Origin of the sequence: Sediminibacterium salmoneum NBRC 103935, assembly GCF_000511175.1 — a bacterium.
Lineage (GTDB): Bacteria > Bacteroidota > Bacteroidia > Chitinophagales > Chitinophagaceae > Sediminibacterium > Sediminibacterium salmoneum.
The window spans coordinates 1,742,169-1,799,839 of the sequence record NZ_KI866530.1 but is presented as its reverse complement, the minus strand read 5'-3'; the positions used below and the strand labels follow the sequence as shown (position 1 = coordinate 1,799,839).

At 40.4% G+C, this 57,671-nt stretch carries 50 protein-coding genes and 1 tRNA gene (2 of these 51 cut by a window edge); 31 read left to right on the top strand and 20 right to left on the bottom strand.

Annotated elements, in window-relative coordinates; translation table 11 throughout:
- The 3 genes from P767_RS0108435 to P767_RS0108425 all read left to right on the top strand — a co-directional run.
- Positions 1 to 942, top strand: the 3' portion of a protein-coding gene (locus tag P767_RS0108435) for a RagB/SusD family nutrient uptake outer membrane protein (RefSeq protein ID WP_026764154.1). 672 nt of this gene lie to the left of the window's left edge; the window shows 942 of its 1,614 coding nt (coding positions 673-1,614); its start codon lies off the left edge, out of view; the stop codon is at positions 940 to 942.
- Positions 943 to 1,047: 105 nt separating this feature from the next.
- A complete protein-coding gene (locus P767_RS0108430; protein ID WP_026764153.1) occupies positions 1,048 to 4,464 on the top strand; it encodes a VCBS repeat-containing protein in 3,417 nt (1,138 codons plus the stop codon).
- Between the two features lie 6 nt (positions 4,465 to 4,470).
- Positions 4,471 to 7,893 (top strand): VCBS repeat-containing protein, encoded by a 3,423-nt coding sequence (locus P767_RS0108425; protein WP_026764152.1) that lies wholly within the window; start codon positions 4,471 to 4,473, stop codon positions 7,891 to 7,893.
- Between the two features lie 34 nt (positions 7,894 to 7,927).
- Here the strand turns inward: P767_RS0108425 and P767_RS0108420 are convergent, their stop codons facing one another.
- The gene (locus P767_RS0108420; RefSeq protein ID WP_026764151.1) at positions 7,928 to 8,854 is read right to left on the bottom strand and encodes a hypothetical protein; all 927 of its coding nucleotides are present in this window, start codon (positions 8,852 to 8,854) and stop codon (positions 7,928 to 7,930) included.
- A gap of 82 nt (positions 8,855 to 8,936) precedes the next feature.
- Between P767_RS0108420 and P767_RS0108415 the strand changes: the two genes are divergently transcribed.
- From P767_RS0108415 to P767_RS0108400, 4 genes are read left to right on the top strand one after another with little or no spacing between them, the layout of a single operon-like run.
- Positions 8,937 to 9,491 carry a hypothetical protein gene (locus P767_RS0108415; RefSeq protein WP_026764150.1) on the top strand — a complete coding sequence of 185 codons (555 nt, stop codon included), beginning with the start codon at positions 8,937 to 8,939 and terminating at the stop codon, positions 9,489 to 9,491.
- 50 nt (positions 9,492 to 9,541) lie between these two features.
- Complete coding sequence (locus P767_RS0108410) at positions 9,542 to 10,870, top strand: vanadium-dependent haloperoxidase (protein WP_026764149.1); 1,329 nt, start codon at positions 9,542 to 9,544, stop codon at positions 10,868 to 10,870.
- Between the two features lie 34 nt (positions 10,871 to 10,904).
- Positions 10,905 to 11,867, top strand: a complete 963-nt coding sequence (locus tag P767_RS16445) for a transporter (RefSeq protein ID WP_216593223.1) — start codon at positions 10,905 to 10,907, stop codon at positions 11,865 to 11,867.
- Complete coding sequence (locus P767_RS0108400) at positions 11,854 to 13,398, top strand: vanadium-dependent haloperoxidase (RefSeq protein WP_026764148.1); 1,545 nt, start codon at positions 11,854 to 11,856, stop codon at positions 13,396 to 13,398. The genes P767_RS16445 and P767_RS0108400 overlap by 14 nt, the downstream gene beginning before the upstream one ends.
- Here the strand turns inward: P767_RS0108400 and P767_RS16440 are convergent.
- The 3 genes from P767_RS16440 to P767_RS0108385 form a co-directional block, all read right to left on the bottom strand.
- Complete coding sequence (locus P767_RS16440; protein ID WP_157611438.1) at positions 13,395 to 15,458, bottom strand: alpha-amylase family glycosyl hydrolase; 2,064 nt, start codon at positions 15,456 to 15,458, stop codon at positions 13,395 to 13,397. The two genes, P767_RS0108400 and P767_RS16440, sit on opposite strands and share 4 nt — an antisense overlap.
- A gap of 55 nt (positions 15,459 to 15,513) precedes the next feature.
- Positions 15,514 to 16,464, bottom strand: a complete 951-nt coding sequence (locus P767_RS0108390) for a carbohydrate kinase family protein (RefSeq protein ID WP_026764147.1) — start codon at positions 16,462 to 16,464, stop codon at positions 15,514 to 15,516.
- Between the two features lie 91 nt (positions 16,465 to 16,555).
- Positions 16,556 to 17,860 (bottom strand): MFS transporter, encoded by a 1,305-nt coding sequence (locus tag P767_RS0108385; protein ID WP_216593222.1) that lies wholly within the window; start codon positions 17,858 to 17,860, stop codon positions 16,556 to 16,558.
- 83 nt (positions 17,861 to 17,943) lie between these two features.
- On the opposite strand from P767_RS0108385, the gene P767_RS16435 reads away from it, so the two are divergent.
- The gene (locus tag P767_RS16435; protein WP_051417238.1) at positions 17,944 to 18,423 is read left to right on the top strand and encodes a YcxB family protein; all 480 of its coding nucleotides are present in this window, start codon (positions 17,944 to 17,946) and stop codon (positions 18,421 to 18,423) included.
- A gap of 33 nt (positions 18,424 to 18,456) precedes the next feature.
- Here the strand turns inward: P767_RS16435 and P767_RS0108375 are convergent, their stop codons facing one another.
- Positions 18,457 to 18,891 (bottom strand): GNAT family N-acetyltransferase, encoded by a 435-nt coding sequence (locus P767_RS0108375; protein WP_026764145.1) that lies wholly within the window; start codon positions 18,889 to 18,891, stop codon positions 18,457 to 18,459.
- Positions 18,892 to 18,948: 57 nt separating this feature from the next.
- Here P767_RS0108375 and P767_RS0108370 point away from each other — a divergent pair, with 57 nt between their 5' ends.
- The 3 genes from P767_RS0108370 to rnc all read left to right on the top strand — a co-directional run bounded on the left by P767_RS0108370 (position 18,949) and on the right by rnc (position 21,234).
- A complete protein-coding gene (locus P767_RS0108370) occupies positions 18,949 to 19,185 on the top strand; it encodes an acyl carrier protein (protein ID WP_026751146.1) in 237 nt (78 codons plus the stop codon).
- 84 nt (positions 19,186 to 19,269) lie between these two features.
- On the top strand, positions 19,270 to 20,523 hold the full coding sequence (fabF, locus tag P767_RS0108365) for a beta-ketoacyl-ACP synthase II (RefSeq protein WP_026764144.1): 1,254 nt from the start codon (positions 19,270 to 19,272) through the stop codon (positions 20,521 to 20,523).
- 3 nt (positions 20,524 to 20,526) lie between these two features.
- Positions 20,527 to 21,234, top strand: a complete 708-nt coding sequence (gene rnc, locus P767_RS0108360) for a ribonuclease III (RefSeq protein WP_026764143.1) — start codon at positions 20,527 to 20,529, stop codon at positions 21,232 to 21,234.
- A 28-nt stretch (positions 21,235 to 21,262) separates the two neighbouring features.
- Here rnc and mce read toward each other — a convergent pair whose 3' ends face one another.
- The gene (mce, locus tag P767_RS0108355) at positions 21,263 to 21,685 is read right to left on the bottom strand and encodes a methylmalonyl-CoA epimerase (RefSeq protein WP_037351699.1); all 423 of its coding nucleotides are present in this window, start codon (positions 21,683 to 21,685) and stop codon (positions 21,263 to 21,265) included.
- Positions 21,686 to 21,807: 122 nt separating this feature from the next.
- Between mce and P767_RS0108350 the strand changes: the two genes are divergently transcribed.
- From P767_RS0108350 to P767_RS0108320, 7 genes are all read left to right on the top strand, one after another.
- Positions 21,808 to 23,025, top strand: a complete 1,218-nt coding sequence (locus P767_RS0108350; protein ID WP_026764141.1) for an IscS subfamily cysteine desulfurase — start codon at positions 21,808 to 21,810, stop codon at positions 23,023 to 23,025.
- A 58-nt stretch (positions 23,026 to 23,083) separates the two neighbouring features.
- Entirely contained in the window at positions 23,084 to 23,500 is a 417-nt protein-coding gene (gene iscU, locus P767_RS0108345; protein WP_026764140.1) for a Fe-S cluster assembly scaffold IscU, read from the top strand.
- Positions 23,501 to 23,519: 19 nt separating this feature from the next.
- Positions 23,520 to 23,876: a HesB/IscA family protein gene (locus P767_RS0108340; protein WP_026764139.1), complete on the top strand. Its 357-nt coding sequence runs from the start codon at positions 23,520 to 23,522 to the stop codon at positions 23,874 to 23,876.
- 117 nt (positions 23,877 to 23,993) lie between these two features.
- Complete coding sequence (locus P767_RS16430; protein ID WP_051417237.1) at positions 23,994 to 24,740, top strand: ABC transporter permease subunit; 747 nt, start codon at positions 23,994 to 23,996, stop codon at positions 24,738 to 24,740.
- Complete coding sequence (gene gldG, locus P767_RS0108330) at positions 24,701 to 26,422, top strand: gliding motility-associated ABC transporter substrate-binding protein GldG (protein ID WP_051417236.1); 1,722 nt, start codon at positions 24,701 to 24,703, stop codon at positions 26,420 to 26,422. The genes P767_RS16430 and gldG overlap by 40 nt, the downstream gene beginning before the upstream one ends.
- Positions 26,423 to 26,434: 12 nt before the next feature.
- Positions 26,435 to 27,448, top strand: coding sequence for a TerC/Alx family metal homeostasis membrane protein (locus P767_RS0108325; RefSeq protein ID WP_026764137.1), 1,014 nt, complete (start codon positions 26,435 to 26,437; stop codon positions 27,446 to 27,448).
- A gap of 4 nt (positions 27,449 to 27,452) precedes the next feature.
- Positions 27,453 to 30,035: a bifunctional UDP-N-acetylmuramoyl-tripeptide:D-alanyl-D-alanine ligase/alanine racemase gene (locus tag P767_RS0108320; protein WP_026764136.1), complete on the top strand. Its 2,583-nt coding sequence runs from the start codon at positions 27,453 to 27,455 to the stop codon at positions 30,033 to 30,035.
- A 2-nt stretch (positions 30,036 to 30,037) separates the two neighbouring features.
- Here the strand turns inward: P767_RS0108320 and P767_RS0108315 are convergent, their stop codons facing one another.
- Positions 30,038 to 30,964 (bottom strand): tetratricopeptide repeat protein, encoded by a 927-nt coding sequence (locus P767_RS0108315; protein WP_026764135.1) that lies wholly within the window; start codon positions 30,962 to 30,964, stop codon positions 30,038 to 30,040.
- 154 nt (positions 30,965 to 31,118) lie between these two features.
- Between P767_RS0108315 and P767_RS0108305 the strand changes: the two genes are divergently transcribed.
- The 8 genes from P767_RS0108305 to P767_RS0108270 all read left to right on the top strand — a co-directional run bounded on the left by P767_RS0108305 (position 31,119) and on the right by P767_RS0108270 (position 39,401).
- Positions 31,119 to 31,727: an outer membrane beta-barrel protein gene (locus P767_RS0108305; RefSeq protein WP_026764134.1), complete on the top strand. Its 609-nt coding sequence runs from the start codon at positions 31,119 to 31,121 to the stop codon at positions 31,725 to 31,727.
- A 38-nt stretch (positions 31,728 to 31,765) separates the two neighbouring features.
- On the top strand, positions 31,766 to 32,173 hold the full coding sequence (locus tag P767_RS0108300) for a hypothetical protein (protein WP_157611431.1): 408 nt from the start codon (positions 31,766 to 31,768) through the stop codon (positions 32,171 to 32,173).
- Positions 32,149 to 33,711: a SprB repeat-containing protein gene (locus P767_RS0108295; protein ID WP_026764132.1), complete on the top strand. Its 1,563-nt coding sequence runs from the start codon at positions 32,149 to 32,151 to the stop codon at positions 33,709 to 33,711. Before P767_RS0108300 ends, P767_RS0108295 begins: the two co-directional genes overlap by 25 nt.
- A 50-nt stretch (positions 33,712 to 33,761) precedes the next feature.
- The gene (locus P767_RS0108290) at positions 33,762 to 34,439 is read left to right on the top strand and encodes a lipoprotein signal peptidase (protein WP_026764131.1); all 678 of its coding nucleotides are present in this window, start codon (positions 33,762 to 33,764) and stop codon (positions 34,437 to 34,439) included.
- Positions 34,440 to 34,585: 146 nt separating this feature from the next.
- Positions 34,586 to 35,749, top strand: coding sequence for an ATP-binding protein (locus tag P767_RS0108285; RefSeq protein ID WP_157611429.1), 1,164 nt, complete (start codon positions 34,586 to 34,588; stop codon positions 35,747 to 35,749).
- Positions 35,750 to 35,758: 9 nt separating this feature from the next.
- On the top strand, positions 35,759 to 37,381 hold the full coding sequence (locus P767_RS0108280; RefSeq protein ID WP_026764129.1) for an amidohydrolase: 1,623 nt from the start codon (positions 35,759 to 35,761) through the stop codon (positions 37,379 to 37,381).
- Between the two features lie 283 nt (positions 37,382 to 37,664).
- Positions 37,665 to 38,480, top strand: a complete 816-nt coding sequence (locus P767_RS0108275) for an SDR family oxidoreductase (protein WP_026764128.1) — start codon at positions 37,665 to 37,667, stop codon at positions 38,478 to 38,480.
- An 18-nt stretch (positions 38,481 to 38,498) separates the two neighbouring features.
- A complete protein-coding gene (locus P767_RS0108270; RefSeq protein WP_026764127.1) occupies positions 38,499 to 39,401 on the top strand; it encodes a helix-turn-helix domain-containing protein in 903 nt (300 codons plus the stop codon).
- A 235-nt stretch (positions 39,402 to 39,636) separates the two neighbouring features.
- On the opposite strand, the gene fumC is transcribed toward P767_RS0108270, so the two are convergent.
- From fumC to gltX, 5 genes are all read right to left on the bottom strand, one after another.
- Entirely contained in the window at positions 39,637 to 41,037 is a 1,401-nt protein-coding gene (gene fumC, locus P767_RS0108265; protein WP_026764126.1) for a class II fumarate hydratase, read from the bottom strand.
- A gap of 65 nt (positions 41,038 to 41,102) precedes the next feature.
- Positions 41,103 to 41,552 carry a hypothetical protein gene (locus P767_RS0108260; protein ID WP_026764125.1) on the bottom strand — a complete coding sequence of 150 codons (450 nt, stop codon included), beginning with the start codon at positions 41,550 to 41,552 and terminating at the stop codon, positions 41,103 to 41,105.
- Positions 41,553 to 41,620: 68 nt separating this feature from the next.
- A complete protein-coding gene (locus P767_RS0108255; RefSeq protein WP_026764124.1) occupies positions 41,621 to 42,400 on the bottom strand; it encodes an enoyl-CoA hydratase/isomerase family protein in 780 nt (259 codons plus the stop codon).
- A 54-nt stretch (positions 42,401 to 42,454) separates the two neighbouring features.
- Complete coding sequence (locus P767_RS0108250; RefSeq protein WP_026764123.1) at positions 42,455 to 42,862, bottom strand: cobalamin B12-binding domain-containing protein; 408 nt, start codon at positions 42,860 to 42,862, stop codon at positions 42,455 to 42,457.
- Between the two features lie 8 nt (positions 42,863 to 42,870).
- A complete protein-coding gene (gene gltX / locus P767_RS0108245) occupies positions 42,871 to 44,439 on the bottom strand; it encodes a glutamate--tRNA ligase (RefSeq protein WP_026764122.1) in 1,569 nt (522 codons plus the stop codon).
- A 48-nt stretch (positions 44,440 to 44,487) separates the two neighbouring features.
- Here gltX and P767_RS0108240 point away from each other — a divergent pair, with 48 nt between their 5' ends.
- The 5 genes from P767_RS0108240 to P767_RS16425 all read left to right on the top strand — a co-directional run bounded on the left by P767_RS0108240 (position 44,488) and on the right by P767_RS16425 (position 48,529).
- On the top strand, positions 44,488 to 45,090 hold the full coding sequence (locus P767_RS0108240) for a polysaccharide deacetylase family protein (RefSeq protein WP_026764121.1): 603 nt from the start codon (positions 44,488 to 44,490) through the stop codon (positions 45,088 to 45,090).
- 215 nt (positions 45,091 to 45,305) lie between these two features.
- Positions 45,306 to 46,073 (top strand): TatD family hydrolase, encoded by a 768-nt coding sequence (locus P767_RS0108235; protein ID WP_026764120.1) that lies wholly within the window; start codon positions 45,306 to 45,308, stop codon positions 46,071 to 46,073.
- Positions 46,074 to 46,186: 113 nt separating this feature from the next.
- Positions 46,187 to 46,273: transfer RNA gene (locus P767_RS0108230), tRNA-Ser, on the top strand.
- 332 nt (positions 46,274 to 46,605) lie between these two features.
- Positions 46,606 to 47,751, top strand: coding sequence for an ATP-binding protein (locus P767_RS0108220; RefSeq protein ID WP_026764118.1), 1,146 nt, complete (start codon positions 46,606 to 46,608; stop codon positions 47,749 to 47,751).
- Between the two features lie 115 nt (positions 47,752 to 47,866).
- Positions 47,867 to 48,529, top strand: coding sequence for a DUF6055 domain-containing protein (locus P767_RS16425; protein WP_026764117.1), 663 nt, complete (start codon positions 47,867 to 47,869; stop codon positions 48,527 to 48,529).
- Between the two features lie 4 nt (positions 48,530 to 48,533).
- Here the strand turns inward: P767_RS16425 and P767_RS16420 are convergent, their stop codons facing one another.
- The 8 genes from P767_RS16420 to P767_RS0108180 form a co-directional block, all read right to left on the bottom strand.
- Complete coding sequence (locus tag P767_RS16420) at positions 48,534 to 49,661, bottom strand: sensor histidine kinase (protein WP_245586864.1); 1,128 nt, start codon at positions 49,659 to 49,661, stop codon at positions 48,534 to 48,536.
- Positions 49,589 to 50,263, bottom strand: a complete 675-nt coding sequence (locus tag P767_RS18845) for a hypothetical protein (protein WP_245586863.1) — start codon at positions 50,261 to 50,263, stop codon at positions 49,589 to 49,591. The genes P767_RS16420 and P767_RS18845 overlap by 73 nt, the downstream gene beginning before the upstream one ends.
- Positions 50,263 to 51,387: a histidine kinase gene (locus tag P767_RS0108205; RefSeq protein ID WP_026764116.1), complete on the bottom strand. Its 1,125-nt coding sequence runs from the start codon at positions 51,385 to 51,387 to the stop codon at positions 50,263 to 50,265. The genes P767_RS18845 and P767_RS0108205 overlap by 1 nt, the downstream gene beginning before the upstream one ends.
- Before the next feature lie 41 nt (positions 51,388 to 51,428).
- Complete coding sequence (locus P767_RS0108200) at positions 51,429 to 52,508, bottom strand: porin (protein ID WP_026764115.1); 1,080 nt, start codon at positions 52,506 to 52,508, stop codon at positions 51,429 to 51,431.
- 5 nt (positions 52,509 to 52,513) lie between these two features.
- Positions 52,514 to 53,065: a potassium-transporting ATPase subunit C gene (locus P767_RS0108195; protein ID WP_026764114.1), complete on the bottom strand. Its 552-nt coding sequence runs from the start codon at positions 53,063 to 53,065 to the stop codon at positions 52,514 to 52,516.
- Between the two features lie 29 nt (positions 53,066 to 53,094).
- Positions 53,095 to 55,140, bottom strand: a complete 2,046-nt coding sequence (kdpB, locus tag P767_RS0108190; RefSeq protein WP_026764113.1) for a potassium-transporting ATPase subunit KdpB — start codon at positions 55,138 to 55,140, stop codon at positions 53,095 to 53,097.
- 10 nt (positions 55,141 to 55,150) lie between these two features.
- A complete protein-coding gene (gene kdpA, locus P767_RS0108185; RefSeq protein WP_026764112.1) occupies positions 55,151 to 56,851 on the bottom strand; it encodes a potassium-transporting ATPase subunit KdpA in 1,701 nt (566 codons plus the stop codon).
- A 258-nt stretch (positions 56,852 to 57,109) separates the two neighbouring features.
- Positions 57,110 to 57,671, bottom strand: partial view of a sigma-54-dependent transcriptional regulator gene (locus P767_RS0108180; protein WP_026764111.1) — the 3' portion only. The gene runs 773 nt beyond the window's last position; the window shows 562 of its 1,335 coding nt (coding positions 774-1,335); its start codon lies off the right edge, out of view — the gene reads right to left on this strand; its stop codon occupies positions 57,110 to 57,112.

Sequence of the window (57,671 nt, the reverse complement as noted above, 5' to 3'; positions counted from 1 at the left end):
CCTACCAATCCTGCAGGTCCTTATACATTTGCTGCTGCTGATATGAATAAAGTGATTGAGTACTGTAATCTGGTTGCAGCTAATACCAATCTTTCTATTGATACCTACTACTGGGATAACTTCAAGTGGGATAACGGATCTGTATCTTCTGAGAACATTTTCGTTCGTAAACCTGGTAGTGATGCCAGAGCTGGTAATGGTGCAAACCTGGTATGGCAAACTTGCCAAAGCTGGCACTATAACCAGCGTCCATCAAGCTGGAATGGTTTCGTTACATTGTCTCAATTCTACGATAGCTTCGAAGGAAACGACGTTCGTAAGAGCGATACCTTGCCGGGATACACCAATTTAGTAGGTCCAACTGCTGGTCTATTGGTTGGACAAGCTCGTGGTCCGGTTAATCCAAACAATCCTAAGGAACCAGGATCTATTGGTGATCCAATCGGTAACCTTTTCGACAGAAGCGGAAACCCATTGGTGTTTACTCGTAACGCATCTATCTTCTTTAATGGTGAAGCAAGTGGTATTCGTGTAAATAAATTTCCTCTTAACCCAAGCGAAATCAACGGCGGTGGTTGGGGAAGTGCAAACGAGTTTCCTTTCTTCCGTTTCTCTGATGTTCGCTTAATGAAAGCTGAAGCTTTATTAAGAGGTGGTACAACTGGTGCAAACGGTGAAACTGCTTTGTCAATTGTTAACGACCTACGTTCTAAGCGTAGAGCTACTGCTCTTGGTTCAATCAACCTATCTGGTTTATTGGCAGAAAGAGGTCGTGAATTGTATTTGGAAGGTCACAGAAGAACAGATATGATTCGTTTCGGTGTATTCAACGCTCCTGTTGAAGAAAGACCAAATGCATCTGATGGTTACAAAGTGGTTTATCCAATTCCTGCCATTTCATTGTCTTCTAACCCTAACCTGAAGCAAAACTTCGGATACTAATATCCAGGGTTAACATACACAATCCCTCCGCGATCAATTGATTTCGGAGGGATTTTTTTTGTCCGAACGGTAACCTAACTCAGGGTACAATGCGTATTTTAGCATATGCGCAAAAATCAAATTTTATACATTGGTTTAGTAATAGGGTTGTTTGCTTCCTGTAAATCAAAGCAGTCAGATACCCTTTTTGAAGAAGTACAAACCAGTATTCAATTCACCAACACGCTAACCGAATCGGATGATTTTAATGTTTTCAAGTATCGGAATTTTTACAATGGCGGTGGCGTAGCAACCGGTGATTTAAACAACGATGGCTTACCGGAAGTTTTTTTTACTGCCAACCAGAGTGCCAACAAACTCTATTTAAATAAAGGCAATTTTGAGTTTGAAGACATTACTGAAAAAGCGGGTATTGCTTACGACGGAGAATGGAGCACAGGGGTGGTTTTCGTAGATATTAATTCTGATGGATGGCTGGATATTTATGTTTGTAATGCAGGTAATATGCTGCAAAAGGCAAAAAGAAAGAACAAACTATATATCAATAATCAGAACAATACATTTACCGATAAAGCTGCTGAATACGGATTAGCCGATGATGGCTATTCTACCCAGGCCAGTTTTTTCGATTATGATTTAGACGGCGACCTGGATTGCTTTTTAGTAAACAACAGCCCCATTCCGGTAAATACCCTGAACTATGCCAATATGCGCAATATTCCGGAAGCCAAAGCACCTTTTGCGGAATTTTTAAAGGGAGGGGGTGATCATTTATTCAGAAACGATAATGGTGTTTTTAAAGAAGTAACCTACGAAGCCGGCATATATGGAAGCATTATCAGTTTTGGATTAGGCGTAACAGTAGGTGATATTAATTTAGACGGCTATCCGGATATTTATGTATCTAATGATTTTTTTGAGAAAGACTATTTATACATCAATCAGAAAAACGGAACCTTTAAAGATGAAATTGGTACCCGCACACAACATATCAGTTTCTCTTCTATGGGCGCAGATCTGCAAGACATCAATAACGACGGCATGCCCGATATCTTTACTACGGATATGTTGCCTGGTGATGATTACCGGTTAAAGACGAATACTTCTTTTGAAAGCTATGATATGTACATGCTTAAAAAGAACCAGGATTTCTATAATCAGTTTACCCAGAATTCTCTGCAGGTAAATAACGGAGAGGGAAAATTTTTAGAAACAGCATTTTACAGTGGAGTGGCAGCCAGTGACTGGAGTTGGGGTGCATTAATGTTTGATGCCGATAACGATGGATGGTCCGATATCCTAGTTTGCAATGGCATATACAGGGATGTTACCGACCAGGATTTCATAGACTTTTTTGCTAACGACGTAGTGAATCAAATGGTGGTGAACGGCAAGAAAGAGCAGGTAAACAAAGTGATTGATAAAATGCCATCCGTGCCTATTCCTAATAGCATATTCAAAAACAACCGTAACCTGAAATTCAGTAATGAATCTGTCAATTGGGGATTAAACAAGCCGAGTTTTTCCAATGGCGCAGCCTACGCAGACTTAGACAATGACGGAGACCTGGATCTGGTAATTAATAATGTAAACCAGCCGGCAAGCATTTATAAAAACAAGCGCATCAATCAATTAAGGGGGGATGGAACCAACAACACAAAGTCAAGTGAAAATAAAAGTGAGGAATCAAGTGATAGCGAAGCCTCAAAATGGATGGCCGTTCAACTGCAATATCAAACGCCCAATGTATTTGCTATTGGAAGCACGGTAAAAATATTTAAAGGAGAAGAAATCATCACCAGAGAGTTGATACCCAGCAAAGGGTTCCAGAGCTCTGTTGAATACAAGCTAACCATTGGTTTGGGAACGGGCAGTGCAGATTCCATGCAAGTAATCTGGCCAAATAGAATGGTTACTACTATTCAAAAGCCAGCAACGAATCAGCTCCACAAAATTGCTTATGATGCGGCAAAAGCAATTCCTTATCAGCCTAAAGCTTCTGCTGCCAGCACTCAGTTAGCCAGCAATCAATCAAAGAAGAATGCAACTACTTTGCTGCAGCAACAGCCCATTCAGCTGGATAAGCATACAGAAGATGATCAGGTAGATTTTTATGTTGAAAGAAATATTCCTTTCATGTTAAGCAAGCTAGGGCCAAAGGCAGCAGCAGCTGATGTGAATGGAGATGGTATGGAAGACCTTTTTGTGGGAGGTGCAAAAGGACAAGCCAGCCAATTATACCTGCAAACCAAAGCGGGTTTAAAAAAGCAAACAGTGAAAGATTTTGAACAGTATAAATTCAGTGATGTTACGGCTGCTTTTTTCTTTGACGCAGATCAGGATGGGGATATGGATTTATTTGTAGGTGGTGGAGGAAATACTGCTCCTGCATCTGCTGATATTTATCAGAATCAATTGTACTTCAACGATGGCAAGGGTACTTTCTCATTAAAATCAGGAGCTTTAGGAATCAGTCATACCAATTGTGGTGCGGCCATTCCGCTCGATTACGATAACGACGGCAAGCTCGATATATTTATCGGAAGCCGAAGTACGCCACAGCAATATGGAGTAGCACCTGCCAGTTTCCTTTACCACAATGAAGGTAACGGTGTATTTAAAGAAGTAAGTGCCAGTGTTGCTCCCTTCCTGTCTAACCTCGGAATGATTACGGGTGCTGTGTATGCCAATGTATTGGGCGATGCTAAAAAAGAACTGGTAGTAGTAGGTGAGTGGATGTATCCACATGTGTACCAGTTTAATGGCAAACAATTCCAGGAACAAAAATCCGGTATGGAAGATCAGTATGGATGGTGGCAAACCGTTGTGGCAGAAGACCTGGATAAGGATGGTGATCTGGATTTGGTATTGGGAAATTTGGGAGAGAATTTTTATTTGAAAGCATCCAAAGAAGCACCAGTAAAATTATTTATCAAAGACTTCGATAAAAACGGAGCCCTCGATAAAATATTCAGTCATACACTGAATGGAAAAGACATGCCTGTGTTTTTAAAGAAAGACATAACAGAGCAGTTGCCATATTTAAAAAAGGAAAACCTGAAACACCAGGATTTTGCCAATAAAACCATTCAGCAATTATTCCCCAATCAATTGGCTGATGCACAGGTATTGCAGGTAAACAATGCAGCGTCGGTACTAGCCATCAATAATCAACAGCAATCTTTTAGTATTCAGGCATTGCCTTATCAAATACAATTGTCTAGTGTAAGCGCCATTGCAATTGATGATTTTAATGGAGATGGAAACAAAGACATTTTAACAGCAGGAAATTTTATAGATCTGCTTCCGCAGTTTTGCAGTATTGATGCTTCTTTTGGCAATCTTTTATTGGGTAAGAGTAAAAATCAATTTGCCTTAAGTACACCACAGATGTCCGGAATTAGTATCAATGGACAAATCAGACAAATACTGCCTGTTACTGTTCAGCAAAAACCAGGCTACCTGTTTTTACAAAACAATCAGGTGCCATTGTATTTTACCAAAACCGTTGCGGGTAAATAATAGCGTATGAAAATGAAATGGAAAAGTTTGGGTTTGGCGGGATTAACATCGCTGTTACTAATAAGTGGCTGCAAGCAAAGCAGCACACCTTCGATTTTTTCTCCAATAGATGCCAATCAATCAGGATTAAATTTTACCAATATCCTAACGCCTACTACCGATTTCAATTTGTTTTCTTACATGTACTATTACAATGGTGCAGGTATAGGAGCAGGAGACTTTAATAAGGACGGAAAGATTGATTTGTTTTTCGCTGCCAATCAAACGGGCAATCGCATTTACCTGAACAAGGGGTTAATGAAATTCGATGACGTAACGACTGCAGCACAAATACCCAATGATGGTGCCTGGAGTACAGGGGTTTCTGTAGTAGATATTAATAACGATGGCTTGCTCGATATCTATGTATGCAGGGTGGGCAATTACAAAGTATTGAAAGGAAAAAATCAACTGCTGGTATGCACAGGCATAACCAAAGAAGGCATTCCGCAATACAAAGATCAGGCAGCAGAATACGGGCTGAACTTTTCGGGCTTTAGTACACAAGCTGCTTTTTTAGATTATGACGGAGACGGAGACCTGGATGTATTCTTACTAAATCACTCCGTTAACCACGATGGAAACTATGCACCCAGAAAGAATTTTGAAAACACTTTTGATGCACTGGCGGGTCAGAAATTTTACAGGAATGATACAAAGAAAAACGAAGCCGGTACAGTAACCGGAAAGTTCACCGATATTACAACCACCGTTGGAATCAACGGCTCTAAAATTGGTTATGGATTAGGCGTTGCTGTTTCTGATATTAATGTAGATGGCTGGCCGGACATTTATGTAGGAAATGATTTTCATGAAAATGATTATCTCTATATTAATAATCAGAAAGGGGGCTTTGAAGAGAAAGGCAGGGAATCTATCATGCATACCAGTCAGTTCTCCATGGGCGTAGATGTGGCAGACGCCAATAACGACGGCCTTCCGGATATTGTATCCATGGACATGCTTCCTTATGAGTCGTACATGCTTAGAAGATCATTGTCTGAAGACGACTATAATATTTTTCAAAATAAACTGGCATTCGGTTACACGCATCAGTATGCCAGAAACAATTTGCAATACAATCGCGGTAATGGTCAGTTCAGTGAAGTAGGTCAGTATGCCGGCATACATGCTACTGACTGGAGCTGGGCTTCCTTGTGGATGGATTTTAACAATGATGGAAAAAAAGATCTTTTTGTTTCTAATGGCATCCCTAAAAGGATGAACGATATAGATTATATCAATTTTGTTTCCGGTGAAGCTTTACAGGAAAAACTAAAAAGCAATAGTCTCGAGAGCAAAGACCTTACGCTGATAAATCAGTTTCCTGAAATTAAAATTCCCAACCAGTTTTTTCAGAACAAGGGTGAATTCAGTTTTAATAATATAACAGAAGCCATAGATAAAAATCCAAATAGCTTTTCCAACGGAGCGGTGTATGCAGATTTAGACAATGACGGAGATCTGGATATTGTGGTAAACAATATCAACGATCCTGTTTTAATTTATGAGAACAATACCAATCAGCTAAAAACTGTTCATCCCAATTATGCAACGCTCAACTTAACAGGGAGTTCGCAAAATACCATGGCGGTAGGAGCAAAGCTGATGATCTATGCAAAAGATGCGCTGTACACGTATGAGAACTATCCCGTGCATGGCTTTTTATCGAGCATGCAGATTCCTATGCATATTGGGTTAGATAATATTCAGCCAGACTCGGCTTTGTTAATCTGGCCCGATCAAAGTTATCAGCGGGTTCAGTTGCAACCGGGAAAAACAAGTGCACTCAGCTACCAGACAGGTCTGCCCCAATTTGATTATCAGCAACACTCAGTAAAGTTGTTAAATCTGAACAAACCAAAAAGTCGAACAGATGACTCAAATAATAAGGAGCCCCTTTTTACAGACATAACAGAAGCAACACAACTGAATTATCAGCACAAGGAAAATCCGTTCAATGAATTTGACAGGGAACCCCTGATTCCACATATGACATCTGCAGAAGGTCCTGCATTGGCCATTGCCGATATCAATGGTGACGGACTGGACGATGTATTTGTAGGTGCTTCTAAAACCCAGCACAATGCAGTGTTTATACAACAGGCAGGCGGAACCTTTAAGTCTTTGCCACAGCCGGCATTACTGCTCGATTCAATGTGGGAAAATGCAGATGCAGTTTGGGCAGATGTAAATAAAGATGGCTACAAAGATTTAATTATAGCCAGTGGCGGAAATGAATACTATGGAGAAGATCAACATTTATTGCCCCTGTTATACCTGAATAACGGAAAAGGAATCCTGAGTAGAAAGGCAGATGCTTTCACAGGCATATATTCCACTCAAAGCCGCATACTTGCAGAAGATTTTAATGGAGATGGCAATATGGATCTTTTCATAACAGGGCGGGTAGAACCCTGGAAATACGGCATTGCTCCCCGAACCTATTTATTAGAAAACGATGGCCAGGGCAATTTTAAAGACCAGACCCTTCAATATTCCAAAGACTTATTGAATCCGGGAATGATAACCGATGCCCTGCTGACCGACATTAATCAGGATGGCAAAAAAGATATTTTAATTAGTTCTTTATGGGGAACGGTTGATGCTTTCATTAGAAAGGGAAATCAGTTTGTAAAGCAGACCTTATTGAATCAGAAAGGATGGTGGCAATCTATCACTTTACTGGATGTAGACAATGATGGAGACCAGGATATACTAGCCGGAAACTTTGGATTGAACAGCCGTCTGAAAGCCAGTGCGGAGGAACCTGTTCGCATGTACATGAACGATTATGACAACAACGGTAGAATAGAGCAGGTGATTACCTATTACCTGCAGGGAAAAGAAATGCCATTTGCCAGTAAAATACAGCTGGAAAAATCTTTGCCTGTTTTAAAGAAGCAGTTTCTGTATGCAGAAGATTTTGCAAAAGCTTCATTGAACGAATTATTCGGCAAAGAAAAACTGTCAGCAGCAACAAAGCTGGAAGCAACCCAAATGGCCAGTATGGTATTGGTGAATGAGGGCAAGGGAAAATACAATCCTATGGCATTACCTGCAGCGGCACAGTTCAGTAATATTCGCGCGGTAGTGCCCATTACAAACGGCGCCTTGTTGCTTGGTAATTTCGGTTACAACAATATTGAGATTGGCAGACAGGATGCAAACTTTGGAACCCTGCTGCAGATAGCAAAAATGCACCCTGCCAATAATCAACAAATAAAACAATCAAAAACAGCAAACTCGCATCTGGCAGCATATCAATTGCCAGGCTTAGTAATTAAAGGCGAGGTAAGAAGAGCATTGCCCATTGCAATTGGCAAGGAAATTTGCTATATGCTCGCAAAGAATAATGGCAATGTACAAATCATAAAAAAAGCCCGGTAATAGCCGGGCTTTTTCAAAATATTTTTGCTTAGGGTTATTGAAAAACCGGGTAATTAATGGTTGTTCTCCATTTGGTACTGTCTTTGATAGTTCTTCTGTTGGTGATGAGTCGCTCGAATGAGATAGCCGGGCTGGTTTTACGATGGTCCTGAACATAATTCTTAACAGCTTCATTGCATTTTTGAATGACTGTTTTATCGCCGGTTACTTCGCAAACTACAATATTGCCTAACATCATATTTTTCAACATGAATTTACCGCTCGAAGGAATATCTCTTTCGGTGGGTACGGCCACCATTGCTGTAAAGGTAGAAGAGTCTTCCCTGAAAACATTCAGGATTGGATAGTTTACAATTTTCACTTCTACCCCTGCAATAAATTCATTTACTTCATCAATCAGGGCGTAAATTTCATCGGTAGAAGGTTCGTGGTCAAAAGTCTGTTTAGTAGATACATAGGAAGAGTTGGGTACTTTCTGCATTTCAATCGGATACCCGTAAACCTTGGAAACATCTGAAAAATAGTCCTGTATCTGATAAAGTAGTCTCTTACTGTCGTCTTCTGCGCTGTTCAGCTGTAGGAATTGCTTGAAGCGAAGGAATGGATTGTAAGACAGTTTCATTACCGTATTCAGGGTAAAACTGGTTTTGGCATTGTAGTCGGCAATAAAATTGAAATCTAGGGATACTTCCATGCCATCATTGATCATAGTGGCTTTAAAGCCATTCATCAATACTTTTTGAATGGTAATGGGGTTATCGTAGTAGGTAAAAGTAGAGTCATTCACTTTTTTACCGGGGAACCATTTGGTCCATTCCTGTGGATTCGTCATTACCCTGATTACTGCATCCGCCGGCATCGCAACAGAAACGGTTTCTGTGGTAGGTTTCTGGGAAGGAAGCAGGTAGGAAGCACCAATAAAAAATAAAACCGGGACTAATAGGTACAATGCTTTTTTCATATCCGTGCTGTCGTTTAATTGAGAATAAAAAAACTAAAATTAAATCTTTTACATTGCAAAAATAAATACTATTTTTAGGGAGTTGAAAAAGGGTTTAACCATACTGTCCTTGTGTTTGCTGCTCTTTAGCTGGGGTGGCTACAACCTGCTTTTGAATTACCTAGAGAATAAGTCGGACAGACAGTTTCAAACCAGCTTGTATCAGGATCAGTACGATGAAGCCAATCTGATACACCTGAAAGTGGCCGCCAGTACCCCTTATGGAACCAATAGTGAGGAATTTGAAAGTGCTGCCGGTGACGTTGAAATTAACGGAATAACCTACCACTTTGTAAAACGCCGGTTTTTTAAAGACTCTCTGGAATTATTGGCTGTACCCAATATTGAAAAAATCGGGATTAGAAATGCCAGAGATCAGTTTCTGAATCTGGCTGCCAACTTCAACAGTACTCCTCAAAATGAATCTTCTACTAATCAGCATATTGTACTAAAGTTTTCATTGTCAGACTTCACAGGTGACCATTGCTTTACCTGGCAGTTTCGTAATGGAGACACTTCGAGGGAGATGATTATTGAAAATCCATTGGTACACACGTCTGATTACGTTAACGCTTTGGAACGACCGCCGCAAGCCTGATGCTGGTACATTAAGCATTGTATATTTCCTCATTTATAATTGAACTGTTTATGTTGAAGCGCTTTGCGGTGCTGGGCATGCTTGTTTTTGCCCTTCAGTCATGTAGTACGAATACGGAGTACAAAACTCTTTTACACGATCCACTTTTATATAGCCATACAGTCCATGAACTGAATACTGTAGTAATGGGAAACAATTTCCCTCCAATGGTAGCAGCAAGAAACTATGCTTATGCTGCTATTGCAGCTTATGAAGTAATGGCAGCTGCTAATCCGGAAAAGTACGAGTCGCTGGGAGGCCAGTTAAATGGCTTAGCTCCTTTGCAATTACCATCTCTTAAGTCTGATGCAGACTGGCAGCTGGCAGCACTTCTATCTTATATGAAAGTAGGAGAGTCGGTAACTTTTCCAGAAGGTAGTATGAGGGCCTACGAAGACAGTATTTTAACCCTGGCGCGTAAAAAGGGCTTACCCAAAAAAGTGGAAGCTGCATCCAGAGAGTTTGCAGACAGTGTAAGTGCAGCTATCATTCGCTGGAGTAAAAAAGACAATTACCTGGAAACCAGAGGGGCCGAAAAATATACCGTAACCGATGAGCCTGGCAGATGGGTACCTACTCCACCCATGTATGCAACTGCAGCTGAACCGCATTGGATGGAAATCAGAACCATGATTATAGACAGTGCAAGCATTTACGAGCCTGCACCACCTCCAGCCTTCAATCTTAAAGACAAAAACAGTAAGTATTATCAGGAAGTAATGGCTATTAAGAATGCAATTGATAGTTTAACGCCTGAACAAAAGCATATTGCGGAATTCTGGGACGATAATCCGTTTAAAATGAATGTTACCGGACACGTGATGTTTGGCAGTAAAAAATTCTCGCCCTCAGGTCACTGGATGGGTGTAGTGGGTATTGCAGCCAAGCAAGCCAAGTCTGATTATCCGGAAACCATATATGCAACGGCAAAAACAGCAATCGCCTTATTTGATGCATTTATACAATGCTGGTATGTAAAATACAAATACAATACCGTGCGTCCGGAAACTGTTATCAATCAATATATCGATATCAATTGGAGACCTTATTTGCAAACTCCTGCATTCCCTGAATATACTTGTGGACACTCCACCATTTCTTCTGCAGCCGCAGAAGCATTAACCAGTGTTTACGGGGATAATTTTGCCTATACCGATTCAACGGAATTGGAATTTGGCATTGCCAACAGGAGCTTCAAATCATTCCGGCACGCGGCCGAAGAAAACAACTGGGCTCGCTTTTACGGTGGATTGCATTTTCACAATTCCTGTATCATCAGTACCGACATTGGTCAGAAAGTTGGGCAGCATGTTGCTACCAAACTGAAGATGAAAAAGTAAGCTTCATTTATTTATTTCTTAACAGAAATCATTTATGAATTACATAATAAGGTCAACCTTATTCAGGTTGATCATGCTCGCTGCTATAACAGTGACGCAACTGAATGCCCATGCGCAAACCGATATGGATGCGCTAATGATGGGTAAAAATAATTTTTGTACCGGCTTTATGGTCGGCAACAGCAGCTGGAAAAATTACTGGGAAGGAACACTCAAAAGAGACAACCCCAATTTAGGAACAGTAGGGTCAACCATGATTGGTATCATGGGCAACTACGGTATTAAAGACAACCTGAATATTTTATTCTCTGTTCCTTATATTTCTAACAGTGCTTCCGCAGGAACATTAGTAAAAAGACAAGGGTTACAAGACCTAACACTAACGGTAAAGTGGATGCCGGTTGAAACAACCATTGGCAAAGCAGATTTTTCCGTGTATGCATTGGGATCCTATTCAACGCCGCTTACCAACTATGTATCGGATTATCTGCCTTTGTCTATTGGGTTAGGTGCTAAAACAGCAATGGCCAGAATCATGGCCGACTATCAGCTCGGAAATTTTTTCACAACAGCTTCTGCTGCTTTTTTTACCAGAAGTAATGTTTCTATTGATCGGGTAACTTATTACACAACAAGAATGCATTATACCAATGAAGTAGAAATGCCCAATATGGCCAACTTCAATCTGCGCGCAGGTTACAGAAGTGGTAAGGGCTATGCGGAAGTAATTGCAGACATTATGCAAACCAATGGCGGATTCGATATCACCAGAAACAATATGCCTTTTCTGAGCAATCAAATGAATGCCAGCAGAATCGGCGTAGGATTCAAATACAATTTTGGAAAAGTAGAAGGATTGTCTGCAGTAGGCAATGCCATGTTTACCGTAGCGGGTCGCAATATGGGACAAGCAACGGCTATAAGTGCAGGTGTCTTTTACATTTTTGATTTCAATAAAAAATCCAACTCAAAAACACAAGAAAATGAAAGCAAATAAAACCAGCAAATGGTTATGGCTTCTATTCCCTGCTTTTGTTGCTTGTGAAAGAACCATAACAGAAAAAAATTTACAATACGAATCTTTAAATCCAACCAGTACAGACGCCAATGCAGGTGACTGGAAACCCGTCATATTAAATGTTGCCAATGAATTTCCGCTGGCAGCACCTACAGCTACCAATGTGGCAGTATACAATCGTGAGTTAACAGAAATCAAAGGTTTTCAGGCAACACTAACTGCTGAACAAAGAGCATCCATTCAGTATTGGAGTGCGGGTGGAGTATTAAGATGGAATGAAATAATGCGAGAACTGGTTGCCAAAAGAAATCTTCCACCAGCCGCCAGTGCAGATGGAACCTATCCAACACCCAGTGCAGCCAATCCCTTTGGCTATCCACAGTTTCCTTTTTCCAATCCGCCTTATGCTGCAAGAGCTTATGCATATGTAAGCGTTGCACAGTACGATGGATTGGTTGCGGCATACTATTATAAAAGATTGTACAATCGTCCGGCGCCACATACCGTAGATGCCAATATTAAACCATTGGTTCCTGCCACCAATCTTCCTTCTTATCCAAGTGAAGATGCCGTGGTAGCAGCAGTAAGTGTGGAAATGCTGAAATTGTTATTCCCTGCCGATATTGCATATATACAGCAGAAAGCAGACGAACATATGCTGGCCAGAATCATGGCAGGTATGAATACAAGATCAGATATTGAAGCAGGCGTTCAACTAGCCAGACAGGTGGCGGCAAAAGTGATTGCACGCGCTGCAGGAGACAATATGTCCAGAGCGGTGGGAACACCCGCACAATGGGCAGATTTGGAAACACAAACGGCTGCAACCGGAGAAATGCCCTGGATTAGCAAGGAATTTCCCAAGCGTCCACCCATGCTCCCTTTTTTCGGAAGAGTAAAACCTTTCCTGTTCGACTCATTAACCACTATAGCCATTCGTCCTGCAGCACCGCCTTCCACTAAATCAGACAAGTTTAGAACGGAGTTAGAAGAAGTAAACTTCTATTCTAAAAATGCCACCAGAGAACAAATCCGCATAGTTCATTTCTGGGGTGATGGAATAGCAACGTATACTCCACCCGGGCATTGGAATGAAATTGCCTGCGACGATTTTGTAAAGCAGAAATTCAGTGAAGTAAGATGGGCCAGAAATTTAGCCTTATTGAATATGGCAGAAATGGATGCAGCCATTACCTGCTGGGATGCCAAGTTTGCGTATTTTAATCCCAGACCTTCACAGGTAGATCCCAGTATTAAAACGCATACAGGATTACCTAATTTTCCATCATATATATCCGGTCACTCTACTTTTAGTGCAGCTGCTGCAACCATCTTAGGACATATTGTTCCGGCAAGAGCCAGTGCCTACAATGCCATGGCGCTGGAAGCTTCTTTATCCAGATTATACGGAGCTATTCACTATCGCTCAGATTGTGAAGTAGGACAGGCACAAGGGGTAAAAGTAGGCAACTATGCCATTGCGCGTGCGCAAACAGACGGTGCAAATTAACGCAACTCAAACACAGCAAACTGGTAGGGCTCCATCACGAGGTATTCGTGATCGGGTCCTACTTTTTGTTTTTTACCTGTCCAGCAATCATGCACTTCTGTTGGAGCAAAGCCATGTTCTTTAAATAAGTACCAGGTAATATAAGCCGCTTTATTATTGAAGTTAAACAAGCAATAATAGTGTTTGCCTTCGCCATGTCTAATGAATCCGGCCACATGAATATTGTGAGGGGTTAACCAGGTAATATTTTTCTGATCGCTGAATGCGGTAATGGATTTTCTTAATTGAATCAATTGTTGGGTAGCACTGAAAATGCGTTGTTCAACACTGCCGGCAACTTTTCTCAATTCATTCTTTTCCCAGCGAATCACCGGACGATGCATCCATCGGTTGTCATAACTTTTACCCGGATCTACCAAATAGCTGTAATCATTGGTATAGCCCACTTCATCGCCATAAAACAGCATCGGGATACCACCCAGCAGCATGGATTGTGCCTGCATCAAAACAATTTTGGAAATGGCTATTTGAACAGCAGGATTATTTGCAGCATTGATTGGGGTTTCATTTTTTAATTCTGAATCATTTTTTAATCCTGAATCAGAAGAAACCAAATCTCCCGCCAATGCTTTTTCCAATCCACAGAGGGAAGCTAAACTGCCGCTGATTCGGGCATCCTGTGTTTTGGGATTAACCGAAAACAGGGCGCCTGCAGCAGGACTATTGGGATAGTTTCCTGAATAAAATTCCTTTAAAAATTTTCTATGTTCATAGGAATTAAAACCCGCTGCAGCAATCATGGAATCATCATAACCCAATCCAATATCATCATGGCAACGGGTATAGGTAATCCAGGTGGTGCCCAGTGGTTTTTGTAACAACTCGTGTTGCGCAGCCAGCATTACACGGGTATCACCGGTGGCCAGTGCATCCCATTGCAAAGCCATCTGTGTAGCATTGTAAGCAATATCACATTCTTTGGCAACGAACGCATCCGTGCCAAAATATTTGATGATTTCTTTGGGAGCAACAATGGCTTCTCCTAATAAAGCCATACCCGGCGTGGCAATATGAACGCAGTGTTTAATCAGTTGTAAAAGCGTATGTGCCTTCGGAAGATTCTGACAGGTAGTGCCCAATTGTTTCCAAATAAATGCAGGGGCATCAATGCGTAAAATATCAACGCCTAAATTGGCATAGAAGAAAATATTTTCCAGCATGGCACTAAATACATCCGGGTTGGTATAATTCAGGTCCCACTGATAATGATGAAAAACCGTCATTACCCATTTATTGCATTCAGGAACAAAAGAAAAACTACCCGGAGAAGATTCAGGGAAAATTTCCGGCATGGTAGCGTCCAGCTGATCGGGAATTTCTCTGTTATCATACATGTAAAAAAAATCCTGGTATTTTTTATCACCCGCTTTAGCTTTTTTAGCCCACTCATGCTGATGCGAAGTATGATTGAGTACAATATCAATCATCAGGTACATGCCGGCGGCCTGCATTTTTTCCTGTAAAATCTTAAACTCATTTAAGGTGCCAAAGCGTTCGTCAATTTTTCTGAAATCAGAAACAGCATAACCGCCATCGCTTTCTCCTTCCGGACTTTCGAACAGGGGCATCAGGTGTAAAAAGTTTACGCCCAGTTCCTGCAGATAAGGCAGTCGCTCAGGCATACTTTTTAAGTTGCCGGCAAAGCGATCTACGTATAAACTCATGCCCGTAATTTGATTGCTGGCAAACCAGGCACCCTGTTGTTCTTTTAACGTATCTCTTTTGCGAAAGGCGGGCTTGCGTTGCTTATACGTTTCAATAATCAGTGTCAAAATATTTTCGAATGCCTGCAAAGATTTTGATTCTCCGGAAGACTTGGCAGAAGCATGAAATACGGACAGATTCCCGCCTGTATTTCCGTATATGGAAAAATAGAGATCCTGCAAAGTATTGGCATTGGCAATCATGCGTAAATAAAATGCATGGTCGGCTCCGGCAATGTCCATCAAATGGGTAAGGCAGAGCTCTTTTATTTTTTTATGAAGTTCGTATTGAAACACAGTGGGGAGAATTAAAATATCAACAATGAATAATTAGTAAATGAAGTTAAAATGCTTAATTAAAAATCTGATTGTTCAAATGCTTAAAAGCTTCCATGGCACCCATGTACTCGCAAGTGCGTGCACCAGCTTTGTTGGCATTGGTAACCATATGCGACCACATTTCCAGGGAAAGCTCATTGATGGTTACCGGATCCAGTTTGCTTAATTGGTATAAAACTGCACCCACAAAAGCATCTCCTGCTCCGGTTGTATCAACGGGGTTTACCGGAATGGAAGGAATGATGTATTGTTGGCCGTTAAAGCCCAATAGGGTTCCATCTTTTCCAAGTGTAATAGCAAACACACCCCTGGTTTCATCTAACAATACAGTAGTAGCAGCTTCCAGGGTTGGGGTGTTGGTTAGCAACATGGCTTCTTCGTCGCTCACTTTAAAGAAATTGCAATTGCGTAAAAAATGCCAGCTCTGGCTTACAAAAGAATCGGTGTTGTTTTTAAACAACAAGTGTCTGTAGTTGGGATCGAAACTGATGAATATATTATGGTGCAGCGCTTTCTGTAGCAGGTGCAAATAAGCTGCCTGCAAAGGGCCTGGTAAAAAACCGGTTGCCGATCCAAAATGAATAATCGAAATATTATTCAGGTTGATGGAATCAATATCGTCAATGGATAATTGTGCATCGGCGCCTCGGTTAAAAACAAAATCCCTTTCCCCATTATTCATCAAAGACACAAATGCAAAAGTGGTAAAATGATTCGGGTCTTCCAGCATGGCTTGAATTCCCACTCCAAAGGAGCGCATGGTTTCAATCAGCTGATGTCCAAAAGGGTCTTTTCCTACTTTGGCTGCCAGTTCCACTTTACCGCCCAGTGCAGCAATGGCCGCAGCTACATTGGTAGGAGCGCCTCCGGTCTTTTTTAAGAAATTCGATCCCTCCGATAAAGACATACCCTTATCTGTACAGATCATATCTATTAAGGCTTCGCCGATACAAAGTATTTTCATGGAAGTTTTTTTCTGATTAAAGAAAGTTATTTGTTGAATCAGTAGTTTGTCATTTAATGAATCTTATTTTATGAAGCAGCTGGTGTTCAGGTTAATGCCCTCCCCCGGACACCGCCTGAATTTCCCCTTCAGGTTTTACATCTTTAATTAAAAGGGTAGCAGCACAGGCAAGCAGCAACAATACGCCCGCAAAAGAAATGGCTTTACCTGAATCGTTGTTTAAAAAGTTTTGCAGCACCCATCCAAAACTGGTGGTTTGCAAAATCATCGGAATCACAATCATCATATTAATGATACCCATGTACACACCATATTTCTCTTTGGGTATATCGTTCACTACCATCAGGTAAGGAATACCCATCATGCTGGCCCAGGCAATACCAAATCCAGCCATTGGTACAAAGAGCATAAACTTGTTTTCAATTTGCGGAAACCAGATTAAAGCCAGACCTGCCATTAACAAGCAAACGATATGTACTTTCTTAGGGCTGAATTTTTTGGCCATCCATACCAATGCAAATGCCGATAAAAAAGTAACCACATTGTACCAGCCATTTACCAATCCTGCCCATCCCACTGCTTCTTCGTACAAGGTTTTGTTTTCACCGGGGCTGGTTTTCCATACCGACTGAGCAATACTTTTAGAAGCGTTCTGCCAATAGCAGAACAAGGCATACCATTGAAATAAATACACCAATGCCAGTTTCCACATTACCGAAGGCATATGAACAATGGCTTCACCTATTTCTATAAAGGGTTGAAGCAAACCTTTTTTTTGTGCACGAAGGGCTGCCAGTTCTTCAGGAGTGGGAGGTATTTCCGGTGTTTTGGAAATGCTCCATAAAACAGAAGTGATGGAACAAAAAGAGCCCAGAAAGAAAGAACCAAAAACCCAGTATGGAATAGCGCCATGCTGACCGGGAATATATTTCTGAAAAAGGAACAAAGAAATATTGGCCAGGGTAATACCCAGGCCGGTAAAAAAACTCTGAGTTAAAAATCCGGTGGCCAGCTGATCACCCGGAAGTTTATCAGCAATAAAAGCACGGTAGGGTTCCATGGCCGTATTGTTGGCAGCATCCAGTACCCATAATAAACCGGCAGCCATCCAAAGGGTAGAACTGAAAGGGTACAAAAACAAACACAAGCTGCAGAACAGGGCACCTATAAAAAAGTAGGGTTTTCTGCGGCCGAAGCGGGGATGCCAGGTGCGGTCGCTCAATACCCCAATAATGGGTTGAATTAATAATCCCGTCATGGGACCGGCCAGATTGAGCAAGGGAATTTCATCGGGCTTGGCGCCTAAAAAATCATAGATCGGATTCACGGCGCTCTGCTGTAAGCCAAAGCTGTATTGAATTCCGAAGAAACCCACGTTCATGTTGATGATTTGCATGAAACTGAGTTTGGGCTTGCTCAACTGCATATAAAGTATGTTAGTCTTTAAAAATAGCGATAAAATTGGTTTAATTTCGCCCCATGCAACATGCTTTTACCTACGAGAAGAAAAAAGTGATTCAGGGGTTACGCTACCATTTTGTGCAAAGGCCCGAAGTGAAAATATTGGTTGTGCTGGTGAATGTATTTGCTATTGTTGCCGCCATTCTGTTTTACAGTAAAAAAATACGACCCGAACCCTTCTTGTTGGGTTCCTTTATCTGGGTATTGATGATGGCTAGTTTCTGGTATATTTTGCCGAATTCCATTTACAAAAAAGCAAAAGATACTTTCCTCGACAAGTTTACCATTGCTTTTAAAGATAACGGTGTAACCCTGGAAAATGAAAGGGGCTATATGCACTGGAACTGGAACGAGTTCACGCATTATTTTGAAAGTCCTCATTTCTTTCATCTGTACTTTAGTGCCAAGTCTTTTTTTATGGTGCCCAAAGAAGGAATGGGAGATGAATTCCGCCATGAGTTAAGGGGGGCCTTAACGAGAGGAATTCAAACAAAATAAATGTAAGGGAAGTCGGCGGTTTTAATCACCCAACTAATCCGAAAGTTCCTTGCCCATGATTACATGTGGAATGGTAAGCTCAATAAAAGGCTCACTCATAACTTCATAGCCCAGTTTTTCAAAAAAATGTACAGACTCTTTGCGGGCATGCATGATAATTTTTTCAAAACGATTGTCCCTGGCCAGGTTTTCAGCAAACTGTACCATAGCCCTGCCAATGCCCTTACCCTGTAAACCGGACAATACAGCCAGTTGGCGCAATCTTACGGTATCGGGCGCAACTTTCACCAACATGCAGCAGGCTTCCATAATACCCTCATCGGTATAGGCTAATAAAATATGATTCTGTTCTTCGGATAGTTCTTCCGCATTAAAATCCAGGCCAAGGGGTTTACGCAACAACTGGCGCCTCAATGCTACCATTTGTTCGTATTCTGCGGATCCATGTTGAATCATTTTTAATGCCATAGCACTAATATAACCATAAAATGTATATTTTTGCCGCAGTAAACAAAAACTTTTACAATGTCAGACATCGCAACAAGAGTAAAGAAAATCATCGTAGACAAATTAGGTGTAGACGAAGCTGAGGTTACCAATGAAGCTTCTTTTACCAACGATCTAGGTGCAGATTCTTTGGATACCGTAGAATTGATTATGGAATTCGAAAAGGAATTCAATATCTCTATTCCTGATGAGCAGGCTGAAACCATCACCACTGTAGGTCAGGCTGTTGCTTATTTAGAAGAGCACGCTAAGTAAGATATCTATTTAGTTAGGAATAATTTTAATCCGCCTTCTGATACAAGCTTGGAAGGCGGATTATAACATAAACAGGTTTGTTGTATGCAATTGAAGCGCGTAGTTGTTACAGGTATTGGTACTATTACTCCTATTGGTAATAATCTGGAAGATTATTGGCAAGGGTTATTGAATGGTATTTCCGGTGCAGCACCTATCACTTTATTTGATGCAAGTAAATTCAAAACCCGTTTTGCCTGTGAAATCAAGGGTTTCGATCCTACCAGTTTCATGGAGAAAAAAGAAGCCAGAAAGCTGGATCGCTTTGCACAATTAGCTATTTATGCAAGTGATATGGCAGTGGCCGACGCTAAAATATCTGCTGAAAATATTGATGCAGATAGAGTAGGGGTGATTTTCGCCAGCGGTATTGGAGGCCTCCGTACTTTCCAGGAAGAGATGATGAATTTTGCGGCCGGCGACGGAACGCCAAGATTCAATCCTTTCTTTATTCCTAAGATGATTTTGGATATTGCAGCGGGACAGATCTCCATGCGTCATGGATTTCGCGGACCCAATTTTGCGGTAGTAAGTGCCTGTGCGTCCAGCACCAATGGCGTTATTGCTGCAGTAGACACCATTCGTTTAGGTAAGGCCGATATCATTATTAGTGGTGGATCAGAAGCCGTTATTAGTGAAGCTGGCGTTGGAGGATTCAACTCCATGAAAGCCATGAGCGAAAGAAACGATGATCCTGCAACAGCAAGCAGACCCTACGACAAAGACAGAGATGGATTTGTAATGGGAGAAGCAGCTGGTTGTTTGGTATTGGAAGAATACGAACACGCCGTTAAGCGTGGAGCCAAAATTTATTGTGAGATTGCAGGAGGCGGAGCCACTGCAGATGCCTACCATTTAACTGCTCCCCATCCGGAAGGACTGGGTGCGCGCAACGTTATGATTGCAGCTTTGAAAGATGCAGGTATGCAGCCCGATGAAATTGATTATATCAATACCCATGGAACTTCTACTCCATTAGGAGATGGTGCAGAAGTAAAAGCCATTACCGAAGTATTTGGCAGCCATGCGTATAATTTAAATATCAGTGCAACAAAATCTATGACCGGACATTGCCTGGGTGCAGCCGGTGTAATAGAAGCCATTGCATGCATTCAGAGTGTGATTCATGATATTGTTCCCCCTACAATTAATCACTTCACAGATGATCCTGAACTGGATCCGAAATTGAATTTTACTTTCAACAAGCCACAGCAGAGAATTGTGCGTGCGGCTTTAAGTAATACATTCGGATTTGGCGGACACAATGCCTGTGTAATCGTGAAAAAATTCGTAGCATAACAAGTGCAATTTTTAATAAAGCTATTTAAACCCAAAGCTGATTCAGCGTTTGAAGAACAGCTCCGCAATATGCTTGGCATTATACCAGGTAATATGCAATTGTATCGTAGTGCCCTTAGCCATCGTTCGGTTAAGGAAACGCCAGACGAAAACAATGAGCGCCTTGAATTTCTCGGAGACGCAGTATTGAGTGCGGTTGTAGCCGATTATCTTTTTAAATTGTATCCATACAAAGGCGAAGGATTCCTGACGGAAATGCGTTCCAAAATGGTAAACCGGCAGCAGCTGAATGATATTGCCCTGAAAATGGGTTTACGCAAATTAACTTTCTACAACAAGTTCGATAATGCCCTGAAAGGAAGCCAGATTTTTGGCAATACGCTGGAAGCTTTAATAGGGGCTGTTTACTTAGACAAGGGATATCCCAAAACACAGAACTGGATCCTGAAACAAATTGTGATTCCGCATTTGTTTATGGAAGACCTGGAAGTGATAGATATCAATCTGAAGAACAAATTGATTGGCTGGGCCAATAAAAACGGCAAGACCATTACTTTTGAAATGGCCGATGAAAAACTAGAAGGCAACCGCCGCGTATTTACCATGAACGCAGTACTCGACGGCGAAATTTTTGCACAGGGAAAAGCCGGCAACAAAAAAGACGCCAGTCAGATAGCCGCGCAGGTGGCCATTGAAAAGCTGGGCCTGTAGGGTTCCCCATTTTCAAAAATTTCATCTACTATAAAATGTGTGCATCCGGGTGATGAATCTCCTGGCACAATTCAATCAGGACCCCATTGGTTCCCTTGGGATGTAAAAAGCAAACCCATTTATTGTCCGCTCCTTTTTTCGGAGTTTCATTTAAAAGGGTAAATCCTTCCGCTACCAATCGCTGCATTTCGGCATGAATATCGGTTACATCAAAAGCAATATGGTGCATGCCTTCTCCTTTTTTGCTGATGTATTTGGCAATCACCCCTTCCGGATCGGTGGAAGCCACCAGTTCAATTTTAGATTCCCCGGTTTTAAAAAAAGCCGTCATTACTTTTTCGGAAGCCACTTCTTCGGTTTTATAGCAGGGCGTATTGAGTAATTTTTCAAAAACAGGGATGCTTACAGCCAGGTCATTTACCGCGATTCCGATATGTTCAATTTTATTCATGATAATTATTTTATATATGTGGTTACGAATTGAGGAAAAACAACTCCTGTGTACCTCCTGCGCCAAAATTATAGAACCTATTGTTATACTTTTGCGTTATAAGCAAAAACAAGCAATCATTTATGTTGAAGTTACCTGTTTACTTAGACAATAACGCCACTACACCCATGGATCCAAGAGTTTTGGAAGCCATGATACCTTATTTTACCGAGCATTTTGGTAATGCCGCCAGCCGTAATCACCCTTTTGGATGGGAAGCAGAAGAAGCGGTAGACTATGCCCGTGAGCAAGTAGCTAAATTGGTAGGTGCCGATCCCAAAGAAATCATTTTCACTTCCGGTGCAACCGAAGGGGACAACCTGGCTATTAAAGGTGTTTATGAAATGTATGCTTCAAAAGGCAACCATATCATCACCGTAACTACCGAACACAAAGCGGTTTTGGATACCTGCAAACACCTTGAAAGAGCGGGTGCTGAAGTAACTTACTTAGAAGTTAAGCCTGATGGATTAATTGATCTGCAGGAATTGGAAGCGGCTATTAAACCTACTACCATTTTAATTGCCGTAATGTATGCCAACAATGAAATTGGTGTAATTCAGCCGGTGAAGGAAATTTCTGCTATTGCCAAAAAGCACGGCGTATTGTTCTTCTCTGATGCGGTTCAGGCGGTTGGTAAAATACCGGTAGACGTAAACAAAGACGGAATTGATATCATGGCATTTACTGCCCATAAAATGTACGGTCCAAAAGGAATCGGTGCTTTATATGTACGTCGTAAAAATCCACGTGTTAAGGTAACAGCCCAAATGGATGGCGGTGGCCACGAGCGCGGAATGAGAAGTGGTACTTTGAACGTTCCGGGTATTGTTGGTTTTGGTAAAGCCTGCGAATTGGCTCGCCTTGAAATGGCCGACGATGCTGCCCGTTTAAGCAAATTGCGCGATAAATTAGAGACTGCTCTAATGAGTTTGGAAGAAGCATATGTAAACGGAAACAGAGAGCACCGTTTGCCACATGTTGCCAATATCTCTTTTAAATATGTAGAGGGAGAAGGATTGTTGATGGGCTTTAACAAGAACATCGCATTGTCTTCTGGTTCTGCCTGTACTTCTGCTTCTTTAGAACCCAGTTATGTATTGAAAGCATTGGGTTTAGGAGACGATTTAGCACATAGTTCATTGCGTTTTGGTTTAGGTAGATTTACAACCGAAGAGCAAATCGACTATACCATTAAGGCAGTAAGCGATACTGTATTGAAACTAAGAGACATGAGCCCGCTATGGGAAATGTTCAAAGAAGGTGTAGATATGGATAAAATTGAGTGGGCTCACCATTAATAGTGGTCTCAACTAAACAAAATAAAATTTTAACCCTAACAAAATAAATAAATATATCATGGCATACTCAGAAAAAGTAATTGACCACTACAATAACCCTAAGAACGTAGGTACTTTGGATAAGTCTAAAACCAACGTAGGAACAGGATTGGTAGGTGCTCCGGAGTGTGGAGACGTAATGCGTTTACAAATTGAAGTAGACGATGCAACTGGTGTTATTACAGATGCTAAATTCAAAACCTTTGGATGTGGCTCTGCCATTGCTTCTTCTTCATTGGCAACTGAGTGGTTAAAAGGTAAAACTTTGGATCAGGCAGTAGCAATCGACAATATGGAATTGGTAGAAGAACTAAATCTTCCTCCGGTAAAAATCCACTGTTCTGTATTGGCAGAAGACGCAATCAAAAGCGCCATCAACGATTACAGAAAGAAGAATGGTTTAGAAGAACTGGTGTTCGAAGAAAGAATTCACTAATTGTGTTAAATAGAATTGTATGAGTGAGATAGCTGCAGAAAATAGCATATACGTAAGCGACAAAGCCAAGGCCAAAGTTAAACAACTGATGGACGAAGCAGGTGTTGCGGGCGATTCAAGCTATTTCTTAAGAGTAGGTGTTGTGGGTGGAGGTTGTTCTGGTCTTAGCTATAAGCTGGATTTCGACAACGAGATCAAACCCATGGATCAGGTTTTTGAAGACAATGGTGTGAAAGTGGTGACAGATTTAAAAAGTTTTCTTTACCTGGTAAATACCGAGCTTGATTTCTCTGATGGATTGAATGGCAAAGGTTTTTATTTTAATAATCCCAATGCCAGCAGAAGTTGCGGATGTGGTGAAAGCTTCGCGGTTTAAAACCGAAAGCCCAATTGCGATTCCATATCAGCGACCAACTTTGTTAAATTAAAAGCAATCAATAGTAAAGCCCCGATTCGTCGGGGTTTTTGCGTACAAAAACTTTAGATTTGGGCTATGTGGAAGATCTGTAAAAAAGAGTGGCAACAGTTTTTTGCTTCTTTAACCGGATACCTGGTGCTCAGTGTATTTCTGGGTGTAACCGGATTGTTGTTTTTTGTATTTCCAGACACCAGTCTGCTCAATTTTGGCTACGCCAGCCTGGCCCCCTTTTTTCAGTTAATGCCCTGGCTCCTGTTGTTTTTAATTCCAGCCATCACTATGCGCAGTATATCCGATGAAATGCGCACGGGCACTTTTGAAATTTTACAAACCCTTCCCCTTTCGCTGCGACAAGTCATAGCCGGAAAATACTTCGGCACTTTATTAATTATTGCAGTGGCATTGTTTCCAACCGTAATCTATGCCATCTCCATGCAAGCTTTAAGTATTACCGGTGGGATTGATACTGGCGCAACCATCGGGAGTTATATCAGTTTGTTTTTACTGGCCGCAGTGTATGCAGCCATTGGCATATACGCCAGCAGCGTAACCACCAATACCATTGCAGCATTTGGGTTAGGGGCGATTATTGGTTTTGCTTTATTCGCCGGATTCAGTTCCCTTGCACAACTGCCTCTGTTCAGCGGCGGCATGGATTATTATATTGAATTGCTGGGCATTCAAATGCATGCAGCCAATATAAGCAGGGGTGTGATGGCGCTATCCGATATTTTATATTTTATTGGTCTGATTGTTTTTTTCTATACCTCACACAAATACAATTGCAACAATCTGCCAAGCAGAAAAAGCAATTGGGTATAGCAGTGCTTGCTCTGATAGCCATTTCATTTGCAGGCTCAAAACTCAATCAGCGTCTGGATTTAACAGAAGACAAAAGATTTACCTTAAGTCCTTCCACCATTCGCATGCTGGAAAAAATTGACTCAACGGTAAAAGTGGAAGTGTTTCTAACGGGTGAATTACCTGCAGATTATAAGAAGTTAAGTCTGGCCACAGCCGATATCCTGGAGTCTTTTAATAGTTATGCCAACAACCAGATTAAAGTAGAATTCATAGATCCGGTAGAAGGCCTGGCAGACGATACGGCCAAAGCCATGCGCTACGATAGTTTACAGAAAATGGGTATTGTATTTGAGCAGGTAAATAACCAATGGGTATTACCTTCTGCCCTGGTCTATTTTAAAAATAATCAGCCTCCCATTCCGGTAGATTTAAGAAGCAGCAGAAAAATTTACAAACAGTTCAATGTAATTGCAGAAGAGCCACAGGAAGATGTGGAAGCTACTCGCAATGCAGCAGAAGCGCTGCTCGAAAACAAATTTGCTACTGCCATTGATAAAATGACCAGACAGGATGTGCCAACAATTGCGTATGTGGTAGGGAATGGACAACCCACCGATTTAACGGTGAACGATTTAGGAGAAAGCTTACGCAACGAATACCGTTTGGGTATATTCAATTTAAAAGAGGGTTATCCGGATGCGTCTATCATAAAGACCCTGCTGATGGTGAAGCCCAAAGCAACTTTTACAGACGAAGATTTGCTGAAGCTGGATCAGTATGTAATGAATGGAGGAAATATCATTTGGTTCATCGACAAGCTGCATGCAGAACTCGACAGCTTAAAAAGAACAGAAGGACAATACACGGCTTTCGACCGAGGACTGGGTCTTGATGAACTATTGTTCAAATATGGAGTAAGAATCAATGGAGACTTAGTGCAAGATTTAAATTGTTCAAAAATACCATTGGTAGTAGGCCGTAATCCGGATGGAAGTATCCGCATGCAAAGAATGCCCTGGCCTTATTATCCCTTGTTATCCTCCCGAACCCCCAATCCTATATCGGCTAATCTGGACAGGGTATTACCTATATTCCCCTCCAGCATAGATACGGTAATGGCAAAGGGTATTCAGAAAACCATCTTGCTCTCAACCGATTCAAGCAGCCGCATACTACCTTCTCCTGCAGTAGTGTCACTCAATAGTGTGCAAACAGAAGAAGACCTGTACAGTTTTAACAGAAGTTATATACCGGTAGCTGTTTTACTGGAAGGAAAATTCAATTCTTTATTCAGTAACCGCCTACCTAAATCGGTAATGGATTCTGTGAAGCAATTTACGGGCAGGCCCTTTTTAGCCAAGGCCAATAAAGAAGGGAAACAAATAGTAGTGGCGGACGGAGATATCGTAACCAACGAAATCAGCCAGACTACCGGGCCTTTGCCAATGGGAATGATACAGATGGAAAATTATCGCTTTGCCAATAAGGCCTTCTTTTTAAACAGTGTGGATTATCTGTCTTCTGATAATTCGCTTTTTGAAAGCCGAAACAAAACCGTAGTCCTCAGATTGCTGAACAAACAAAAATTACAGGAGCAAAAGACTTTATGGCAGGGGATTAACGTACTTTTACCCGTCATTGTAATTCTGCTTACCGGATTCATTTTCCAGTGGTGGAGAAAAAAGCAATACAGCATTTAATTATATCGCATCATGAGCGCACATCAAATTGTTTACCTCGTATTCGGAATTGTGTTAACCATCGCACTGGCTTTTGACCTAGGATTGTTAAGTAAGAAAAACAAAAGCATCTCAATTCGTCAGGCATTAAACCAAACCATGTTCTGGGTAGGTCTGGCAATAGCATTTTTTATTTTCTTATGGATAGAAGGTCCGGCCCTGGCATTGGAAAGTTCCGATGCAACCGGAGAAATAAGCAGACATCAGTTGCCTTTTGAATTTTTGAGTGCCTATTTAATGGAATGGAGTTTAAGCATCGATAATATTTTTGTTTTCATTCTCATCTTTAATTCCTTCAATGTAAAAGAAGCCTATTACTCAAGGGTATTGTTGCTGGGTATTTTAATGGCTATTATTTTCCGCGTAATCTTCATTACATTGGGAGTAGCACTAGTAGCTAAGTTCTCCTGGGTGCTGTATATTTTCGGAGGATTTTTAATTTACACTGGCTATCATATGTTCAAAGCCAATGATGATGAGCAGTTTGATCCGCAAACCTCTAAAATTTATAAGTTCTTAAAATCCTTCCTGCCCCTGGTAAACCATGACGGAGAAGGCAAATACATGGTACGTGAAAACGGTAAGCCGGTTTATACTACTTTATTTGTAGTGGTGGTATTACTGGCAGCTATTGATTTGGTATTTGCACTGGATTCTATCCCTGCAGTAATGGGTATTTCAAAGGATCCGCTCATTATTTACACGTCTAATATTTTTGCAGTATTGGGTTTGCGTTCGCTATTCTTTTTATTAAGAGGAGCGGTAACCAAATTCGATTATTTGCAACAGGGTATTGCCATTGTACTGGTGTTCATAGGTGTAAAAATGCTGGGCGAACATTACTTAAGTATGTGGATGAGTAAAACCAGTCAGGTTGCCCTTTCATTGGGAATGATTGTGTTGTGTATATCAGGATCCATTTTGTATTCGATAGTATTAGAGAAAAAAGGTACTCCAAAAGATTACATAGACGATTCTGTAAAATAATTCTATGCCTTACTGCCTGGGTGATATTGCCGCTATTTTACAGCAGAACATTCCAGCGAATGCAACTCTGCCCGTAGAATACCTGGTAACAGACAGCAGAAATATTATTGATCCGGCAAAGAGTATTTTCTTTGCCATCAAAGGGCCACGCAGATCCGGAATCAGTTTTGTTAACGAAGCTTATCAACAGGGCGTCAGGATATTTGTAGTAGAGGAACCCATTGATTCAGCTGCTTTTGCAGGGGCAGTTTTTATGCAAGTACCCAATGTGATCGGGGCTTTGCAGGAACTGGCAGCGCATCACAGAAAACAATTTTCTATTCCGGTAATTGGTATTACCGGAAGCAATGGAAAAACCATTGTAAAGGAATGGCTGTATCAGTTACTGCAACCAGATTATCATATTGTAAGAAGTCCGCGAAGTTATAATTCTCAGATAGGTGTTCCGCTAAGTGTATGGCAAATGAATGCGCAACATACACTGGCTATTTTTGAAGCAGGTATTTCTGCAAAAGGAGAAATGCAGGCATTGGCCAATATTGTGCAACCTACTATTGGCGTATTCACCAATTTGGGAGAAGCCCATAACCAGGGATTCGATAATCCCGATCAGAAGTTGGAAGAAAAAGCATTATTGTTTCAGCATACGCCTTTGATAGTAACAGCGGCTGATTATATGCCCGCTTCTTTCATGCAAAGCAAAGGAGTGGTTGCGTGGGGATCAAAACTGCAGGACATCGGTGGTGGTTCTGTTCCGCAATTACTGGTAGCGAAGCAGGAGAGGAAATTAGCGGAAACAGTTTTACAATTACACTATAAGAATGAAGCATCGAACAAAAAAGCAGATGCTATTTCAGCCGCCACAATTCAAGTGCAATTTGAATTGGCGCTGCCTTTTACGGACGAAGTCTCTGTTCAAAATGCGCTCACCTGTGTACTGGTGATGTTGCAACTGGGCTATGTATTCCCTGTGATTCAACAAAGAGTAAAACAATTACAGCCAGTAGAAATGCGGATGCAATTAAAGAGGGCCATCAATCAGTGTTATGTATTGAATGATAGTTACAGCAACGATAAAGTTTCGCTTTCACTGGCACTGCAGTTTTTAAAAGAGCAGGCAGGAAATCAGCCCATTGTTGCTATACTTTCTGATATTGTAGAATCGGGTGAGCCACTGGATCAATTATATAATCATATAACACAACAACTGGCGAATGCAGGAGTAAAAGCTTTGTACGCAGTAGGTCCGCAGATGTGCAGTTATTTTAAGGAGGCTTCCTTTTCTGACTCAACAACCAATCTAGCTTTAACAGAAAACTCCCAACTTAAAAATAAGTTCTTCCCATTCAAAGTTCAGTGCTATGAGCAAACGAGTAATTTGCTGGAAGCATTGAATGAATTGCAATTTCAGCAACAATATATTTTACTGAAGGGGGCAAGAAAATTTGCCTTTGAACAGGTAGCGCATTGGTTAGAACAACAAGTGCACCAGACCATCATGGAAATTAATCTGACTGCTATGGTGCACAATTTAAAAGAGTACCAGTCGCTGCTCCGGCCTCAGACCAAAATGATGGCCATGGTAAAAGCCTTTGGCTATGGCAGCGGAGCGGGAGAAGTAGCCAGAAGATTGCAACAGCAGCAGGTAGATTATTTATCGGTAGCTTATGCAGACGAAGGAGTAACTCTTAGAAAAGCAGGTATTCATTTGCCCATCATGGTTATGAGCGCCGATGAATATTCCTTTGATGCTATGGTGAATCATTCGCTGGAGCCTGAATTATTTTCCTTCCCCATTTTAGAAGCTTTTCATCACTATATAACACAACAGGGTTTACCGCAATATCCCATTCATATCAAGCTTAACACGGGTATGAACCGGTTGGGATTTGATACGGCTGAAACTGACAAGCTTTGTGATTGGTTGCAGCATCAGAAATTATTGCGTGTTAAATCTGTGCTAAGCCATCTGGCAGCAAGTGAAGACAAAAACGAAGATGAATTTACACAACACCAGGTAGATTTATTTACCCAGGCAAGCAATCAGATAGAAAAGGCATTGGGTTACCCTGTAATAAAACATATAGCCAATACAGCCGCCATCCGAAGAAATGCTAACTGGCAGTTTAATATGGTAAGACTGGGCATAGGGCTCTATGGTGCCGATAATATACGCGACACTGAGTTGTCATTACAAACAGTAGCAACGTTAAAAACAACCGTGGCACAGGTGAGACACCTGAAAGCAGGCGAAACCATCAGCTATAACCGATCAGGTGTGTTAACCAGAGATAGTATTATTGCAACGGTAAGAATTGGATACGCAGATGGTTATTCCCGAAGAATGGGTAACGGAAATGGAAAAATGTTTGTAAGAGGAAGCATAGCCCCAACTGTTGGAAAAATCTGTATGGATATGTGTATGATTGATGTAACCGATATTCCCGGTGTAAAAGCGGGGGATGCGGTAGAAATTTTTGGAAAGCATATTTCCATTCAGGAAGTTGCCAAAGCGGCTGATACCATTGCTTATGAAATCATGACGGGGATTAGTTTACGCGTGAAGCGAGTGTATATAGAGGAGTAGCCTTATTTGCAAAACTGCTTCTTAAGCAAAGCTGCCTGCAAACTCCCCAGTTTTTCCGCCTGTGAAAAGTCGGAGCAGGAACCCGATTTATCATTCAGTTTTTGTTTGGCTAAAGCTCTCTGTAAAAAGAAAGGTGCTTCCTTTGCATTAAACAAAATGGCTTTATTGTAAAACTTGATGGCAGACTTAAAATCGGCAGCACTGAAATAGGTGTTAGCCAGCTGAAAATAAAGTGTCTCGTCGCTATCATCAATTTCAATTGCAAGATTTAAATCTAATACTGCAGCACCAAACTGTCCCAATGTCTGCCTTATTTCCGCTCTGATTCTATAAGCTTCTGTTTCGTTTTCGTCCATATCGATTGCTTTGTTGCAATCCTGTAAAGCCCCATTAATATCCATCATTGCTTTTTTAACAGAAGCACTAATAAGCAAAGGTTCAACCTGACTGGGAGAAGCCTTCACCACTTTTTTAATGTCTTCCAAAGCCTCCTCCAGACGGTTTAGTTTTAACAGGGCTTTGCTTCTGTTGGTATATGCTTCGGAATAAGTTATGTTTTTCTCGATGGCACTGTTAAAAAACTTCAGTGCCTCCTCTGTTTTTTCCTGCTGCATTAATACCAGGCCCTTTTGATTTAAGGCTTCCACATTATCGGGCATTAACTGAATCGAGTTGTCTAAATCAGCAATTGCCTCTTTCAACAGCTTTAATCCCGCATTAGCTTTTCCCCTTAAAAAAAAGGCACGGGAAAGCATTTCACTGTTTTTCTCAGCCGCAATCAGTTTGTTTAGGCCAGGTAAGGCTTCTTTAAAGTTTTTGAATAAGACTTTATTGTTGGCAGCTTTTAAAATATCGGCGGAAGACTGTGCCCTGACCAAATTAACATTAGAGACAATAAGGATGACTAACAGCCAAAAATTTTTGTTCATGACAGGATTTCTGTTACACGTTAAATCGGGGGGAAGCGAAGTTCAGTATTTGGGGGATTTTTTAGTACCTATTTATAGGTATAACTTGTCAAAGCTATCAATTTTTGAGGAAAAGTTAACCAAATTTTATACTTTTAGCCCATAACAAACTAATATGAAACTAAAACTACTATTCACTACCGCTATTTTGGCAATTTCTACCTTAGGTCTTTTGGCACAGGACAAGAAAAGAAAGGAAATTGGTTTTATTGTTGGGCTTCAACGCTCCAATCTCGACTACAATCAAATTACCACTATGAATGTATCCGAGGAAGCGAAAAGCAATATCGGAGGTTCTTTTTTCCTGAATTCCAGATTGATTGGACATTTTATTACACTTAGAACTGAACTGGGTTTTTATTCTAAAGGAGGAACTTATAAAAGTACTGCACCCGGAGTACCAGATGAAACCAATCTGTCTTATGTAGCAGCTCCCGCTTTGTTACTTCAAACAAAAATTGGCTTTTTAAAAGCTTATGCGGGCCCTCAATTGGGCTTTTTAATCACTGCTAAATCCAAAACTGGTAACGTAGAATCAGATGTAAAAGCTGCTTTTAAAACCACCGAGTTGTCCGGTATTATTGGTGCGGAAATGAATTTGCCACTTCGTTTAATGGCAGGTGTTCGCTATAATTTTGGTATTTCCAATATCAATGAAATTGCACAAGGAACTAGTAGACCAGGCATGTATATGTTATATGTTGGATTGAGATTACGTAAATAATTGGCCCCTCCCCCCAGGCTGGAACGAAAAGAAACGTCATGAAGGTGATAAAACTTTTATCAGTTGCTCTGTGCATGGTTGTTATTAACCAGCAGGCAAGTGCCCAAAAAAAGATTCAGGTAAATATTCAGGTAACCGATGTCCATTTGAAATATTCAAATAAAAGCGGAACTGACCCTCGGATTAAATTCTACAATAAACAAAACAATGCCTTATTGAATCCTAAAGATTCAGAGGGCTTTAATTGCTTTCATCTGGTAGATTTTAAACAAACGGATGCAATGGTAGATTATCCTTTGCTCCCCATTGAATGGGATTTGAGCAGTGGTTCGGCCATTGGTCTGAAGATGGAAGCTTTTGAAAAAAATAAAAGAAAGGTGATTGTGAATTTGACGGAAGCGGCTTGTTCAATAAAGACAAAATGCACGAATTTGGTGAATGGGTGATTGACTTAAAGACTGTAAAGCCAGGAGTTGCTTCTAACAAGATGTCGGTAACTACATCAGGTGGAAATTTCTCCATTGAATACAAAATAAAATATTCCTTACCGGCAGCAGATGCCATTGTATTAGACAATCCAACCGGCAAGTATTGCAGCAATACAAAAGTAAAATTAACCACCGGCGCTTCTCTATTGCCCAATAAGGAAGATGTATTGTACAAATGGGAGTATCAGCTGGAGGGATCAGGCAGCTGGAGTTTATTAACCACTACTTCTTCTCCTGAATTACAAGTAAGCATGGGTGATGTATTGAAAGCACAGCCCGTTGCCAATCAGAAAATCCTGGTAAGAGCTTCTTTAATGGTGCAATCAGAACTGGGGATGCCAGCAGAAAGTAGTTTTATTTTCATGCCCGCTGCGCCTACATTGCAGTTAAGTGATATTGCGGTGGCCAATACCTGTAAGGATTTGTCGGAAGGAATCGTGAACATCAAAAATATTCAGGGCTTTACAGAAAAATATGCACTGCAATTAAAGCCTTCAGATAAGCTGGTAAAATCAACAGATGGTAATGCTCAGTTTACAGGAATAGCCAAGGGACAATACCAGTTGGTTTTAACCAATGACGATCAGAATCAGGGAGTATGTAATGTGAGTTATCCAGTGGTAGTAAATGAACACCCTGCATTGGTAGAGGGCTCCAAAAAAATTAATCCTGTAACCTGTAATGGTTTGTCGGATGGATCTGTGATTTTAACAGTCGGTGGTGGTAATCCAGCAGGGCTGAGAGCTACTATTCTGCCTCAGGCAGGTAATCTGGATATCAAAAACCGCGAAGTAAGTTTTACCGGTCTGCCAGCTGGAAAGTATGTAATTCAGGTATTGGATTCCTGCAATAATAAAATAGAATTTTCCGCTACTCTTTCAGAGCCGGTTGCAGCAAAAATTAATGTAACCAATATTGTAAAAAGCAGTTGTGCGGAAACACCAAATGGATCATTTACAGTAAGTATTACCCAGGGTGTAGGACCTTTCCGTTATGTATTAACAAAGACCGAAACAAAGAAGGAGATTGTTAAAACCGATTTCACTAATAATCCAACCTGGTTGTTTAGCAACCTGACTGCCGGTGAATACACCGTATTGGTGTACTCTAACAACAGTGATGTTTGTAAACCAATTGAAAGAAAACTGCGCATTGAAGAATCGGTATTGGAAGCGGAAGTAAAACTGACGAAGAATATTTCGGCAACCAGTGAAGATGCCAAGAATGGCGCGCTACATTTTGCAGCAACAGACAGTAAATTGTCCTTGCAATTTATTCTGACCAATCTGGTAAACAATCAGGTGTACAGCAATACAACCGGGCATTTTGACAATATTCCGGCTGGTAGGTATTCACTGGCATTAAAGCGTGCAGACACCAATTGTGGGGATATGCAAAAAATTAATGAAGTATTCACCATAACAGCAACTCCGGTTCAGATTGTGGAAGACACAACTAAAAAAGATACTTCCAGATCGGGCGGTTCAGATTTATGATTTTATACTATAACTGCACCTTATCTTTGTTTTTACGATAAAATTGAGCCGTGAAAGCAAAACAGATCATATTTCTAATACTCGCCATTCTGCTGATTGATCAGGGATCTAAGTTCTATATTAAACTGAACTACTATACCGGTGAAGAGCACAATGTGCTGGGTACCTGGTTCAGATTGCACTTTGTAGAAAACGAAGGAATGGCCTGGGGCTGGAAATTCGGGGGCGAGTTTGGTAAAATAGCATTGACTTTGTTCCGGTTGGTAGCAGTTATCTGGGGTAGTTTCCTGATCCGGAATTTTATCCGTCAGAAGCAACACAAGGGATTCTTAATTTGTGCAGCCCTAATTTATGCCGGTGCATTGGGAAATCTAATTGACAGCCTTTTTTACGGACTTATTTTTGAAGCCAGCAATCCTTTTACACAGAACGTTGCAACCTTTTTACCCGCTGGCGGTGGCTATGCCGGATTGTTTCATGGGAAAGTGGTAGACATGTTGTATTTCCCCATTATTACCAATTCTCAGTATCCAAGCTGGATACCCATTGTAGGTGGGGAAGAGTTTGAATTCTTCAGACCCGTATTCAATGTGGCAGATATGGCTATTTCAACAGGTGTTATTGCCATTCTTATTTTCCAGAACAAGTTCTTCAATAAGCATGAAGAAGCCCAGCACAACACCGTAGAAACCAATGCGGATGTAAGCGATAAGACGCAAATATTTTAAATAGAGGCCTAATTCCATTTTTGCAATTTTTTGTAAATCTGGAGTCGGATTCCATTTTTACATATTTTTGTAAATCTGGAGTCGGATTCCATTTTTGCATATTTTTGTAAATCTGGAGTTTGAATCTGTTGTCAAAACAGGGTGCTATGGCAAAATTGATTAAAAGGGAGATTTTTGTTCAGGCTGAATTTAAGTTGAGTCAGTTCAGGGCTTTGTGTATTACAGGTCCAAGGCAAAGTGGTAAAACTACTTTGAGTAAAATGCTGTTTAAAGACAAGCCCTATGTAAATTTTGAAACTCCCTCTACTCAAGTAGCCTTTCTGGAAAATCCAGAGATTTTCTTAAAAACTTATAGCAAGGGAGCCATATTTGATGAAGTGCAGAGAGTGCCTTTAATATTCAGGTATCTGCAGGAAATGCTGGATAAAAATACCCAACGTGGCCAGTACATATTAACGGGCTCTAATAACTTTTTACTCCAGGAACAGGTGTCGCAATCTTTGGCAGGGAGAGCTGGATATTTGTCTTTATTGCCGCTGAGTTTTGAGGAAATATCGTCAGCGGGTTTGCCTTCGGAAACAGTTGATGAGCTCATTGTAAATGGAGGTTATCCGGAAATATGGCAGGAAAAGCTACAGTCTACTATTTGGCTGGAAAGTTACGTGCAAACCTATGTGCAGCGTGATATTCGGTTGCTTAAAAATATCAATGATTTAGCCACTTTTAGTCGGTTTGTATTTTTGTGCGCTAATTATGCAGGACAGTTGGTAAATAGAGAAGCTTTGGCAAAAGGCACAGGTGTTGATACAAAAACGATACAATCCTGGTTGGGTCTGTTAGAAAGTAGTTTCTTGGTTTATCAATTGCAACCATGGTTTAATAATGCGAATAAGCGGTTAATCAAGAGTCCCAAATTGTATTTTCATGATACAGGATTATTATGTTATCTGTTGGGAATACAGAATAAAACACAACTAAGAAAACACCCTCAATACGGATCCATTTTCGAAAACTGGATCATCTCTGAAATTCAAAAAAACCGTATAAATGAGGGGGATACAAAGCCCATGTATTTTTATAGAGACAGTACTGGAAACGAAGTTGATTTGCTCGTGCATAAAAACGATGAGTTGTTTGCTGTGGAAATTAAGTCTTCTAAGAAAGTTGATTCCTCCATGCTAAAAGGCTTGAATCATTGGAACAAATATCATCCGGATGCCAATACTTTATTAATTTACGGAGGAGATAAGGCCGATGAAATAAAACCCAATCAAAACATATTGCCCTGGAATCAAATTAATCAGTTTTAAAAAATACAAATGAAAAAAATATTCTTCCTTTTTTTTGTTGCAGCGCTTGCTGCGTGCAACTCAAATAATGTGGATACCATTGTACACCACGCTAAAATTTATACCGTAGATTCTGCCTTCACTGTGGTGGAAGCCATGGCCATTAAAGATGGAAAGATTGTAGCAATTGGAACCAATGATGATATAACAGGCAAATACAAAGCTGATAGTGTTGTAGATGCAAAAGGAGCTGCCATTTATCCGGGCTTTATAGATGCGCATGCGCATTTTCTTGGATATGCTTCCTCCTTGTATCAGGTAGATTTATTCAACACCAGCACCTGGGAAGAAACCGTAGACCGAATTGTAGCTTTTTCCAAAGAGCATCCTGAAATTAAATTCATACAGGGTAGAGGATGGGACCAGAATAAATGGCCAGGCAAGAAATATCCTACCAATGAATTGCTGAATAAATATTTCCCGAACACGCCTGTAGTAATTGCCCGTGTGGATGGACACGCATCTATTGCTAACGATGCTGCTTTAGCATTAGCCGGCATTAAGCCAGGTGATAAAGTAGTAGGTGGTGAAATAGAAACCATCAATGGAAAGCTAACAGGCGTGATGATCGATAACGGTGATGCAGCGGTATATGCCAAAATTCCTTCACCAACTAAGGAAGAGTGGGCAACCTGGTTAAAAACAGCAGAGAAGAATTGCTTTGCACAGGGATTAACTACCATTACAGATTGTGGATTAAGTCATCAAGATGTAGACTTATTAGATGGATTGCACAAGAGCAATCAGTTGAACATGCGCTTGTATGTAATGCTATCTGACAATCCAGACAATTACAATGTGTATCTTAAGAAAGGTCCATATAAAACGGATAAATTATTTGTGAACGGATTTAAAGTGTATGCAGATGGAGCACTCGGAAGCCGTGGTGCCTGTTTATTAAAACATTACACAGACCAACCAGGTTGGGGCGGATTTTTATTGCGCAACAAAAGTCATTACGATTCACTGGCCAATGTGTTGAGCAAAACGGAGTTCCAGATGTGTACCCATGCCATTGGAGACAGCGCTAACAGAGAGATCTTAACCATCTATAACAAATACCTGCAACCCGGCAATGACAAACGCTGGAGAATAGAACACGCGCAGATTGTAGCACCCGAAGATTTTCAGTTATTTGGTAAAGTGAATGTGGTTCCTTCTGTGCAACCCACCCACGGAACCAGTGATATGTATTGGGCAGAATCCAGATTGGGTAAGGAAAGAATGAAGGGAGCATATGCCTTCAAAGATTTGCTAAAGCAAAATGGATGGATACCATTAGGAACCGATTTCCCGGTAGAAAATATTTCCACTTTTAAAACCTTCCTGGCATCCGTTGTGCGCAAAGATGCAAATGGATATCCTGCAGAAGGATTTCAGATGGAGAATGCGTTAACCCGCCAAGAAACAATCAAGGGAATGACCATCTGGGCTGCTAAAGCAGGATTCCTCGACAAAGAAGTAGGAAGCCTTGAAGCAGGAAAGAAAGCAGATTTTATTATTCTGGATAAAGACCTTATGTCTGTTGCTGAAGCAGATATTCTTAAAACAAAAGTCACTGCAACTTATCTGGGTGGGAAGCGAGTGCATTGATACTTTTATTATTAGTTAAAGGGAGGGCATATGCCAATTCTCGCTGCCCTCAAATTTTAGCATAATTATTTCTCATTCCTTTAGAAGTAGCTATGCTAAAATTTGAGAAATGCTCGAATCAGCATATATCCCTCCCTTTTCATTTATCAATAAGAAATCAATGCAATTCATTCCACTTTAATTCTTAAAATTGAATAAATCCTGTATTTGTATAATGCTTACCTGAGTTTGTATAATTCGCTGCTGATTATTTAGAGAAACTTTGCTTCTTAAATAATCAAATATGCAAAAGACAATTTTTATTACAGGTGCCAGCAGTGGTATTGGAAAAGAAACTGCTTTATTGTTTCAGTCTAAAGGATGGAATGTAGTAGCAACCATGCGCAATCCGGCTGTTGCGACTGAGCTAAATCTATTGGATAACATATTGGTGCTGCCTTTGGATGTATTGGATTTGAAAAGCATTCAAGCAGCAGTTGATCAGGCCCTTCTTCGTTTTGGTGGTATTGATGTATTGTTAAATAATGCAGGATACGGCGCTTATGGCCCTCTGGAATCATTTACCAAAGATCAAATATTAAGACAGTTCAATACGAATGTAATTGGCCTGCTCGATGTAACCAGAGCCGTTCTTCCTTACTTCAGAGCGCAAAAGAAGGGTATGGTAATTAATATTTCTTCCATTGGAGGAAAAATGACATTCCCATTAGGTAGTCTATACCACGGAACCAAATTTGCAGTAGAAGGAATTTCTGAATCACTATCCTATGAGGTTGAGTCTTTTGGGGGACAAGTGAAAATTATAGAACCAGGAATGATTGCAACCGACTTTGCTGGCAGATCATTTGATTTTAGTAACGATGCAACGATGGAGGCCTATCAACCCTTAGTAGGTGCTTTGATAAATGCAATGCCCATTATGGCAGCCAATGCCTCACCAGCCAGTTTGGTAGCAAATGTTATATTTGAAGCAGCAACCGACGGTAAGCAGCAGTTACGTTATACTGCTGGCGAAGATGCAAAAATGTTAATGGAAACACGCAAACAAGCTGATGATGCCAGCTTTATAAGTGGAATCAAATCACAGTTTGGTCTTTAATTACCTGATAATTACAATATGAAGACATTGATTCATCTGCATAGCATGTCCGACTTATTTAAGTTGTTCAATTTAGGAAGCCAACATCATCCTTTAGTTGCCGTAATGGATTTTAGTAAAGTGTCTGAAACCATTGACCAGCATACCAAGATTACCACAGATTTTTATTCTATCATGTTTAAGAATTATTGTAGTAATCATATTAAATATGGCAGAAAAACAATTGACTTTCAGGATGGAAACCTAATCTGTATAGCACCTGGTCAGGTGATAGAGATTGATAGTGAAGTAGCACCAAGAGAAGATATGTTGGGTTGGGGATTGTTCTTTCATCCCGACTTAATTAGAGCTACGGCATTGCATGAGAAAATTCAACAGTATGGTTTCTTTGAATACGAAATTTCTGAAGCACTTCACTTGTCTGAAAAAGAGAAAACCATTCTATACAAATTAGTACAAAAAATTGAGTCGGAGTTAAAAGAAAACATTGATGATTACAGTCAGCCAATTGTAGTTTCTTCTATAGACTTATTGCTCGAGTATTGTAAACGTTTTTACGGAAGGCAATTAATAACCAGGAAGGAAGCAAATACTTCTATTGTTGCCGCCATTGAAAATGCACTCAAAACGTTTTTTGCCAATAAGGAAATTAGTGAGCTACCTACCGTAAAGTATTTAGCTGCACAAGTGCATCTATCACCAGGCTATTTAAGTGATATTTTAAAGAAGGAGACGGGCAGAAACGCACAGGATCTGATTCATTACTATCTGATAGAAGAAGCAAAAACAAGGCTACTTAATAGCAACTTGAACATCAATGAAATCGCCTATGCCATGGGCTTTGAATATCCGCAGTATTTTAATAAGCTCTTTAAGCTAAAGACCGGCAAAACCCCGGTTGAATACCGCAACCTGAATTGAGAAGTAAAGGAGATAGCATATGCCAATTCTCGCATAAGAAAAAGCACGTACAAATTCTCTCGGCCCTCAAATTTTGAGCTTACACACACATGAGTGATATATAATTAAAGAGGGCAAACATGCTAATTCGAACATTTCTCAAATTTTAGCAACGCTACTTTTCAAGAAATGAAAAATAAAAATGCTAAAATTTGAGGGCAGTGAGAATTGCCATGCAGCCCCTGCTTATATTAATTTACTTAAGCTCACCAACCATTTGCGAAGGCACCACCCAAAGATCAAACTCTTCTGCAGTTAAGTACCCAAGCTTAATAGCCATTTCCTTTAAAGTAGTTCCTTCCTTGTGTGCTTTCTGTGCAATTTCAGCGGCTTTGTAGTAACCAATCTTGGTGTTTAGTGCAGTCACCAACATCAAGGAATTATTTACGTGCTTCTGAATATTGGCTTCAATAGGTTCAATACCTATTGCGCACTTATCGTTAAAGCTTACACAACCATCTCCAATTAAGCGGGCACTGTGTAAGAAGTTGTAAATCATAACAGGCTTGAATACGTTCAATTCAAAATGACCGTTAGAGCCACCAATATTAATGGCTACATCGTTCCCCATTACCTGAGCAGCAATCATGGTTAATGCTTCACACTGAGTTGGATTTACTTTACCTGGCATAATAGAAGAACCTGGTTCGTTGTCTGGAATAAACAATTCACCAATACCGCTTCTGGGTCCGGAAGACAACATACGGATATCGTTGGCAATCTTCATCAAACTAACGGCTACTGTTTTCAAAGCGCCGTGTGCTTCAACAATAGCATCGTGCGCTGCCAAGGCTTCAAACTTATTTTCAGCAGTTACAAAAGGCAATCCGGTTAGGTTGGCAATATGTTTGGCCACATTTACATCATATCCTTTAGGGGTATTGATACCAGTACCAACGGCAGTTCCACCCAATGCTAGTTCACTTAAGTGTTCAAGGCTGTTCTTAATGGCTTTTAATCCATGGTTTAACTGAGAAACATAGCCGCTGATTTCCTGACCTACGGTTAAAGGAGTAGCGTCCATGAAATGTGTACGGCCAATCTTTACAATATGCATGAAAGCTTTGCTCTTAGCAGCTAAAGTATCACGTAATTTTTCAATACCAGGAATGGTAGTCTCCACTAAAATCTTGTACGCTGCAATATGCATGGCAGTTGGGAAAGTATCATTACTGCTCTGAGACTTGTTTACATCATCATTTGGATGCAAGAACTTGTCTTTGTCGGTTAAGCTTCCACCTTTTAATACATGTCCACGATATGCAATTACTTCGTTTACGTTCATATTGCTCTGTGTGCCGCTACCCGTTTGCCATACAACCAATGGAAACTGATCACTTAAAGTACCCGATAATATTTCATCACATACAGTACCAATCAATTCTGCTTTTTCAGCTGGTAAAACACCTGCTTCCATATTGGTTAAAGCAGCAGCCTTTTTTAAATAAGCAAATGCCGCAATAATTTCTTTTGGCATTTTGTTAATGTCCTGCGCAATCGGAAAATTCTCAATACTGCGCTGTGTTTGTGCGCCCCAATAAACGTGTGCAGGTACTTTTACCTCGCCCATTGTGTCCTTCTCAATACGGTAGTCCATCATTAAATTTTTAAAGGGTCTAAAAATGAGTGCAAAGGTAAATAATCAACCGTTACCTGTAAGTCCTAGTTTCTGATGGGTAATTTATCAAATAAGAAAGTAAGGCTGTCTCTGCCATTGGGGTTTGCAAAATAGACAGTCCCAACGCCTTGAATGGTTGTTTCGGGTCTGGTGAGAATATCAACTTTTCCGCTAATTCCCCTTAAGACATCAGTTGAACTAGGTTTCTGGTAAGTAAAAATGTTGCCCGCCGCATTAAAATCATAAGAGGTTCTGTCAATCCCGTTCAATTTTATTTCAAAATAGTATCTGCCCAAACTGGTTGTTTTGTAAGCATATATGGTGTTATTGAACCTTATGGCATATGCAGAGTCACAGTAAATTACATTGTTGTTGTCAATCCAATAAAATGTTCTCTCACCCGTTGCTGTTTTGGGTGTGGTAAGGTAATCGGGAACTTTGGAACAAGAGAGGCTACTAAACGCAATTGCGAAGGCAATAAAGAGTTTATTCATGTTAGTTGGTTTATCAACTTATGAAAACAAATTATATGCCAAAAAATAAAATATGTTCACGCCTGGATTTACTTGCCTGCGAAATTCGCCTTGCGTTTTTCTATGAAGGCTGTAGTGCCTTCCTTCATATCATCGGTACCAAAGCAGTTGCCGAACTCAGCAATCTCCACGCTGTAGCCATTCACATTTTCTTTATACACTGCATTGGCACTGAGTATGCAACCTGCAACAGCCAAAGGTGCTTTTTCGTTAATCACAGATAATATGGAAACAGCTTTTGCAATCAATTCTTCCGGGGCCACTACATAGTTCACCAATCCGTATTGTAAAGCAGTAGCGGCATCAATCATTCCCGCACTCATTAGTAATTCCAACGCACGTCCTTTACCAATCAACTGTACCAGACGTTGTGTGCCACCATAGCCAGGAATCAATCCCAGGTTCACTTCTGGCTGTCCGAATTTTGCGTTGTTCGATGCAATGCGGAAATGACAACTCATCGCCAGTTCACATCCACCCCCTAATGCAAAACCATTCACGCAGGCCACGACAGGCTTGGGAGAATTTTCAATCTTGAAAAAAATGTCTTGTCCTTTTTTAGCGAGTGCCATTCCTTCTGCAACAGAAGCACCAATAAATTCACTGATATCTGCACCAGCAACAAAGGCTTTGGGGCCTGCACCGGTAATGATCACCGATTTAATCTCGGCATTGCTATACACTTCATCCATAGCAGCACTTAAATCGCTCATCACTTGCTGATTCAGTGCATTTAATTTGTCCGGACGATTAATGGTAATAGTGAAGATACCCTGTTCGAGGGCAGTCAATAAAGTTTGGTAAGCCATCTCGTTAAATTTGGCGCAAAGATACAGCAGAGAGGGAAAAGAAAACTGGTAACCCTAAAACGGTCTGTTAATCTTCACCCATTCCTTAATATAGCTGGCGATATTAGTAGTAGAAGTGCCGGGGGCAAAGAGTTCCCCAACGCCCATATCTTTCAGCGCTTTCATATCGTCATCAGGTATAATCCCGCCGCCGGTAAGCAAAACATCGTTCAGGCCTTTTTCTTTCATTAAGCCAATGACTTTGGGAAAAACGGTCATATGCGCACCACTCAAAATGCTGATGCCAATGGCGTCCACGTCTTCCTGCAAGGCAGCGTTCACCACCATTTCAGGGGTTTGTCGCAGGCCGGTATAAATTACTTCCATGCCTTCGTTGCGCAAAGCGGTGGCAATAATTTTTGCTCCGCGATCGTGTCCGTCTAATCCCACTTTTGCTACTAAAACCCGTATAGGTCTGTTCATATCACTGGTTAATTATGTTCCAAAATACTCAACACTTTTTTAATTCTTTCTATCGTGGCTTCTTTGCCGATGATTTCTGCAATATCAAAAACGCCGGGTCCAAATTTACCCCCTACCAACATGATGCGCAATGGCAACATCAGTTCGCCGGGTTTTAAATCCTGCGCTGCCGCAATTTCCTTCAATGTTTTTTCCAAATCAGTTGCTTCCCAAACCACGCTGCTTTCATAAGCTTTGGCGAGTTCAATGAAGAACATATTCTTGGTATCATTCCATTTGGGTTGGATGGAAGCTGTATCAAATTCGGAAGGGGTTGCAAAGAAGAAAGCAGCCTGTGGCACAAAGTCGGCCAGCAAAGTGCAACGCTCTTTCACCAACTGAATCACGCGCAGCAACAGCTCGCGGTCAACGCCTGCAGAAGCTGAACCTGCATCAGTAACAAACCCCTGAACCCCAGCCGCAGCAAGGGTTTCCGACACCTGGTCTGCCAACTGTTCCGGAGCAGCGCGTTTAATCCACTCCTGGTTATACCACAATGCTTTTTCATAATTGAACTTCGCACCACCTTTGTGCACACGGTCCATAGAAAATGCACGAATCAATTCATCTATGGTAAAAATTTCCTGATCGGTACCATCGTTCCAACCCAATAAAGCCAATAGATTCACAAAAGCTTCCGGCAAAAATCCACGCTCTTTAAAGCCAATGGTTTTTTCACCGCTTTTAGGATCGGTCCAGTCCATGGCAAAAACAGGGAAGCCCAAACGGTCTCCGTCGCGCTTGCTGAGTTTACCATTTCCATCGGGTTTTAAAATCAATGGAAGGTGCGCCCACTGTGGCATATCGGCCGACCAGCCTAAATATTTCCACAACAAAATATGAACAGGTGCACTGGGCAACCATTCTTCCCCACGAAAAGCGTGGCTGATTTTCATTAAGTAATCATCTACCACCACCGCTAAGTGATAAGTAGGCATGCCATCCGCTTTTAGCAACACTTTATCGTCCACTTGTGAAGTATGAAAACTCACTTCTCCACGAATCATATCGGTAAACGTAACCGTTTCATCCAACGGCATTTTAATGCGCACCACATGGGGCGTTCCCGCAGCCAGTAACGCAGCCACTTCATCGGCACTCAGTGTAAGTGAGTTGCGCATTTTCATACGCAATGCATGATTGTATTGAGGCGAAGGATTTTCTTCCGTTTTGTATTGCACCCGCATCTGCTCTAATTCTTCGGGTGTATCAAATGCATAATACGCATGACCGGTTTGCACCAGCTGCTCAGCATATTGCTTATAGGTAGCTTTTCTTTCGCTCTGTCTGTAAGGCGCATAAGGTCCGCCATGCACAGGGCTCTCATCTGGTATAAGACCACACCAGGCAAGGGTATTGAAAATATATTCTTCCGCACCGGGTACAAAACGGGATTGGTCGGTGTCTTCAATTCTCAGAATAAAATCACCGCCATGTTTTTTAGCAAACAAGTAATTAAATAATACCGTTCTAACGCCGCCTAAATGCAATCCACCCGTAGGGGATGGGGCAAAACGCACCCTTACTTTCTTATCCATGCTGCAAATATAAATCATTCGTGCAGCCCTAATGAATATCTTTGAACTATGTATCTGGTAAAAACACCCTGGTGGCTAAGGGCCTGGTTTTCGGGCTATACCTGGCGCATGCCTCGTACGGATAAATCCATCTATCTCACATTCGACGATGGTCCGCACGAAAAAGCCACGCCCTTTGTGTTGGTTACGCTACAACAATACCAGGCCAAAGCCAGTTTCTTTTGCATCGGGAAAAATGTGCGTAAACACCCGGAGATCTATCAGCGCATATTAGCAGAAGGCCATACCGTGGGCAATCATACAGAGCATCATTTAAATGGATGGAAAACGCCGGACGAACAATACCTGCAGAACATACGGCAGGCCGAAGAAGTAATTGAGAGTTCTTTTTTCAGACCGCCTTATGGACGGATCCGCCGCAGTCAGGCGAAACAGCTGGATAAGCAAATTATTATGTGGGATGTCTTAAGCGGCGATTTTGATCCTAATTTAACCCCCGAAGGCTGCCTGGCTTATTGTATTAAACATACAGAAGCGGGATCGATTGTGGTATTTCACGACAGCGAAAAAGCATTCACCAAAATGTCGCATGCATTGCCCAAAGTGCTGGATTATTTTTCGCAGCAGGGCTATCAGTTTAAAGCACTGTAATAGCTATAAAAATGGAAGGCCAGGGTAGAAACCCCGGCCTGTTTTTAATCCGTACCCTATGAAAACAAAGGTTACTGCTGCTGTTTTTCAACTTTCGCAGGGATTCATTTAATATCTTAATGTTCGTCTTTCGGTTTAATTACCTTTCGTGCATATATAAACGCAGTGCTGTTAACTTTATTTTAAATGCACTAAAAAAAGTAGAATTTTGATGCATGAAATGGATTGATACGCACTGCCACTTATATGTAGAAGAATTTAAAGATGATGTAGATGCAGTGATAGCAAGGGCTCAGGCTCAGGGAGTTGCTCAGTTTTATTTACCAGGCATCGACAGTGAATCCATTCCGGCCATGCTGGCCCTTGAAGCCAACTACCCCGGGGTATGTAAAGCCATGATGGGATTGCACCCCTGTTATGTAAAAGAAAATGTGCAACAAGAGCTAGCCATTGTAGAGCATTGGCTGGAACAAAGAGATTTTTGTGCCATCGGCGAAATAGGCCTCGATTATTATTGGGATACCCAGTTTAAAAAAGAGCAACAAGAAGCATTTGCCACCCAGATGGAATGGGCGGTTCAAAAAAATCTACCGATCGTAATTCATACCCGAAATGCCATGCAGGAAACCATCGATATGGTAAAGCCCTTTGCGGCCAGGGGGCTGAAGGGAATTTTTCACTGTTTTAGCGGATCCTATGAGTCGGCCCAACAAATCGTGAATATGGGCTTTTTGCTAGGCATAGGCGGAGTGCTTACTTATAAAAATGCAGGCCTGCCCAAGGCATTGGAGAACATAGGGGTAGAGCACCTGGTGCTGGAGACCGATGCACCCTATTTAAGTCCGGTTCCATACCGGGGCAAACGCAACGAACCCGGTTATCTGGTGCACGTGGCAGAAGTGTTGGCAGGGGCTAAGGGGATTACAACCGCCGAATTAGCGGAAATCACTACTGCCAACGCAACGGCTTTGTTCAGGGGATGAGCTTAAAGAATGGAATCTTGCTTTCGAGGCTTACTTCCCTAATTTACAGCGAAAACCTTCCCTAGTTTGCCGATTAGGGCCTATATTTGCAGCCCAATTAAACAACCATATACAGAGAGGTGTCCGAGTGGTTGAAGGAGCACGCCTGGAAAGTGTGTATACGGGAAACTGTATCGAGGGTTCGAATCCCTTCCTCTCTGCAACAAGATGAACGAAAAAAAACCTGACGAAGTCAGGTTTTTTTATGCCCCAGTTCGATTCCGGGACTTTAGTCCCGAGGGAGAAATGGGGCATAAAAAACCTCGGGCACTGCGTGCCCGGTTTTTCCCGTTCCCTCTTATTGCTACCCCCACCCGGGGATCATCGAAGCTAATCGCTGGGCACAGCTGCGAATACCCAAAGGGTAGAGCAGCTAATCCTTTCTTAGCGGAGCTAACTAAAAGGCAACGCAACAACCCAAAGGGAATAAAAACTCCTTATTTGCCCCAATTTATGTAAATTGCGACAGTAGACTAGCCTAATTTATATAAATATGGATATTCCTCGTATACTACAAACGCAAATTGAGTCCAAAATTGGACAACAAAAAGTAATCCTACTTTATGGTACAAGACGAACGGGAAAGACAACAATCATAGAAAAGGTTGTTCAAAAATATTCGAAAGATGCAATGCTTTTGCATGGAGAAGATATGCAGATATCAAACATCTTACAAAATAGAACGGTTTCAAATTATCAAAAACTAACCAGCGGAAAGAAAATCATTATTATAGAAGAAGCACAAGCCATTCCAGAGATTGGCAAAATTTTAAAACTATTAATTGATACGGTAAAAGGTATTACAGTAATAGCAACTGGAAGTAGCAGTTTTGATTTAGTAAATAGCGCTGGAGAACCATTGGTTGGAAGAAATTTTGAATTTTATTTATTCCCGATCGCTCAGGTTGAATTGTCCACTATTGAAAATTTTATTGCGACCAATCAAAATTTAGAAGAGCGGCTTGTTTATGGAAGTTATCCTGAGTTGTGGCATTTAAATACTATACAAGAAAAAGAAACTTATTTAAAGCAAATGGTTAATAGCTATTTGTTGAAAGATTTGCTTTCTTATGAAAATATAAAGGGAGCTGATATTCTTTTTAAATTATTGCAAATGCTTGCTTGGCAATTAGGTAGTCAGGTAAGTACGGTAGAATTAGCCTCACATTTACAAATAAATAAAGCTACAGTTGAACGGTATTTAGATTTACTCTCCAAAGTATTTATCATCTATCCATTAACAGGATATAGCAAAAATCTTAGAAAGGAAGTTACTAAAAGTAAGAAGTGGTATTTTTTTGATAATGGAATCAGAAATGCTTTAATAAACAATTTTAGTCCTTTGAGCCAACGAAATGATATTGGTCAGTTATGGGAACAATATATTTTAAGTGAGCGTATTAAGTTCAATCGCTACAATAATTATCAACCTCAATACTATTTCTGGAGAACTTATGATGGACAAGAAATAGATTTGCTTGAATTAAATAATGGTCAGTTACAAGCATTAGAATGTAAATGGAAAGAGTCAAAAGCTAAAGTTCCGCTTGCTTTTGCTAAAGCATACCCAGAAGCTAAATTTTCAATAGTAAACAAAGACAATTATTTAGATTGGATTACCACTTCTCAACATATATGAATTAACCAAGTCTATACATATTTTGACCAATAGGTAAACTGCCCCTGATTGGGTATTCATATAAAGTATATTTGAAAGCAAGGTCATAAGTACCCTTTCAAATAAACTTTTTATCATGAAAAATTTTGTTTTAGTCCTAATAGCATTTTTTGCTTTTTCTTTTCCAGCTTTTGCACAGCCCAGCAACAATAAAATTCCTGAGCCTTTTGCTCAAATAAAAAGAGCAGGTGAAAAAGAAGTATATATTCCGGGCAAAGTTTTTCGTACACCCGATAATAATAATTATCTAAGCGATACCAGTGAATTTAGTTTTAGCAGAATGGCTGAGTCTAAAAATATAGTTGTTTTTTGGGCAAAGGAATTTGGAAAAGATCCAATGCAAAACCCCAATGAACAAAAGCGTTTTAATGTATCCAATGCCCTGGAAGAGTTAGAGCGGTTTTATGATTATTATGTGAATCAGTTAAAATTGGTAGTAAGAGGAAATTCTTTAACAGACCAGTATAAAATGGTGCTATATGTTATTGGTGGAGAGGGTGCAACTGCACTTGGTGGGGGAGCGGATAATAAAATCGGGATGCTATGGACGCCTGCAGCCAGAATGAATAAAGCACCATACGGTGCACTGGCGCACGAATTAGGACATTCTTTTCAGTTTATGATCAGAGCCGATAATAAACGCGGACCAAGAGGATCTATTGCTGAAATGTCTGCACAGTATATGTTGTGGCTTTATCCGTATTGGATGACTTTATGTAATCCCTTCCTCTCTGCATAATTTTTTATCCTGCGTTAAGGGTAAAGGAGAAGGCACTCCCCTTTCCTAAATCACTGATTACAGTAATTTCTCCTCCCTGCGCCTCAATAAATTCTTTGCTGATGCTAAGTCCAAGTCCAGTCCCTTCTTTTTTAGAGCTGGGAATTCTAAAGTAACGATCAAAAATCTTGTGGATGTATTTAGGTTCAATGCCCTGACCAGTATCCATCACGGAAAACTTGATTTTATCATTTTCTGCACGTACTTCAATATGAACAGTAGCATTTTCGTGACTATATCGAATTGCATTGGAAACCAGGTTGATCAAAACCCAGCTGGTTTTGTCTTTGTCTGCCGATACTGTAGAAACTGAAGGGTCAATCGAAATGGACAATTGTATGTTTTTATTATTAGCTGCCAGTTTATTTGCAGTAACTGCAGCATTAATGATTTCTTCAATTGGAGTGGATTGAATTATCATCTGAATAGACCCGGTTTCTACCTGGGTCATGTTAAGTAATTCACTGGTAATTTTCAAAAGTCTGGTTGTATCTTCTTTAATGCTTTCAACCAAGTTTTTTTGCTCCGGGTTCAGTTCTCCCAAATGTTGATTCTCCAGCAGGTCCAGGCTCATCCGAATGGAAGCAATAGGCGTTTTTAGTTCATGAGACACTGTTGCAATAAAATTGGTTTTGGCGTAGTCTAATTCTTTATAGGGAGTAACATTTTGCAATAAGATAACAATTCCAATAAGCTGTTCTACATGCTCTCCTGAAGGAATGATATTGATGGGGATGATTTCTTTTTCAAAATAGCTTTCTTTGTTATCTGCATAAATCTTTATTGGTATTTTATTTTGTTGTTTGGGTTGGATAGGTTCGTATAAGTCTTTTACCAATAATCTAATCAAATCATTTTTCAAAGCTAGTTCTTCGGCAGATTTACCCACAATTTCATCTGCTTTAATGCCACAAATTCTAATTGCCATATTGTTCATAAACAATACTTTCTTGTTGTGGTCTAAACCTATTACAGGATCCTTCAAATTGTTAATCAGGGTTTCAATTCTTTTCTTTTCAATCAGTAATTTTTGAAGACTACTAGCCTGGTATTCTTCCAGTTTTTCCGCCATGGTATTAAAGGAAGAAGCCAAAACTCCGAATTCGTTTTTTTGTTAAAATGTAATCTTCTGGAATAATTTCTTTCCGCAATTTCTTTTATACTTTCTGTTAATTCTCGAATCGGATTAGCAATATTTCCTGGCAGATTAAATAGTAAGGTAAATGAAATCATGAAACAGATGCAGCCAATAATACTCACCCAAAATATAGAGCGCTCCGAAGTAGATTCTGCAATCATACTTTTTCTTTCAATGGCTTGCATATTCAAAAGCATGATATCCGACAAATCCTTTCTGATACTTCTGATTTGAGTCGTATCCAAAGGATTTTTTTGTAATAAGTTAAAATGAATAGCAAGCTTTGTTGTCAATTCTCCTTCACCGGGCTCTGTAACATTTTTTTGTTGTAATGCAAGATTTTCAGCAAAAAGATTTTGGTTAACTGGTAAAAAAATATTGTTATCCAAGGCTATTTGCATTTTCCTGGAATAGTCCAATGTATTGTAATTAGCCACCAAAATATTCTTTGTATCCAAACTAAGTTGATGGATGAAGAGGATGCTGATGGAGGCCAAAAGAAAAATCAGACTAAATAATAGACCCAATCCTAATTGGAGTTTCTGTTTAATTTTCATTAGCTTAATATTACTAGGTCAATATCACTACTCGACATTTTTTTCAATAATTCATTGAATACATTGGTGGCTAATATAAGTCTGAACAAACTCAAATGTGGTTTGCCAATGCAAATTGTGGTAATCTGCCGCTGATCGGATTGTTCCATAATCGCTTTTGCAATATTGGTATTTTCTACTTTAATAATTTCAGCCCCAAGTTCTGTAGCCAATTTAAAATTATTAATTAAGTGTCTTTGTTTATCAAGTGCTATTTTATCTGTTGCTTCTGCAGGTATTTGTACATATAAAACATACCATTTGCTATTATAATAATTAGCCAGTCTGGCTGTTTTGCGAATAACTGTTTTGGCAGTTTTTTCATTTGAACTTATACAGGCTAAAAATCGCTCATGTTTTATAGCATTGACATGAGTAATTTCTGATTCTACTTTTCTTTCTACTTGTGAAGCAACTTCTTTTAGTGCCAGCTCTCTCAATTGTAGAATATGCTCACTTTTAAAAAAATTCTTTAGTGCTTGTTCAATTTTTGTAGGATCATAAATTTTCCCTTCTTTAAGCCGGGATATCAATTCATCTGCAGTAAGGTCAATATTGACAACTTCGTCTGCTTGCGCTAAAACACTGTCAGGAACTCTTTCTTTTACTTCAATTCCTGTAATTTGTTTAACGGCTTCATTCAGACTTTCAATATGTTGAATATTAACAGCACTAATTACATTAATGCCCGCATCAATAATTTCTAGTACATCCTGCCATCTTTTTTCGTTTTTGCTTCCCTCAATATTCGTATGTGCTAATTCATCTACAATGACTAATTCGGGTCTGGTTTGAATAATGGTTTGGACGTCTAGTTCTTCCAATTCTTTGCCCTTATAAAAAAGTTTTCTTCTCGGAATTACAGGTAAACCCTCTAAAAGGGCATGGGTTTCTTTTCTGTTATGGGTTTCAATATATCCTATTCTAACATCAATGCCATTTTTTAATAAAGCATGTGCTTCCTGAAGCATCCGATAGGTTTTACCAACACCCGCACTCATGCCAATGTAAATCTTGAATTTACCTCTTCTCGATTTCTTGATGAGATTGAGAAACTGTTGAACTTTTTGGTCTTTTTCTTGCATAAGCGAGCTGTTAGAAGAAGATAAGCATACTAGGCTGAATGCTAAAATGAAATGGCAATTGCTGTTGTCATAAAGAAATTACCAGTACTCAGCCGACTATTTTTTTCAAATATTTTATCATTAGACGAGAAGCTACGGGCTTCAATGCGCCAAACTGCCTGATCGCTTAATTGGCGATCGTAGTTGATAGAATAACCCCAGGTTTTAAATCCATTGGTTGTTCCGGTACTGATAATCACTTGATTTGGGTCGTTATAATATTCTATTCGGGCAGTAATACTGTTTTTGTTATCTGCCTTTAGTTTTGCCATAACGATTGGGGTATACCAGGTATTGTATTGATTGCTTCCTTTGTATTTTTGTTCAAATCCAATGTCAAATCCAGCTGTAACAGCCCATTTAGAAGATAGCTGGAATATACCATAAAAATTATGGAAGTATCGCATCTGACGTACGCTATCTGGTTTATCATTGCCAATAAAAGAACTACTATTTAAGGTGACTGCATCATTGGGTTTATACGTTATTTGATGGCCAAGTCCAAGGGTACGATTTCCAGGCACTCGTTGCATTCTTTGCCATCCATTTAAGACCAATCCGCTGAGTGTCCATTTTTCATTGGGTGAAATATAGGTTAATTTTACCCCCGATTCATAATAAGGCGAATTATCAGCGAGAATGCCCCTGGTCAGAGACCAGCAATCTTTACCAATTGCACTTTCAAAGCCAATATGTGATGCAAAAATACCTGCATCCAACCAAAGATTGGCGGTCTTAGATAATTGTAAGCCGACGTTGGCTTCATAAATATTTTTAAGCACACCAGGTTCTGCAGCCAGGTTGGCATTCATATAGGTTCCTGTGGCAACAGCTAAATTGGCTCTCACTCCATTTTGTGCATAAGCTGCTTTAATATATCCCAGGTTCAGTGCCACTTCATTGTGTTTATTGTGCGAATATGCAAATCCGGGGCGGGTATTGGAAAGCGGTCTTCCAAAATCGTAACTATAATAGGTTTCAATGTATCCGCTAAAGGAAACCGCGGGACGGTCTTGTTTATCCTGGGCTACTACAATACCACTCAATAACAAACTAAAAAATACGCTCAACAAAGTTTTCATTTTTATTATTTTAATTGATCCAACGAAATATTTAAGGCCAATACATTAATGACTGACGGGCCGAACATGGGTTGTTCTGTATGTTTACGTATTAATTCGTTCAAGTTGGCTTCCGGAATATTTCTAATTTGGGAAATCCGTTTAACTTGTATGGTTGCTGCTTCAACAGAAATATGGGGATCTAAACCGCTGCCACTAGCTGTTACCAGCTCAGCTGGGATGTCTTTTTTATGAATACCCGGATTGTGTACCATAAAACTGTCGATACGTGCTTGAACTGTAGCTAAATAATCAGGATTAGCAGGTCCCTTATTGCTGCCGCCAGATCCAGCTGCATTATAGCTCACGGCCGAAGGACGACTATAGAAATATTGGCCTTGTGTAAATGTCTGGCCGATATTCTTGTAGTAAGATTGCCCATTGGCAATGATTCGTTTTCCTTGTCCTTTATCGGGTGTTAGGTGGGCAGCTCCCCAAATAAGAAGCGGATAAATACCAGACAAAAGAATCAGCATTACAAGGGTTAATTTTATTGCAGAAAATACATGTGTTTTCATTTGATGAATTTGAGCTCTTTACAGAGTTATTAATAAAATATGGTTACTGCCATGTCAATCAGTTTGATACCTATAAATGGAACAATAATGCCACCTAAACCATAAATAATAAGATTCCTTCTCAACAAGGCGCTTGCCCCAATAGGTTTATAAGCCACACCTTTTAAAGCCAATGGAATTAACAAAGGAATGATAAAAGCATTGAAAATCACCGCAGAGAGAATGGCGGTTTCTGGACTTGTTAATCGCATTATGTTTAATCCTTGTAAAGCTGGAATTGCGCTAACAAACAAAGCAGGTACAATAGCAAAATATTTTGCCACATCATTGGCAATGCTGAATGTAGTAAGGGTGCCCCGGGTCATGAGCAATTGTTTGCCAATTTCTACAATTTCAATCAATTTAGTAGGGTCGTTGTCTAAATCTACCATGTTTCCTGCTTCTTTAGCTGCCTGCGTTCCACTATTCATGGCAACCCCAACATCTGCCTGTGCCAATGCGGGTGCATCATTGGTTCCATCGCCCATCATAGCCACCAGTCTGCCTTCTGCTTGTACTTTGCGGATATAATGCATTTTGTCTTCTGGTTTGGCTTCTGCAATAAAGTCATCAACACCAGCTTTCTGGGCAATATATTGCGCCGTAAGTGGATTGTCTCCTGTAACCATAACGGTTTTAATCCCCATTTTACGCAAGCGTTCAAAACGTTCCTGAATACCGGGTTTAATGATATCCTGTAATTCAATCACCCCCATCACCTGTTCATTCTCAGATACAACCAACGGAGTTCCGCCATTGGCAGAAATTTGTTTGACTCTTTGGTCAATGGCCTCAGGAAAAGGATTCCCTTTCTTTTCACAAAGATTTCGAATAGCATCAGCAGCTCCTTTTCTAATGCGCGTGTCTTCTCCTATATCAATACCAGAGCTTCTGGATTCAGCAGTAAATTTGATGAATCTTGCATTCTTTATTTCGTAATCTGCAGCGTTTACGCCCACCAATTCAATGATTGATTTTCCTTCCGGAGTTTCATCTGCCAAAGAGCTTAACAATACGGATTTAATGAAACAATCAGGCGAAATACCTTCCGCAGGATAAAAATGAGTTGCTTTTCTATTGCCAATCGTAATAGTTCCAGTTTTGTCTAGTAGCAATACATCAATATCTCCAGCTGTTTCAACTGCCTTTCCACTTTTGGTAATTACGTTGGCTCGCAAAGCCCTGTCCATGCCTGCAATACCAATAGCAGAAAGCAACCCTCCGATGGTAGTAGGTATCAGGCAAACAAACAAAGAAATAAATGCAGCAATGGTTATGGGTGCTTGCGCAAAGTCAGCAAAAGGTTTTAATGTAACCGTTACCAAAATAAAAACCAAAGTAAAACCTGCAAGTAAAATGGTCAATGCAATTTCATTAGGTGTTTTTTGTCTGGAAGCACCTTCTACTAACGCAATCATTTTATCCAGAAAACTTTCACCTTGTTCTGTGGTAACACATACGACAATTCTATCGCTCAAAACCTTAGTACCCCCTGTTACACTGCTTTTATCGCCCCCTGCTTCTCTAATTACAGGGGCACTTTCTCCGGTTATGGCACTTTCATCAATGGTAGCTAGACCTTCAATAATTTCACCATCCGAAGGAATAATATCGCCTGCTTCGCAAACAAAATAATTGCCTTTTTCTAATTGAGAAGAAGGGATGATTTTTATTTCGCCCACTATCATTTCGCCAACAGGTTGTAACATTTTGGCTGGGGTTTCTTCTCTGGTTTTACGCAGGCTATTGGCTTGCGCTTTACCTCTTGCTTCTGCAATGGCTTCTGCAAAATTGGCAAATAATAGGGTAAAAAATAAAAGCACCGTAATGACCAGATTGTATACAAGACTTCCCTGGCTTTGCTCGCCCATAACAATCCAAATACAAACTCCTCCCATGATAATGGTGCCTAACCATACCATAAACATTACAGGGTTGCGGAACATGTTAGCAGGATGCAATTTTACAAAAGATGCTTTTAGGGCCTCTACAACAAGGTCTTTACTAAATAAACGATTTGATTGATTTTGTTTCATGGGGATGGAATTAATAGAGCGTAAAATATTCAGCAATCGGACCGAGTGCCAATGAAGGGAAAAAGGAAAGAGCAGTAACTATCAAGATCACAGCAAAAATCATAATGCCAAAAGTGGAAGTGTCTGTTTTTAGGGTTCCTGCACTTTCTGGAATTTGTTTTTTTGCTGCCAGCATACCTGCAATAGCTATTGGTCCAATAATGGGTAGGAAACGACCTAGAATTAGAACTATTCCCGTACTAATATTCCACCAAAGTGTATTGTCGCCAAGACCTTCAAATCCACTTCCGTTATTGGCAGCGGAAGAAGTATACTCATACAACATTTCACTGAAACCATGGAATCCAGGGTTGTTTAACCAGCTAGCATAGGCTTCGGGATTATTTACGTATAGATAGCTCGACAATGCTGTTCCTACTAATATTAAGAAGGGATGAAGCAAAGCAATTAACATTGCAATTTTTATTTCATTCGCTTCAATCTTTTTTCCAAGAAATTCAGGGGTTCTTCCAACCATTAATCCACTTATAAAAACAGCGAGAATGATGAAGATGAAAAAGTTCAGCAGGCCTACCCCACAACCTCCATAAAAACTATTAACCATCATGGCAAGCATTTCATTCATGCCACTCATGGGCATGGTACTGTCGTGCATGGCATTAACAGATCCTGTAGAAATGACGGTGGTAACAATGCTCCAGAATCCAGATGCTGCTGCACCAATTCTCATTTCTTTGCCTTCCATGGCGCCTAATTTCTGCTGAATACCCATTTTAGCTATGGCAGGATTGCCATTGACTTCCTGAACAATGTTGGGGATGGCCAGCAGAAGAAAGCCCACTGTCATCACTCCAAAAATCATCCAGCTCATTTTTCTTCTATTGATAAAATAGCCAAAGGCAAAAATCATAGAGAATGGAATTAACAATTGCGCTATCATTGCTACCATATTCGAGAAATAGGAGGGGTTTTCTAAGGGATGGGCACTGTTAGAGCCAAAATAACCGCCCCCATTGGTTCCCAGGTGTTTAATTGGGATAAAAGATGCAACCGGCCCTCTGGATACTTGAATAGTGTCTCCTTGCAGGTTTACCATTTGCTCTTTCCCTTCTAAGCCCATCGGCATTCCATCAAAAAGAAAAAGTATGGCAATTACAACGGAAATAGGAAGTAATATTCTTGTAATTGATTTTACAAAATAGACATAAAAATTACCCAGTTGATGAGTAGCCCTGTCTTTGAGCGCTTTGAACAATACTACAGCTGCAGCCATACCAGTTGCTGCACTAACAAATTGTAAGAACTGTAAGAACAATTGACTTAGATAACTAACGCCCGTTTCTCCTGAATAGTGTTGAAGATTACAATTCACTACAAAAGATATAGTGGTATTAAAAGCAAGATGGGCACTCATGTCCGGATTCTTATCCGGATTCAGGGGTAACCAACTTTGGTTCATTAATATCAGCATGCCTAATACAATCCAAACCCCATTAATAATCATCATGGCCAACATATGTTGTTTCCAATTCATTTCTGTGTTGGGATTAATGTTGCTGATGCCGAAGAGCCATTTTTCCAGGGGATTAAAAACCCTGTTAAGTCGCGTAGGTTGTCCGCCATAAACTTTTGCCATGTATTTGCCTAAAGGAATGGCCAACAACAAGCTAATAGTAAACATAAAGACAATACCAATCATTTCTGAATACATAGGATAGATTTAAAATTTTTCAGGTTTAACCAGTACATAGCACATATAGCAGAATACCAAAATGGAAATAATAAATAATACAAGCATAGCTTTCTATTTTTAGTGTTGCCAAACAATAGACAATGCTCGTGCCTGTTCCTCAAAAACAGGTGAGATTCAATAAGGGAAAGGGTTTGCGCTATGGCACGCTGTTTTGGGATAAAAAAAACCCTTTCATTTTGAAAGGGTCTAGATTATCGTTTCGATAGGGTTAGTTTACTAGTGTAGCTTATACTCATCTATTTTCCGGTATAAGGTAGTAAGGGCAATATTCAGCAATTTGGCAGATTCTGTTTTATTGCCATTGGTATATTTTAGTACTTTCTGAATATGCTTCTTTTCCATTGCGGCCAATTCTAAGGTGTCATTCTCATCAGCAAATCCTTCCATTTGAAAGTCGGAAGGCAGTGTAACTGGCAAAAGAAGATTTCCATCGGAAATAATTAGGCTTCTTTCAATTACGTTTTTCAATTCTCTGATATTGCCTTTCCACGGATGCGCTTTAAGGGCTTTCAAATACTCGGGTGACAATTGAACTTGTTTTTTATTCAGCTTTTCTGCAAAATGCAAACAAAAGAATTGTGCAAGTTCATTGATGTCCTGAGTTCTCTCTCTTAATGGAGGTAAATGAATTTGAAAAACAGAAATCCTATAATACAAATCTTCTCTAAAATGGCCTTGCTGTATTTCCAGTTGAAGATTCCGATTGGTTGCAGCGATGATTCTTAGATTCACTGTGGTTGGTTTACTGTCTCCTACTTTTAAAAATTGACCACTTTCT

Excerpts from the sequence above, each read along its gene's own strand:
- P767_RS0108410 (WP_026764149.1), top strand. The coding sequence starts at position 9,542 with ATGTTGAAGCGCTTTGCGGTGCTGGGCATGCTTGTTTTTGCCCTTCAG.
- P767_RS0108285 (WP_157611429.1), top strand. The coding sequence starts at position 34,586 with ATGGCAAAATTGATTAAAAGGGAGATTTTTGTTCAGGCTGAATTTAAG.
- P767_RS0108425 (WP_026764152.1), top strand. The coding sequence starts at position 4,471 with ATGAAAATGAAATGGAAAAGTTTGGGTTTGGCGGGATTAACATCGCTG.
- P767_RS0108275 (WP_026764128.1), top strand. The coding sequence starts at position 37,665 with ATGCAAAAGACAATTTTTATTACAGGTGCCAGCAGTGGTATTGGAAAA.
- P767_RS0108205 (WP_026764116.1), bottom strand. The coding sequence starts at position 51,387 with ATGCAAGAAAAAGACCAAAAAGTTCAACAGTTTCTCAATCTCATCAAG.
- P767_RS0108295 (WP_026764132.1), top strand. The coding sequence starts at position 32,149 with ATGCACGAATTTGGTGAATGGGTGATTGACTTAAAGACTGTAAAGCCA.
- P767_RS0108260 (WP_026764125.1), bottom strand. The coding sequence starts at position 41,552 with ATGAATAAACTCTTTATTGCCTTCGCAATTGCGTTTAGTAGCCTCTCT.
- P767_RS0108340 (WP_026764139.1), top strand. The coding sequence starts at position 23,520 with ATGAGTGAGATAGCTGCAGAAAATAGCATATACGTAAGCGACAAAGCC.
- mce (WP_037351699.1), bottom strand. The coding sequence starts at position 21,685 with ATGAATAAAATTGAACATATCGGAATCGCGGTAAATGACCTGGCTGTA.
- P767_RS0108390 (WP_026764147.1), bottom strand. The coding sequence starts at position 16,464 with ATGAAAATACTTTGTATCGGCGAAGCCTTAATAGATATGATCTGTACA.
- P767_RS16435 (WP_051417238.1), top strand. The coding sequence starts at position 17,944 with ATGCAACATGCTTTTACCTACGAGAAGAAAAAAGTGATTCAGGGGTTA.
- P767_RS0108315 (WP_026764135.1), bottom strand. The coding sequence starts at position 30,964 with ATGAACAAAAATTTTTGGCTGTTAGTCATCCTTATTGTCTCTAATGTT.
- P767_RS0108350 (WP_026764141.1), top strand. The coding sequence starts at position 21,808 with ATGTTGAAGTTACCTGTTTACTTAGACAATAACGCCACTACACCCATG.
- P767_RS0108195 (WP_026764114.1), bottom strand. The coding sequence starts at position 53,065 with ATGAAAACACATGTATTTTCTGCAATAAAATTAACCCTTGTAATGCTG.
- P767_RS0108255 (WP_026764124.1), bottom strand. The coding sequence starts at position 42,400 with ATGGCTTACCAAACTTTATTGACTGCCCTCGAACAGGGTATCTTCACT.
- P767_RS0108320 (WP_026764136.1), top strand. The coding sequence starts at position 27,453 with ATGCCTTACTGCCTGGGTGATATTGCCGCTATTTTACAGCAGAACATT.
- P767_RS0108370 (WP_026751146.1), top strand. The coding sequence starts at position 18,949 with ATGTCAGACATCGCAACAAGAGTAAAGAAAATCATCGTAGACAAATTA.
- P767_RS0108200 (WP_026764115.1), bottom strand. The coding sequence starts at position 52,508 with ATGAAAACTTTGTTGAGCGTATTTTTTAGTTTGTTATTGAGTGGTATT.
- P767_RS0108240 (WP_026764121.1), top strand. The coding sequence starts at position 44,488 with ATGTATCTGGTAAAAACACCCTGGTGGCTAAGGGCCTGGTTTTCGGGC.
- P767_RS16425 (WP_026764117.1), top strand. The coding sequence starts at position 47,867 with ATGAAAAATTTTGTTTTAGTCCTAATAGCATTTTTTGCTTTTTCTTTT.
- P767_RS0108280 (WP_026764129.1), top strand. The coding sequence starts at position 35,759 with ATGAAAAAAATATTCTTCCTTTTTTTTGTTGCAGCGCTTGCTGCGTGC.
- P767_RS0108300 (WP_157611431.1), top strand. The coding sequence starts at position 31,766 with ATGAAGGTGATAAAACTTTTATCAGTTGCTCTGTGCATGGTTGTTATT.
- fabF (WP_026764144.1), top strand. The coding sequence starts at position 19,270 with ATGCAATTGAAGCGCGTAGTTGTTACAGGTATTGGTACTATTACTCCT.
- kdpA (WP_026764112.1), bottom strand. The coding sequence starts at position 56,851 with ATGTATTCAGAAATGATTGGTATTGTCTTTATGTTTACTATTAGCTTG.
- P767_RS16430 (WP_051417237.1), top strand. The coding sequence starts at position 23,994 with ATGTGGAAGATCTGTAAAAAAGAGTGGCAACAGTTTTTTGCTTCTTTA.
- iscU (WP_026764140.1), top strand. The coding sequence starts at position 23,084 with ATGGCATACTCAGAAAAAGTAATTGACCACTACAATAACCCTAAGAAC.
- gltX (WP_026764122.1), bottom strand. The coding sequence starts at position 44,439 with ATGGATAAGAAAGTAAGGGTGCGTTTTGCCCCATCCCCTACGGGTGGA.
- P767_RS0108270 (WP_026764127.1), top strand. The coding sequence starts at position 38,499 with ATGAAGACATTGATTCATCTGCATAGCATGTCCGACTTATTTAAGTTG.
- P767_RS0108220 (WP_026764118.1), top strand. The coding sequence starts at position 46,606 with ATGGATATTCCTCGTATACTACAAACGCAAATTGAGTCCAAAATTGGA.
- fumC (WP_026764126.1), bottom strand. The coding sequence starts at position 41,037 with ATGGACTACCGTATTGAGAAGGACACAATGGGCGAGGTAAAAGTACCT.
- kdpB (WP_026764113.1), bottom strand. The coding sequence starts at position 55,140 with ATGAAACAAAATCAATCAAATCGTTTATTTAGTAAAGACCTTGTTGTA.
- P767_RS0108375 (WP_026764145.1), bottom strand. The coding sequence starts at position 18,891 with ATGGCATTAAAAATGATTCAACATGGATCCGCAGAATACGAACAAATG.
- P767_RS0108385 (WP_216593222.1), bottom strand. The coding sequence starts at position 17,860 with ATGCAAATCATCAACATGAACGTGGGTTTCTTCGGAATTCAATACAGC.
- P767_RS0108325 (WP_026764137.1), top strand. The coding sequence starts at position 26,435 with ATGAGCGCACATCAAATTGTTTACCTCGTATTCGGAATTGTGTTAACC.
- P767_RS16445 (WP_216593223.1), top strand. The coding sequence starts at position 10,905 with ATGAATTACATAATAAGGTCAACCTTATTCAGGTTGATCATGCTCGCT.
- P767_RS18845 (WP_245586863.1), bottom strand. The coding sequence starts at position 50,263 with ATGAAAATTAAACAGAAACTCCAATTAGGATTGGGTCTATTATTTAGT.
- P767_RS0108235 (WP_026764120.1), top strand. The coding sequence starts at position 45,306 with ATGAAATGGATTGATACGCACTGCCACTTATATGTAGAAGAATTTAAA.
- P767_RS0108420 (WP_026764151.1), bottom strand. The coding sequence starts at position 8,854 with ATGAAAAAAGCATTGTACCTATTAGTCCCGGTTTTATTTTTTATTGGT.
- P767_RS0108305 (WP_026764134.1), top strand. The coding sequence starts at position 31,119 with ATGAAACTAAAACTACTATTCACTACCGCTATTTTGGCAATTTCTACC.
- P767_RS0108430 (WP_026764153.1), top strand. The coding sequence starts at position 1,048 with ATGCGCAAAAATCAAATTTTATACATTGGTTTAGTAATAGGGTTGTTT.
- P767_RS0108400 (WP_026764148.1), top strand. The coding sequence starts at position 11,854 with ATGAAAGCAAATAAAACCAGCAAATGGTTATGGCTTCTATTCCCTGCT.
- P767_RS0108250 (WP_026764123.1), bottom strand. The coding sequence starts at position 42,862 with ATGAACAGACCTATACGGGTTTTAGTAGCAAAAGTGGGATTAGACGGA.